The organism is Nitrospira sp. (genome assembly GCA_024760545.1).
GTDB lineage: Bacteria > Nitrospirota > Nitrospiria > Nitrospirales > Nitrospiraceae > Nitrospira_D.
Window position 1 is genome coordinate 919526 of record CP060501.1, and the last position, 45475, is coordinate 965000.

Annotated in this window: 47 protein-coding genes and 2 rRNA genes (2 of these 49 cut by a window edge); 34 read left to right on the forward strand and 15 right to left on the reverse strand. The window is 55.8% G+C overall.

Features of this window, described 5'->3' with window-relative positions:
- On the reverse strand, positions 1–159 hold the 5' portion of the coding sequence (locus H8K03_04410) for a hypothetical protein (protein ID UVT21168.1). It extends 54 nt beyond the left edge of the window; the window shows 159 of its 213 coding nt (coding positions 1–159); its start codon is at positions 157–159; its stop codon lies beyond the left edge, outside the window.
- A 7-nt stretch (positions 160–166) separates the two neighbouring features.
- Positions 167–1696: a YifB family Mg chelatase-like AAA ATPase gene (locus H8K03_04415; GenBank protein UVT21169.1), complete on the reverse strand. Its 1530-nt coding sequence runs from the start codon at positions 1694–1696 to the stop codon at positions 167–169.
- A gap of 330 nt (positions 1697–2026) precedes the next feature.
- On the opposite strand from H8K03_04415, the gene H8K03_04420 reads away from it, so the two are divergent.
- Positions 2027–2467 (forward strand): hypothetical protein, encoded by a 441-nt coding sequence (locus H8K03_04420; GenBank protein UVT21170.1) that lies wholly within the window; start codon positions 2027–2029, stop codon positions 2465–2467.
- A 113-nt stretch (positions 2468–2580) separates the two neighbouring features.
- Positions 2581–2817, forward strand: a complete 237-nt coding sequence (locus H8K03_04425; GenBank protein ID UVT21171.1) for an Lrp/AsnC ligand binding domain-containing protein — start codon at positions 2581–2583, stop codon at positions 2815–2817.
- Positions 2818–2902: 85 nt separating this feature from the next.
- Here the strand turns inward: H8K03_04425 and H8K03_04430 are convergent, their stop codons facing one another.
- Positions 2903–3886 carry a Gfo/Idh/MocA family oxidoreductase gene (locus H8K03_04430; GenBank protein UVT21172.1) on the reverse strand — a complete coding sequence of 328 codons (984 nt, stop codon included), beginning with the start codon at positions 3884–3886 and terminating at the stop codon, positions 2903–2905.
- Between the two features lie 133 nt (positions 3887–4019).
- On the opposite strand from H8K03_04430, the gene H8K03_04435 reads away from it, so the two are divergent.
- Positions 4020–4820, forward strand: a complete 801-nt coding sequence (locus H8K03_04435) for a dienelactone hydrolase family protein (GenBank protein ID UVT21173.1) — start codon at positions 4020–4022, stop codon at positions 4818–4820.
- Entirely contained in the window at positions 4817–5812 is a 996-nt protein-coding gene (locus H8K03_04440) for a hypothetical protein (protein ID UVT21174.1), read from the forward strand. The genes H8K03_04435 and H8K03_04440 overlap by 4 nt, the downstream gene beginning before the upstream one ends.
- A 179-nt stretch (positions 5813–5991) precedes the next feature.
- Here H8K03_04440 and H8K03_04445 read toward each other — a convergent pair whose 3' ends face one another.
- A complete protein-coding gene (locus H8K03_04445) occupies positions 5992–6384 on the reverse strand; it encodes a DUF423 domain-containing protein (protein UVT21175.1) in 393 nt (130 codons plus the stop codon).
- A 120-nt stretch (positions 6385–6504) separates the two neighbouring features.
- Here H8K03_04445 and H8K03_04450 point away from each other — a divergent pair, with 120 nt between their 5' ends.
- The 10 genes from H8K03_04450 (at position 6505) to H8K03_04495 (ending at position 17192) form a co-directional block, all read left to right on the forward strand.
- On the forward strand, positions 6505–6765 hold the full coding sequence (locus H8K03_04450; protein ID UVT21176.1) for a hypothetical protein: 261 nt from the start codon (positions 6505–6507) through the stop codon (positions 6763–6765).
- A 146-nt stretch (positions 6766–6911) separates the two neighbouring features.
- Positions 6912–7370 (forward strand): polymer-forming cytoskeletal protein, encoded by a 459-nt coding sequence (locus H8K03_04455; GenBank protein ID UVT21177.1) that lies wholly within the window; start codon positions 6912–6914, stop codon positions 7368–7370.
- Positions 7371–7618: 248 nt separating this feature from the next.
- A complete protein-coding gene (locus H8K03_04460) occupies positions 7619–8374 on the forward strand; it encodes a hypothetical protein (protein ID UVT21178.1) in 756 nt (251 codons plus the stop codon).
- Between the two features lie 587 nt (positions 8375–8961).
- On the forward strand, positions 8962–9390 hold the full coding sequence (locus H8K03_04465) for a hypothetical protein (protein ID UVT21179.1): 429 nt from the start codon (positions 8962–8964) through the stop codon (positions 9388–9390).
- Positions 9390–10658: a hypothetical protein gene (locus H8K03_04470; protein ID UVT21180.1), complete on the forward strand. Its 1269-nt coding sequence runs from the start codon at positions 9390–9392 to the stop codon at positions 10656–10658. The genes H8K03_04465 and H8K03_04470 overlap by 1 nt, the downstream gene beginning before the upstream one ends.
- A gap of 47 nt (positions 10659–10705) precedes the next feature.
- Positions 10706–11674 carry a hypothetical protein gene (locus H8K03_04475; GenBank protein UVT21181.1) on the forward strand — a complete coding sequence of 323 codons (969 nt, stop codon included), beginning with the start codon at positions 10706–10708 and terminating at the stop codon, positions 11672–11674.
- A gap of 132 nt (positions 11675–11806) precedes the next feature.
- Positions 11807–12871, forward strand: coding sequence for a hypothetical protein (locus H8K03_04480; GenBank protein ID UVT21182.1), 1065 nt, complete (start codon positions 11807–11809; stop codon positions 12869–12871).
- 216 nt (positions 12872–13087) lie between these two features.
- Complete coding sequence (locus H8K03_04485) at positions 13088–14494, forward strand: alkaline phosphatase family protein (GenBank protein UVT21183.1); 1407 nt, start codon at positions 13088–13090, stop codon at positions 14492–14494.
- Positions 14495–14749: 255 nt separating this feature from the next.
- Complete coding sequence (locus tag H8K03_04490) at positions 14750–16384, forward strand: hypothetical protein (protein UVT21184.1); 1635 nt, start codon at positions 14750–14752, stop codon at positions 16382–16384.
- A 400-nt stretch (positions 16385–16784) separates the two neighbouring features.
- On the forward strand, positions 16785–17192 hold the full coding sequence (locus H8K03_04495; protein UVT21185.1) for a hypothetical protein: 408 nt from the start codon (positions 16785–16787) through the stop codon (positions 17190–17192).
- An 81-nt stretch (positions 17193–17273) separates the two neighbouring features.
- Here H8K03_04495 and H8K03_04500 read toward each other — a convergent pair whose 3' ends face one another.
- On the reverse strand, positions 17274–18296 hold the full coding sequence (locus H8K03_04500) for a DUF2278 family protein (GenBank protein UVT21186.1): 1023 nt from the start codon (positions 18294–18296) through the stop codon (positions 17274–17276).
- 359 nt (positions 18297–18655) lie between these two features.
- Between H8K03_04500 and H8K03_04505 the strand changes: the two genes are divergently transcribed.
- The 6 genes from H8K03_04505 to H8K03_04530 all read left to right on the forward strand — a co-directional run bounded on the left by H8K03_04505 (position 18656) and on the right by H8K03_04530 (position 25195).
- Positions 18656–19600: a hypothetical protein gene (locus H8K03_04505; GenBank protein ID UVT21187.1), complete on the forward strand. Its 945-nt coding sequence runs from the start codon at positions 18656–18658 to the stop codon at positions 19598–19600.
- Between the two features lie 140 nt (positions 19601–19740).
- Positions 19741–20880, forward strand: coding sequence for an alpha/beta fold hydrolase (locus tag H8K03_04510; protein ID UVT21188.1), 1140 nt, complete (start codon positions 19741–19743; stop codon positions 20878–20880).
- Positions 20881–20983: 103 nt separating this feature from the next.
- Positions 20984–22624, forward strand: coding sequence for an FAD-dependent oxidoreductase (locus H8K03_04515; protein UVT21189.1), 1641 nt, complete (start codon positions 20984–20986; stop codon positions 22622–22624).
- Between the two features lie 105 nt (positions 22625–22729).
- A complete protein-coding gene (gene pxpB, locus H8K03_04520; GenBank protein UVT21190.1) occupies positions 22730–23473 on the forward strand; it encodes a 5-oxoprolinase subunit PxpB in 744 nt (247 codons plus the stop codon).
- Positions 23460–24218: a LamB/YcsF family protein gene (locus H8K03_04525; GenBank protein UVT21191.1), complete on the forward strand. Its 759-nt coding sequence runs from the start codon at positions 23460–23462 to the stop codon at positions 24216–24218. The genes pxpB and H8K03_04525 overlap by 14 nt, the downstream gene beginning before the upstream one ends.
- A complete protein-coding gene (locus tag H8K03_04530; GenBank protein ID UVT21192.1) occupies positions 24215–25195 on the forward strand; it encodes a biotin-dependent carboxyltransferase in 981 nt (326 codons plus the stop codon). The genes H8K03_04525 and H8K03_04530 overlap by 4 nt, the downstream gene beginning before the upstream one ends.
- An 84-nt stretch (positions 25196–25279) precedes the next feature.
- On the opposite strand, the gene H8K03_04535 is transcribed toward H8K03_04530, so the two are convergent.
- Positions 25280–26338 (reverse strand): NAD(P)-dependent alcohol dehydrogenase, encoded by a 1059-nt coding sequence (locus H8K03_04535; protein ID UVT21193.1) that lies wholly within the window; start codon positions 26336–26338, stop codon positions 25280–25282.
- A gap of 103 nt (positions 26339–26441) precedes the next feature.
- Positions 26442–27407: a hypothetical protein gene (locus H8K03_04540; protein UVT21194.1), complete on the reverse strand. Its 966-nt coding sequence runs from the start codon at positions 27405–27407 to the stop codon at positions 26442–26444.
- Positions 27408–27555: 148 nt separating this feature from the next.
- Here H8K03_04540 and H8K03_04545 point away from each other — a divergent pair, with 148 nt between their 5' ends.
- The 11 genes from H8K03_04545 to H8K03_04595 all read left to right on the forward strand — a co-directional run bounded on the left by H8K03_04545 (position 27556) and on the right by H8K03_04595 (position 36017).
- Positions 27556–28803, forward strand: a complete 1248-nt coding sequence (locus tag H8K03_04545; protein ID UVT21195.1) for a TCR/Tet family MFS transporter — start codon at positions 27556–27558, stop codon at positions 28801–28803.
- A 171-nt stretch (positions 28804–28974) separates the two neighbouring features.
- The gene (locus H8K03_04550) at positions 28975–29835 is read left to right on the forward strand and encodes an NmrA family NAD(P)-binding protein (protein ID UVT21196.1); all 861 of its coding nucleotides are present in this window, start codon (positions 28975–28977) and stop codon (positions 29833–29835) included.
- 323 nt (positions 29836–30158) lie between these two features.
- Positions 30159–30518 (forward strand): nuclear transport factor 2 family protein, encoded by a 360-nt coding sequence (locus tag H8K03_04555; protein UVT21197.1) that lies wholly within the window; start codon positions 30159–30161, stop codon positions 30516–30518.
- 74 nt (positions 30519–30592) lie between these two features.
- Positions 30593–31516, forward strand: a complete 924-nt coding sequence (locus tag H8K03_04560) for an NADP-dependent oxidoreductase (protein ID UVT21198.1) — start codon at positions 30593–30595, stop codon at positions 31514–31516.
- 30 nt (positions 31517–31546) lie between these two features.
- Entirely contained in the window at positions 31547–31990 is a 444-nt protein-coding gene (locus tag H8K03_04565) for a cupin domain-containing protein (protein ID UVT22370.1), read from the forward strand.
- A gap of 58 nt (positions 31991–32048) precedes the next feature.
- Positions 32049–32558, forward strand: coding sequence for a peptide-methionine (R)-S-oxide reductase MsrB (gene msrB / locus H8K03_04570; protein UVT22371.1), 510 nt, complete (start codon positions 32049–32051; stop codon positions 32556–32558).
- A 59-nt stretch (positions 32559–32617) separates the two neighbouring features.
- On the forward strand, positions 32618–33121 hold the full coding sequence (gene msrA / locus H8K03_04575) for a peptide-methionine (S)-S-oxide reductase MsrA (protein ID UVT21199.1): 504 nt from the start codon (positions 32618–32620) through the stop codon (positions 33119–33121).
- Between the two features lie 132 nt (positions 33122–33253).
- Positions 33254–33631: a hypothetical protein gene (locus H8K03_04580; protein UVT21200.1), complete on the forward strand. Its 378-nt coding sequence runs from the start codon at positions 33254–33256 to the stop codon at positions 33629–33631.
- A gap of 29 nt (positions 33632–33660) precedes the next feature.
- Positions 33661–34581 (forward strand): NAD(P)H-binding protein, encoded by a 921-nt coding sequence (locus tag H8K03_04585; GenBank protein ID UVT21201.1) that lies wholly within the window; start codon positions 33661–33663, stop codon positions 34579–34581.
- Positions 34582–34618: 37 nt separating this feature from the next.
- Complete coding sequence (locus H8K03_04590) at positions 34619–35173, forward strand: hypothetical protein (GenBank protein UVT21202.1); 555 nt, start codon at positions 34619–34621, stop codon at positions 35171–35173.
- 178 nt (positions 35174–35351) lie between these two features.
- Entirely contained in the window at positions 35352–36017 is a 666-nt protein-coding gene (locus H8K03_04595; protein UVT22372.1) for a cysteine hydrolase, read from the forward strand.
- 47 nt (positions 36018–36064) lie between these two features.
- Here the strand turns inward: H8K03_04595 and H8K03_04600 are convergent, their stop codons facing one another.
- From H8K03_04600 to H8K03_04610, 3 genes are all read right to left on the reverse strand, one after another.
- Positions 36065–36541, reverse strand: a complete 477-nt coding sequence (locus tag H8K03_04600) for a glutathione peroxidase (protein UVT22373.1) — start codon at positions 36539–36541, stop codon at positions 36065–36067.
- 44 nt (positions 36542–36585) lie between these two features.
- Positions 36586–37122 carry a hypothetical protein gene (locus tag H8K03_04605; protein ID UVT21203.1) on the reverse strand — a complete coding sequence of 179 codons (537 nt, stop codon included), beginning with the start codon at positions 37120–37122 and terminating at the stop codon, positions 36586–36588.
- A gap of 193 nt (positions 37123–37315) precedes the next feature.
- Positions 37316–37762, reverse strand: a complete 447-nt coding sequence (locus H8K03_04610) for an SRPBCC family protein (protein UVT21204.1) — start codon at positions 37760–37762, stop codon at positions 37316–37318.
- Between the two features lie 254 nt (positions 37763–38016).
- Between H8K03_04610 and H8K03_04615 the strand changes: the two genes are divergently transcribed.
- Entirely contained in the window at positions 38017–38325 is a 309-nt protein-coding gene (locus H8K03_04615) for a GYD domain-containing protein (GenBank protein UVT21205.1), read from the forward strand.
- Positions 38326–38455: 130 nt separating this feature from the next.
- Here the strand turns inward: H8K03_04615 and H8K03_04620 are convergent, their stop codons facing one another.
- Positions 38456–39784 (reverse strand): FAD-dependent oxidoreductase, encoded by a 1329-nt coding sequence (locus tag H8K03_04620; protein UVT21206.1) that lies wholly within the window; start codon positions 39782–39784, stop codon positions 38456–38458.
- Positions 39785–39888: 104 nt separating this feature from the next.
- Here H8K03_04620 and xth point away from each other — a divergent pair, with 104 nt between their 5' ends.
- Positions 39889–40767, forward strand: coding sequence for an exodeoxyribonuclease III (gene xth, locus H8K03_04625; GenBank protein ID UVT21207.1), 879 nt, complete (start codon positions 39889–39891; stop codon positions 40765–40767).
- A 25-nt stretch (positions 40768–40792) separates the two neighbouring features.
- On the opposite strand, the gene H8K03_04630 is transcribed toward xth, so the two are convergent.
- Entirely contained in the window at positions 40793–41092 is a 300-nt protein-coding gene (locus H8K03_04630) for a YdhR family protein (protein ID UVT21208.1), read from the reverse strand.
- Positions 41093–41297: 205 nt separating this feature from the next.
- The gene (locus tag H8K03_04635; protein UVT21209.1) at positions 41298–41906 is read right to left on the reverse strand and encodes a DUF3365 domain-containing protein; all 609 of its coding nucleotides are present in this window, start codon (positions 41904–41906) and stop codon (positions 41298–41300) included.
- Between H8K03_04635 and H8K03_04640 the strand changes: the two genes are divergently transcribed.
- Positions 41905–42048 carry a hypothetical protein gene (locus H8K03_04640; GenBank protein ID UVT21210.1) on the forward strand — a complete coding sequence of 48 codons (144 nt, stop codon included), beginning with the start codon at positions 41905–41907 and terminating at the stop codon, positions 42046–42048. The genes H8K03_04635 and H8K03_04640 overlap by 2 nt on opposite strands.
- Positions 42049–42906: 858 nt before the next feature.
- Here the strand turns inward: H8K03_04640 and rrf are convergent.
- Positions 42907–43023 (reverse strand): 5S ribosomal RNA (rrf, locus tag H8K03_04645).
- 102 nt (positions 43024–43125) lie between these two features.
- Positions 43126–45475, reverse strand: a 23S ribosomal RNA gene (locus H8K03_04650) (it continues 659 nt past the right edge of the window).

The following is a 45475-nucleotide window of genomic DNA, read 5'->3' on the forward strand; positions in this document are numbered from 1 at the left end:
TCCACCCATGATCGTGGTCAGCAGCTCGACGAGTTTCAGCTCCCACACCGATCCTTGCGCCTGCATCACTTCCCTGATGCCGCCTTGCACCAGGATGACGGCCAACGCCATCGTCGCTCCCACGACAAACCACCAGAGAAACACTCTTGCTGAAGCCACCGATTCCTCACACGTCGGGATTGCGGTCAAACGAGCGGTATTGAATAGCCTCCGCGATATGCACCGTATCAATCCTATCAGAGTCGGCCAAGTCAGCGATGGTGCGCGCGACGCGTAGAATACGTCCGTGCGCCCGCGCCGACAATCGAAGCCTCGCCATTGCGTGCTCGAGCAACTCCTGAGCAGGCTGGTCGAGCCCACAATACCGCTTTACCATTCGCGGCTTCAACTGTGCATTCGTATAGATGCCGTCGCTCCGATACCGTCGCCGTTGGCGCTCACGAGCCGCAACGACACGTGTTCTGATCATGGCTGATCCTTCTGGGGCAGGGAGTTCGGTGCGGAGCTCTCGAACCGGAACAGGAGGGACGTCGAGATGAATATCCAGCCGATCCAACAACGGCCCGGAGAGTTTCGCTCGGTATCGTCGAATCTGCGTGCCTGTGCAAATACAGGGCCGCGTCCGGTCTCCATAATATCCGCAAGGACAGGGATTCATCGCGGCAATCAGCATGAATCGGGCCGGATACTTCAAGGTTCCGCTCGCTCTCGTCAAGATGACATGCCCGTCTTCCAACGGCTGCCGCAACCCTTCCAGGACGCCCCGTTTAAATTCTGGCGATTCGTCCAGAAACAAGACGCCGTTATGCGCCAGCGAGACTTCTCCAGGTTTGGGAACGGTCCCTCCTCCGACAAGTCCGGCGTCTGAGATGCTGTGATGTGGGGCTCGAAACGGCCGGACGGTCAACAACGGCCGTTCCGGAGCGAGTTGGCCGGCCACACTATGGACTCGAGTCGTTTCAATCGCCTCCTCCAGTTCCAGCAACGGAAGGATCGAGGGGATTCGGCGCGCCAGCATCGTTTTTCCTGAACCAGGGGGACCGACCATCAGCACATTGTGTCCGCCGGAGGCGGCAATCTCGAGCGCCCGTTTGGCATGGTCCTGTCCACGAACGTCGGTATAGTCTTCTTCCTCCATCGATCTGGTGGATTCCAGCGCGTCGCGGCTGGACCGGCTCAAGGCAATGATCTGGCTTCCTTTGAGAAACTCCACGGCTTCTGGAAGGCTACGGAGCGGATAGACACGTACCCCTTCCACTAGGGCCGCTTCCGTACCATTGTCGGCGGGCAGCAACAAGTCATATCCCACGCGACAAGCGAGCGCAAAGGAGAGGGCTCCTGTGATGGGCTTCACTCGGCCATCCAACGAGAGCTCCCCGACCAACACACATGTCTCCAGCATGGCCTGCGGGATAACCTCCTCCGCGACCAGAATCCCGATGGCGATCGCAAGGTCGAGTCCTGATCCCTCCTTTTTCACACCGGCGGGGGCCAAATTGACGGTAATTCTCTTGGCGGGAAAGTGAAACCCGGTGTTCTTCAGCGCGGAACGTACTCGGTCGCGGCTTTCCTTGACCGTGGCGTCGGGCAACCCAACGACGGAGAACTGGGGTAGTCCACCGGAAATATCGACCTCGACATCGACCAGATGCGCATCAAGACCGATAAGCGCCGCGCTTCGAACCTTGGCGAGCATGCAACCATTGCCTTTCTCTTCCTGACCGCGTCCAAACCCCGGCGATTATAGTAATACTCCATAAGGGTTTCAATACAGCTCCAGGCTGAGCTGGCGTCACTTGGGCTGACTCTGTATAATCCGCCCATGCGCCTCTGGTATCGCCCAGAGGGAACGGTCCCCACGAGTCGGTCAGGATGCAACAGGCAGACTTGTGCAATTTGGGCCCTCAGTCTCTCGCTCATGCTCTCCTTCCTCCCGGTGGATTGTTTCTCGACATTCGCCGCGAACGGCCTTCCTCCGACTCCCACACAACGGGCCAAAAGCGCATCTCCATACGTCGGATCGGCGATGGCCGTTCTCGCGACCCTTCAACAGGCCCAGGTACTTCCACCCGAAGGCACGCGAGATGCGGATCGGATCATTCAGTCCGTCATCCAGCTCCAATCCACCTTTGCCAAAAGCACGGATCGCTCGGTGCAGGATTTCGCGAACCGTGCTGTCGCCGACAAGCACCGCGAGAACGCAACGACGGTCCTCGAACGATTTCGCTCAACCGGATGGACCGCTGAAATGTTGGAGGCGCTCGCGGACGCGGATGTTCACGTGCCGGCTGAAGAGCTCCAGCGGCTGGCAACCGGCCTCGGGCAATTCAACGTCTCAGTGGAAGATTTCAGGCGATTCATGCAACTGGTGAGAGATAGCCGGTCTGCGCTCGCGGCACAGGGACAACACTTTGAGGAGGTATATGCGCTCCATCGGAACGCGATGCCTGGATCGGCTGGACAATGAGTCATGTATCTCGTGAAGCGTATCTCGTATCTCGCGACAACGGCAAAGAATAGTAATGTGTTACATCTTACGCTTCACGCTTCACGAACGACGAAACCTACAAGGAGGGACCCATGGCAACCCGAGCCTACATTCTCATCAAGGTGAAAGCAGGAAAGACCAAAGACGTCGTCGGCACACTCAAACGGATATCCGGTGTCGAGCAAGCCCACTCCTGCTTTGGCCGTCCGGATATCTTCGTCTTCATCAGCGTCCAGGATGAGCGGGCACTTTCCGACGTCGTGATCACCAAAATACACGCCATCGATGGAGTCGAGGAAACGGATACCCACATCGTCGCGGAACCGTAGCCCACGTCACGATGCAAGAGTATCTCGTGAAGCGTGAAACGCAGGATGGAGCACGTACGTCCTATCTTTATTTGCGAGGTACGCTTCACGAACGACGATTGAGGAGGACAGGAGCGCCTCCAGCCTGTGCCGACGTGTAGCAGGCCTCGGCGATTTCCACCGCACGACACCCATCTTCTCCGGTGACGGGCATCGGGGAGTTATCAGTCACGGCCTGCAAGAATGCGGTCAGGGTGGCGAGAACCGTCTGTGACGGGGGAAGTTCAAAGTTCTCTGTGTCAGTCCCGTCGCTGAGCCGAACCTGGCGCTGCACCCAATCAACGTCCAGCCGACCCTGCGATCCCCACCATGTTGCTCGCCCGACGCGGTCTGCCGGCACCCGTGCGATTTCAATCTGGCATCTCGTTCCACTGGAAGTGGTGAGGCGAACGGATGCCGCGGTTTCCGGTCCGGCATCCGGCCGCACGTCCATCGTGCAACGCGCCTCGCATACTTCTTCCCCGGTTATGAATCGAACCAGGTCAAGCATGTGCACTCCGATTTCCAGTAAGGCCCCTCGCCTACCATAGCCGTCGGCATGATCAAGGGCCGTCTTTCTTGTCTCGATTCGGCTGACCAAATCCAGTCGATCGGACCGCCCGATATCGTGCTGGAGCTTCTTCATGTGTTGAACAGTGTTATCGAATCGGAGGGTTTGCGCCGTCATCAACGGTACCCCTGCTTTACGAACCGAATCGGCTATCGCATGGGCATCGGCTGCAGTGATCCCCAGCGGTTTCTCAATCAGCATGGGTTTGCGCGCTTGCACCGCCAACCGGCAGATCTCCGGGTAACATATGGGAGGAGTCACAACAATGACCACATCGACCGTGGAATCGGCGATCAGCGATGCAGCCTTTCCATAGACATTGACCGGTGGCCCTCCGGGAACATCGAACCCTTGTTCAGGATGTTGGCGGCACACTGCGCTGAGGTAGGCAGTCGGAAGGTCGCGCACGATATGCTGCGCATACCGAAGCCCATGCCTCCCGACTCCGATCAACCCTATACCGATGCGCTCTTTGTTCATGAGTCCCTCTCGACTGATTTAGAGTAAAACGGAGGTGTCGATCAGTCAATGGCGCTCATTTGACATTCCCGCAAGTGGCTTCATATAGTAAGCTTATGCCGAGTGCAAAGCCGCTCCGATAACGCGATTGACCATGCCTACGACACAAACAGCCCCCTTCACATTGGAACAGATCGGAACAGGAACGGCGCGCTTTCCAAGCGGAGTGCCGATCCCCACGCATACCGATCAGATGGTCGATCCCTACTTCAAGAGCAAAATGCCGAAGGAACACCAAATCGATAGCCTCTTGTTTTGGCCGCAACTACCAGGAACCTATCCAGGCCTTGTGTTGCTGCATGATTGGTGGGGCCTGACCGGGCAGATGAAGGATCTGGGCGCGAGGCTGGCCTGTGAGGGGTACACCGTGATCATTCCAAATCTCTACGGCCGGCTGGGAGGGATGGTGACCGCCAATGACGATGTGGCAGCCGTCCTACTGGAACGGCAAAACGACGCGCATGTCATCACGGATATCAATTCCTGTTGTGAATACCTTAATACTCGCACCTTCACGAAACGGAATATTCATGGCGCCGTCGGCTACGGAATGGGCGGATCCTACGCGCTGCGGTTCGCCTGTCATCGAAAGCGGTTGCGCGCTGCCGTTTCATATTACGGCAAGATGGTCACGCCCAAAGAACTGATGAAAGATCTCTATTCACCTGTGCTGTATCATCAGGCAGGAAAGGACACCTGGGCCACACAGGATGACGTCGAACAGATACGCACTGCCGCTGGCGAGTATGCCAAACGAGTCGAGACTTATCTCTATCCCGAAGCATCCCACGCCTTTTGTAACGAGATGAAGCCGGGCATCTATGATCCCGACAGTTCGGTCCTCGCCTGGGAACGAACCGCGAGTTTCTTGAAGTCTTGCTTCCAAGGAACATGACCCGCAGCAGACAGCCACGCTCCTATCGGATTCGCACACTGACCGATGGTGCGAGGATCCTTCGCCACGGACGAGATCGCAACCTGCGTCGTCCTACCCTGATTGGTTTCCTCTTGATCGTGTGTTTCTCCATTTTTACGATGACTTCTGCATTTGCAGAAGAACGGGTGTCACCGACACTTCTGGCCGAAACGGTTGGTCAGCGTGCCGACCAGTTCGCTCCGATCGATTCAGACGAGAGCGCCATGACACTGTTCACCACCAGCGTCGGCCCTGCGCTCGGCCTGAAAGATGCTGCAGGAGCGCTCAGAACCAAACGACTCCCGAGTAAGATGGTCAAGGAGCTGGGATTGACCGAATTATCCCAGACGGTCTATGAATTGATGGGAGCACTGGCTGCGTGGCAGTTGGCCGATTCACTCAGCCGCGACGCGATCTCATCCTCAACAGCGGTCTCCCTTTCCCCTGCCCGACAAGAATGGTTGCGTGGTCGCAGCCGAAGCGCACCGCTTGCCGACTTGCTCCGCCTCACCCAGGAAGACCAGACCCTTCGGACGTCTCAAACAACGTCCAAGCAACAGAACACAGAACTTCTGTTGGCTGCCGAACGCACGGTATTTGAAGCGAGTCAGCGGGCAACCGCCGCCTGGTGGGACATCTACGGTTGGAAGGAGCGTATCAGACAGGCGAAAGGCCAGGCGCGGTTGTGCGGAACCTGGCAATGGATTGTTCACAATCACCAGAACCACGGAGAGCAGAAGGCCACCATTACTTTTCCCCCGGCCGGACAAGTACCGGCCAACTCCGTCACACCGACGGAATCCATTATCGTGGGAGATGCCATCTACTTGCGATGGGAGCAAAACGGCCGCATCCAGGAAGACAGCCTGCTGTTCATCAAGGACGATGCGAAGATCGAAGGGTCGTTCATGAACAACACGGGAGGATGGGGACCGATTAGCGGGAAGCGGTTGACCGGCTGCCAGCCCTAGTAGGATTTTTTTGTGTTGAGGTCTTAAGCAACACCTGCGGGTAATAGAGTGATGTAGCGGATACCCCGCAAGATGTTCAAAAAGTCCATCCAGCGAGGCCGCAGCAAGCGAGATGCCGAGGCGTACTTCTCAGTACGTTGAGGCGTTGAGCGATGCGAGAACAAAGCTGGGGGACTTTTTCAACATCTTGCCCAACGCCATGCGCGCCAGGCCAGCAACCCCCAACCAATAATAAACAGTGCTCCCCCGACCGGTGTGACAGCTCCAAGCCAGCGGATTCCCAGCAACGAAACTCCATAGAGGCTCCCGGAGAACAAGACCGTCCCCGCCAGAAACAGCCAACCGGCTTTGGCTGCTTCAACATCACGCCCGATACGAACAACCAAGCCACTCAAGATCATCCCGAAGGCATGATACATCTGATAACGAGTGGCCGTGTCGTAGACGGCCAACATCGGCTGATCCAATACACCTTTCAGCATATGAGCCCCAAACGCACCGGCTGCTACGCCAAGTCCGGCACTGATACAGCCGACAAACACCAACCACCGAGATGACGCATCGACATCCATCGCACTTAGCTCCCAGATATGGCCCGTCGCAGACCGGCGCGATCATACGCGATCCCAACCGAATACTCCATCCACTGGACCGGGTCTGAAAAGCCTTCCCACTTATGATAGAGTTTCACCATGGATCGACGATGCTCTCTTTGGGTGCTGACATTCCTTCTTGTCACCGCTGGCGTAGCCTCTGCCGCTGACTCGCAACAAGCCGAACGCAACAAGGGGCTTACAGTCGATGATCTCACGCGCGGCTTACGGAGCGCCGCACAGAACGTTGAGAAAGAAATTCCGAAGATCGGACCGGCCGTTGGAAAGGCCGTCAAATCCATCGGCGCACAGGGTTCGGACAAGGCACGCACTCCGGAACCAGCCTCGGGCAAGAAATAAGTCTCCCTCCGCTACAAACCAAATTGCTGAAAATCACCCTTTGATTCTTTCTCCCGACTCCTGTATGTTGACACGGACTTTTGACTGACTTTGTACACAAAAGGTGTTGAGTACGCTCATCTCAAGCTTAAAAGAGGGTCACCATCATGTGGGACAAAAAACGAGAACTTGAGGGCGGCGATAATGGGAATTTCACCGTTCTCGGGAAAGATGTCACATTCAAAGGCATCGTCCACTTTCACAGCACCGTTCAACTGGACAGCTCGATCGAAGGAGAGATTCACGCGAAGGGTATGCTGGTGATCGGCGAGAACGCGATCATCCGAGGCACCATTATCGCCGAGACGATCGTGACCAGGGGAAAGATTCACGGGAATATCACCGCCAGCGGGAAAATCCAGCTGCTCAAGCCCGGCGTCTTGCTCGGCGACATCTCCACCCCTTCTTTTTCGATGGAAGAGGGCTCATTTTTTAAAGGATCGATCGACATGGGTTCCCACCCGGTCGTCGATGAGCTCGAACAAAGCCCTATGGTCTACTCTGAGATGGCCCCGAGACTGAACGTCTCCCGCCCCGTACTGATCGAGAGCGACCGAGGGAACTGACGTTCCCTCGCATCGTGTAAGGCCGAGCCGCTGGCTATCGCGCGCTAGATGCCTCGGCCACCTCTAGATAGATACAAAAACGCCTCCCGACCACCCCGTTCAACTCATTCGGCTAATCTGACCGCCAACTTGTCATCTCGCTGTTTTGCCGCCGTAGCCGCTCTGCTTCATTTTTCACGAAGATAGAAATCCAATCTTCTTCCATTTTCGTAGATCAGGGTATGAGCAGAAATGGAATGAGGCATTCTGTGATCGTACCCCACGTAGAGCTGCTCGCCAGACCGCCACTCAGCCTTGCAACACCGCAGACGCCTTTACGGGAGCTCAGCGATTCTCTGGTGTTCAGGCGTTTACTTCTCATCATTGCCACCATTGCCATCAACGTTCTTGCTGTTGCCGTGCTGACATGGGCGCCTTGGTCTGATTGGAAAACCGGCCTCGCACTTAATTTGGTCGATAACGCCATGTTGCTCTGGTTCATTGCGAGACATGGGGACAGCCTCCTTGCGCGGTTCATGATCTTCGGGTTGGCTGTGGGCTTTACGGAACTAGCGGCGGATGCCTGGCTGGTGGACTATACAAAGACGCTCGACTATTCCATCGGCGGCGGACCCATGCTCTGGCGCTCGCCTCTCTGGATGCCGTTCGCCTGGGAAGTCGTCGCCGTGCAATTTGGATATGTCGGACTCTGGCTCTGGAATCGATTCGGCGTCTGGGGATTACTGGGGGTCGGCCTGCTGGGCGCGATCAATATCCCCTACTATGAAGAAATGGCTCGTCGTATCAACTGGTGGCAGTATGACAACTGCCGCATGTTTTCCTACACACCGTACTACATCATCCTGGGAGAGTTCGGCATTGCGATTCTGCTGGCCATCCTCGCCAAACACGTCACTCGCGGCACCTGGATGACATCGATCATAGCCGGCACTGTCGGCGGCCTCGGCATTTTCGTTTGTTACGCCGTTGCCTATGGCATCACCGACAGGATCACCCTCCCCTGAACCATTTTTGAAATTCGAGGTTGTTACGATCCGCGGCCTGGAATGACCTCTTCAACGCTGAAGTCCCTCAAGAGCCACTCCCGTCAACCTGCCGATCGGCCTAAGCCATAAATAGAGCCTGGCGCTACAGTCCTACAGAACCCAACTTCCCCAAACCAATAAGTCGTATCTTCATCCTTTTGTTCGACACTCCTACCTCTTAGCTCTCGAACACAGACTTCCTCTAAGAACCTACAGGTAGTGTTCTATGTGGGGAGCATTATCAGATGATGGTCTCGAAGAAGAACTATGAATCACTTCGGATTCATGATGAATCGAAACAGATTCAGCCGTCAGACCTCATCGCTCAGATGCAATAGCATAATGCTGAAGATTTCACGTCATTCGCGAGGATTGATGATTGGTCCGTTCTTTGCTGAGTGAGCAAACAGTGAACTTGTTTGGAGCTAAGGCACCAACAAGGATAAAGCACATGACACGTACCGGCATTAGAACGGGTTCATCGCGAGTGAGACTCCAATGACTCACACCCGGTAATCATCGGGCTTCTGATATGCGAGGGAGTTGACTATTTGGTGAGGAGTTCGATGTTCGGCAATGCCATCCTACAAAGCCCCCTCGTCTTGGGAATGACGAATGTTACAGTCCTTGTGGTTATAGGGTTTCTCCTGTCGAGCTGTGCCATCTACTATCGCGACCGTGATACCGGAGCCGAACACATTGTTGGCTTCGGCCACCTTTCTGTCAAAGCGGTACCTCCCAATGAAGGAAAACAGGCTCTTATTCAGCGAATGACACTTACCGGAATAGCGGTCGGGCTGGACAATGGTTCGTTGGGGGTAAGCGCTGGATGGGACCGTCGGGAACACATTCTTATTACTAATGAGAATGCGGCGATTACCATTGCTCGCCCTCCCAGCAATGATTTTTTCTATTTCAAAGTAGGAACGTATCCACCTGATTTGGGAATCGTTCCGCCGATCAAGGATTCAGACAGCATAGAGGAGCCTCAATAATGAGCCTCAAATGGAAATGTAGCACCGCCCTCTTTATTACAGCCTTCTCCTTAGCAGGATGCGAGACCAATGACAGATTGTTTTTTGCCACAAAGACCAACTATGGGCTGGACATCGACTCCAAACCGCCGACCGCTGAAGTGACCATCGCGAGGAGGGAGTTGGCCATTGCCCCGACATTCCGAGATGCCGACCACGACAACACCCTGCCGTTGCTCGCTTCGTTTGGCTTATCGGGAACGTTTATTGACCCTGAAATAACCTCGCGCTTTGCCGGAGGAGAGGCGGCCGTCTTTCTCGCAGAGGGTCCTGAGGTAACCCACGTGTCGAGTACTTCCTCCCTGTGCTTAAGCCAGGAGCCGAACCTTCTTCCCTTCTGGAAAAAGATCTGGCTTGGCCTCACCAACCAAGAGGTGGAGAATACTCGCGACTTCTATTTTGCAACAGACACGTCATTCGGCCTGAAGGCAGCCTGGGATGGGTCCACCGGGCCGTACCCGAGCACCGTGAAACTTGGTTACAACCGGAAAGAGCTCGCCTTCCCGCCGATATTCGCCCAGAAGGTTCCCAAAAAAGAATGCCCCGATAAACAACACCCAACCGGGGACAATGAATGGAAGGTCACTATCCCATCTTTTATCGCGTCGCTGAATAATTCCAGCGCAATCAGCAGCAAGGAGAGCGGTGGAGTCACCCACGTTCAATTTTTTGCCACCGGTAAAGCCGCCAGTGAATTCGTCAAACGCACAGCAGTGAATTCGGCATTGAATAAAGCCATGTACCCTCACAATGACCTCACAATTACTCCAGAAACCACGGCTACTACGGTTGGAGGCACACAAACTTTCAAAACTGCCGGTGGGAAAGGCCTGGTTCGATTCACGCTCATGCATGACGCGGCCACAGCCGGCACGATTAATCCTTCTACTGGAGAATATACAGCCGGAACAACTTCAGGAAAGTTCGCGGTGGGAGCGGCCGACACGGCAGGCAATACGGCTTTTGCGGTTGTCATAGTTCATCCACAGCTTACCCTTGCACCGACATCACCACGCGTTGCACACGGGCAAACTCTGCAATTTTCTGCAACTGGTGGTGTGCCTCCTCTCAACTTCACTCTTTCTGATAACCAGTCAGGTGGAGCGAGTATTGACGCAAAGACGGGGCTCTATAAAGCCGGAAGCACCGCAGGCAACACAGATAAGGTGATGGTAAGTGATTCATCCTCACCTCCAAAATCAGTTGACACAACAGTGACTGTCCAGTGAGCAAGCCAGGCCTCGTGGCGAATACAAGCATCGTAGGAGAATGAAAGATGAGTTTGACTGCATGGATAGATGTCGCGATTGGCCTGACCCTCATCTATCTTGGGGCCAGTCTTTTCGTAACTGTGATCAATGAGTACATCGCGCAAGCCCTCAATCTTCGGGGCAAGCAACTGTGCCAATCGTTGAAGACACTGATCGATGAGGGTGCAGTGAGGAACATTCTAGTGAAGAGTCCGGCATTCAAGCCTTTTTTTGACAATGATCTCGGAAAGGCTCCATCATACGTTGACCCCAATGTGCTTGCCCGTATGTTAATCGGCGGCCTTACCGTCACTTCTGTTGCTGGTGATGCCGCAAAGCAGGCTTCCGAAGCTATCGACAAATTGCCGGCCTCTAATCTGAAAACACAACTCCAAGCCATCGTGCGAACAGCAGGAAATACGAGCGATACGCTTGTGGCAGCAGTAAGTGACTGGGTCAACCGTTCTCTCTCGATGCTCGGCGAGGGCTACAAGCGCAACCTGCAAAAGATCAGTCTAGGAATCGGACTTGCCATGGCCATCGGCTTCAATCTTGACACAATAGCGTTAACAGAACACCTGTACCGCGACAAGGATGCTCGAGAAGCCGCAGTAGCGCTCGGCGTGCAGATTGCCGAAAAGACCAGTGCGGAGACTTTCAAGAAGTGCATGGAGCTGACGCCTCAAAATCGTAAGAATGAGGTGTCTTGTATGCCACTCATGGGACTTGTTGATGCTGTCCAGGGGCGAAATTCATCACTCGGTAAATTGCCCATAGGCTGGCCGATTCCCGATATCCAAATACAGGGGCTCGCTACGTCTAGTTTGTTCGCCTCTTGGCCCTTTACTTGGATAATTCGCACTGTGGGATGGGTTCTCACTGCTCTCGCGTTGTCCCTTGGCGCACCATTTTGGTTTGACCTCCTCAATAAGCTTGTGAACGTGCGCTATGGTATGCGTAAGCCAGATGTAAAAAGTAAGACTCAGAGTAGATGAGTTGCACTTAGAAGATCCTAATGAGTATGGGCCCTTCACTGCGCTAGGCGTTCGATAGGGGGATTGGTTCGTTGCTGTGTTGTATGTCCATGACATCCCACACCTAATGTGCATGCTGCAGGAGGCCTGACAATGCGCACAGTGCTGTTCACTGGCGCCGGTGCCTCCCGCGCCATCGGATACCCCCTTACGAGGGAGCTTCTACCGCGCATTCGTGCCGAATTGAAGAACGGCGAACTGTTTTCTGGTATCAACGGGGAGAAGGAGGACGAACAAGACTGCAAAGATCTGCAACGATATCTGCTCAGACTATTACCAGGCCTTAGTGATGCCAAGGATCGCCAACTTCCCCTTATTACCGATGTCTTCTCTCTCGTAGAGCATGCACTCATATCCGGTGAGGCCCTGCCCATCGGCGGCGCCAACGCCGTTCGCCACTGTCGCGACTTACTTAAACGGGCTATCACTGCCATCCTACTCGGCGATTTCTTCGCTGAATGGGACGACACGGATTCACACCAGAAGCGCGAGCGGGACGTGCTAGATCGGTTCGCGCGCTGGGTATACCGCCAAGGTGCCAAGGTTGGGCTGGTGACGACCAACTACGACATCGGCCTTGAGTACGAGGTCTATAAGCGGATGGGGCGCAAGTTGCAAAGCACAACACTGGATCTTGGGTTCGATTGGCGTGGAGTCGAAACCGGAAGAGAGCAAACTAGGCCCGCAAAACCCGAGCTGCGTGTGTATAAGTTGCATGGCTCCCTGGACCAATTACGGTGCCCACTGTGTGGCTATGTCTACTTTAACAAGTTGGGTGCCATCGCAGTGCAGGCCTTTCGGAGTAAGCTGGACAACAACAATACCTGTCATTGCCGGAAAGATTCCAGACTGGAGTTGCACATTGTCTCACCGTCTCTCGTGCGCGACGTACGAGACGCGAACCTGCTGAGCGTATGGCGTAGCGCACTGGAATGGATGCGGAGGGCCGACCGATGGATCATTGTCGGTTATTCGCTTCCTCCCGAAGACTTGGCAGTCCGCTCCCTATTGCTGCGGGCGTACAATACGGCGTCCAAGCCTCCACAAGTCATTGTCGTCCAGCACGGCCACGCCGAGCGACCACGATACAAACTGCTGTTTCCTGGCTGCCACTACCAGTCTCATGGTCTAGAAAGCTTCCTCGCGGAGGTGAGCTGATCATGCAGAAGGGGCTCCACGTTACGTCCTCCGTCATATGTTGGGAAGCTGCTGTCCCCCCAGAAAACGACGACACGTAAGGTTACACTTTTCGCCGAGGGATATATGCCAGAACCATTTCTTGTTGGACCGCTCTTAGGATTCGAAGGTGAAACATCCTCAGGAGACCTCCTCTATACGATATGTTTCCTAACCACGTCTAAAGCATCACATTGCATGGTGGTTGTTAACGAGATTGAAATAGTGGCTGAAGCTATCGCAACTACACCTAGCGGAACTTTCTGGCGTGCTGAAAGCCCTGCAAGAAGAAAGAAAGTGAGCCACTCCTGTCGATATCAAATCAAGACAAATGGATCTGCCATTCCAGATCGATGGGGCCACGATGCGTGGACCTTCTGGGTTACAGGAACTTCAGAGCGACCTCGCATTGCCTATGCGTCGTGCAATGGCTTTTCAGACCCCGATGCAATCGCAAAACTAGGGGAGCCTTACAGAATGTGGAAAGTTCTTCGGGAATCCCACGAGAAGGAACCATTTACGCTCTTTATTATGGGTGGAGATCAGATATATGCCGATGAAATTTGGCAATCCAAAACACGCGCACCCAGCATCGTGGAATGGATAGCGCTCCCGCGTGCTGAACGTATCTCGAAACAGGTTAGCCCAAAAACCAAAGGAGAATTGGATCGCTTCTATGAAAGTCTCTATATTCGCCACTGGGCTCACGAAAACATGGGGAACGTGCTTGCATCAATCCCATCAATTATGATGTGGGACGATCACGATATTTTTGACGGGTGGGGCTCCTACCCTTCTGAAATGCAAACCTGCCCACATTATCAAGCAATATTTGATGCAGCCAGAAAATATTTCGAGCTGTTTCAACTACGTTCTACCAAGAACAAGACCCTGTTGAATTCTCGTAATACCCATTATTCATTTGGGTTTCAATTCGGAAGCTATGCTGTGCTTGGGCTCGACAATCGCACCAGCAGAAGTGAATCTGCGATCATGGGGGATGAGAACTGGTCTGATATTAAGAAGTTCCTAAAGAAACGAGGCCAAGTGGAAACGCTGTTTGTCCTCTCAGCAATTCCAGTCGTCTATCGTGACTTTAGGGTTATTGAGCGCATGTACGATGCGACTCCATGGGAAGAGGAGTTAACCGATGATATTCGAGATCATTGGCGTTCCAGCTACCATGAGGGCGAACGCATGAAGCTGATCATGAGCCTCTTAGACTTTCAGTCTGTCGGCAAGCTTTCAGAAGTGAGACGGGTGATCCTCTCTGGCGATGTCCATGTGGGATGCTTTGGATTGATTACGGGGCCTGGGGTTGATGGACAAGAACGTCTCATCCATCAGGTCGTATCTTCTGCGATCGTCCACCCACCTCCAACATGGCTTCAGTGGCAAGGCGTTCTGGCAGGTAGTAACGAATTACCAGAAACACTTGAAGCGGGGTCAATTACGGCTGAACTCTTGAAGCCCTATGGGTCAGAGAAATTCATTCGATCTCGTAACTTTGTTTGGTTCAAGGAAGGGACAGATCGCAAACTCTGGGTGAACTGGGTTTGCGAAGATGACACCCGTGCTGAATGCCCTATAGTTGGGTCCGCCTAGTGTGTAAGCCCCCAGCAATTTGAGGAATTTGAGAGGAGAAAGTTCTGGCAGAAGAACCCTTTTAGCCAGGAGGTTCCCAGGCACCAGTCGAAATTCACTGAGCCCAAGATTGCGAGCATCTTGAAAGAAGCGGATGCCGACCGGTCGATGAGATCTAGCGACACTATAGCATCAGTGTAGCGCTGGCTGCGGCAAATGAACTGTGTGCCACGGTTGAGGACCAGGGCAACGACGCATTTTCAAAGGAGTTTCTTAATGTACATATTCCATCTGATTTTACTAGTAACTGTCTCTATGCTGACCGGGTGCCACACCTACATCGTTCCAAAGGAACACGTGGTGATGTTCGACAACGATGGAACCGCCGTCAATCCCGAAGGCAATCTCGGCCCGAACCGACACATGAACCTGCTCCTGTCCTATCCCCGATACAGCGATGCGGAATATCAGGGTCATATTGCCAAGATTCTTGAGGGGATCAACAAAGGGAACACCCAGGGTCCGAAGAAAATCATGATGTTTATTCATGGAGGGATGAACACCCAGTTTGACTCGATCGAGCGGATCGCAACAGAATATGAACAGGGCAAAACGCGGCCTCAACTTATGAAGGAGGCGGGATACTATCCTATCTTCGTCAACTGGAAGTCGTCGCTCTGGTCCAGCTACTTCGAGCATCTCTTTTACATCCGTCAGGGACACCGATGGCCTTGGTACGTAGGATGGCCTTCCTCCCTCGTCATGTTCCCTGTCGATGTCACCCGGAGCCTCGTTCGGGCTCCTCTCGTTTGGAGCATGCAAGTCTATAATGACCTCACGACCATCCCGCTTATCAACAGTCTTTTTGGTCCTTCCTTACAAGACGAAGTGGCAACGGAACTCCTCTGTCGATACAACGGGCGTGATTCTCTAGAGGGCTGTACAAAACAGCTACAATTTCAGAAACCGCCCTATTGCGGGCTTTTTTTTGCTGTTGAAGCAGATCCTCCGGCTCATCGACCTCCCACCAGCACCCCCAATCATCAGACCTTTCCTATTGCCGTGGGAGAAGACCTACGTCGCTGTGCTGAAATGACCGGCCATTTTTTTTCCTACCTCGCGACCTTTCCGGCAAAGCTGGCTATTGGACCGGTCTTGGATACCTTCGGAACGAGTGCTTGGGACAATATGCAACGCCGGATTCATTTCCTTTTTCACAAGGAAGAAGAAATGGATGACCGTAATGGGAACTCCGAGATTATCCAAACGGCCAGGCAAAACCACAACTTGGCCATGATCGAGGCAACGGGTGGTCTCTCGGTGTTTCTTCGGGCACTTAGAGAACACATGAAGGGAGAACAATGGGAACTGGTTCTCGTAGGACACAGCATGGGCACTATTGTGATTAACGAATTGTTGCGGTCTTTTGGCGATGATCAACTCCCTGTAACTCACATTGTATTTCTAGCTGCGGCCGCTTCTATAAGGGACTATGAGGACAGCGTATGGCCGTTCATGAGAACGCACCCTCAATCGAAATTCCATAACTTCACACTACATCCCATTGAGGAGCTAAGCGAGATTCAATATAGCTTGTTTGATCTTCCACCTCGAGGCACCTTGCTCGAGTGGTTGGATCATTTCCTCGCTGACCCCATTACTCTTAAGGATCGAACTGTTGGGCGATATGATAATTTCTTGAAGGCCATGCATGACACTCCGACTGAGCTTCGGCCAGACATTCGGCCTGGACTTCGGCCACGAATTAACTTTCGAAGCTTTAACGCAGGTCAGAGGGTAGAAAAGGAAAATCCCCAGACTCATAGTGATGCCGGCGAACGTTTCCGTTTCTGGGAGTCCCAATGCTGGGCCGTCAATGCCCAACTAGGAGAGTGCATTAAACCAAAATGATGCATCAGCCAAGTTGACCATATACGACATGGAGCGCCAGCTATGAAATAGCTCTACTCCTTCGCCGGACGCCATTCTCGGCCGTTCGTCACATCTTGATGTCTCAAGAGGTCTTAACATTGCTCAGTCAAACCCACCCAAACACAATCGTCCAGCCTTCTTTTTGCCAATTGGCTGATGCGACACTCCGTCTACTTTCCAGAAGGGCACCTGCAACCATTGGTGCAATGATGGATAGATGTAGACCGCGTCAGAGGACAGCCGTCTCTTGGACTCGCCCAATACAATCATTCGCTTCGCCAAAACGCCTCCACATTCGCACGGTTTCCTTTGAATAAACGAGAAAGCAGTGGCCTCTTGTTGATCTAACCCACTAGTCCCGCTACGATGGCCCCTCTCAATGTGGACACATCCTTGGAAAACGGGCTTCACCCTGTCGGCACCGGCTGCTCTACTGCTGATCGTTTCTCTCAGCGGCTGTGCAACCGGGCACTATACACCGCTGGGTGAAGCCGGGAAGCAGGAAGTCGAGCAGCGTAAAGAGAACGTGTACCGGGTGGAATATCGGGTCAGTGGCTTCACGTCAGAGGTCCAGCTAGATCAATATTTCCGTCGATGCTGTGCGGAGCTGACTCTCCGCGAAGGGTATGACTTCTTTTGGCTGTCTCAGCGTACAGATGTACTGGTGCTTTCACGCCGCACGGCCATGACGGTGACGATGTACAAAGACCGCAAACCCGTCGGTGTTCCTGACCTATATGATGCGCAGGATGTGCTAACCAAGACAGCTTTTGCTAAACCGAACTAGGAATGTCCCAACGAGCAGCGATTCCCGCGTTCTCTGCGGGCTTCACCTCTTGAGAAGTTGAGCCCCACATTACAACCTCCCCTAGAACACGATCGTCCATCCATCTTTTTTCGCCTGCTGCGCCGTATACGACACCCCGTCCACCTTCAAACCCTTCTGATTAAGCAGAGTGATAATTCCACCTTTATTCCCCAGCTGAACCTCCTGAGGCAGATTCACCACCAGAGTGGCACCGGGGGCGATGACACCGGACAGCACACAGGTCTTCTTGAGCCGGTCGGCAATTTTCCATCCTGTCAGATCAATCGACTCGGGCGACGCATTGAGCAGCGTAACCGTCTCCTGTTCCGGCGATGGCCCGAGCGGGTTCACGAGGGCACCCACGATCCGGACGATATAGTCCGGCTCGGTCGGATTCGGCTGAGGTCCAGGACCGGGGTTCGGCACGTCTGGGCTGGCATGACCGGTACGATCGTCGGTGTGCCACGCTTGGGATTGAAACGCCAAAAACACGGCCACCCATTGGCTGGAAGAAGGAAAATGGAACATGAGAGCTCCATCTTGCCAAACCCCGTCATCACCGGTATGTGGCGAGGCGTTCCCTTGGTTCATATGAATGTCGTGAACACCGTTTCCTGGTCGAAAATCAAAAATCTTGTCCGCTTTCCCACCCTCCGGTCCCCACCGTTCCCCAAACGCGTAGATCCGTGCCGCTGGTTCCTGCATGGCCCGCTTGACGTAATGCTCGATCTGGTCGCTTAAATCATTGTCCGGTCCAGGAAGATTGGGTGGAAGGAGTCGCATGTCCGATCGATTAAAGAGATTACCGCGGATAAAATCCACCGATTGTCCGCCCGGCTTACTCGACAACAGGGCAAAATCGTCGGATAAACCCGGTAACGTGGCGGTAATGGGATGACGGAAATCGCCATCGACTAGAAAGAGAAGTTCCGACGGACTGAGTTGGGATTTGACGTTGACCGCGATGCGGTAGTGTATCGAACCGGCTTGAATATGAACTTGATAATGAGGAGAGGATTGGTCTTCTTCACGCGTGGCCCCGATGGCTCTTCCTTTTAGCACTCCGTATCGTTTGAGCGGCATAGTCAATCTCCTTTATCGATGTCCGTGGCGAATATTCAGATGCGCAGCAAATCACATACCGAGCAGAACCGGTCTAGTGTCCTCAGTCTTTATCGAGGTTTTTCAGGCACTCGGTAGGATGGAGTGCTGTGAATGTGACAGGAGTGTATCAAACAGGATTTCAAGTTGAATCGAATGAGATACACCGGAAACAGAGACGGGGCCACAACATCGGATGAGCAGCCATCCCTGTCACCATATCCTTTGTATCCGAACCAGAACGGGACTTGCGCAAACTCATAAACATTGGCAAGCTCCGGCCTGTTTTGTACAACGGCGAGGGATCTAGCCCCTTTAATAAATAGAGTCAGAGACGTCTTATGGCAAGTTTGTGCCACTCTTTCGTTCACGCCGGCCTGGTTACCCTCCTGATATCCGTAACAGGTTGTGGAGCCGCGCAACTCGGGATGTGCGCGCCGCACACGAAGGAGGAAGGTGCTCCAGTCGGCGTGTGGACCGAGTGCTTTGAGCAACCCTTTTCGCACGCCGGTACGACGCATTCGGTATTTTGCCTCAATGACGGTAGTTCCAAGCCGCCGATCCTTTTGCTCCACGAACTGACCGGGTTATCTCCGGGAACATTGGCGTACGCGGAGGAACTCTCAAAGGATTTCACTGTCTATGTCCCGCTGCTGTTCGGGGAGAAGGGACGGTTCTCGCTTGTGAGCGGGTTGGGGGCCTACTGGTTTCAGGGATCGCTCGATTTCTTCCCAGGCGGTGAATGGGGAGTCCCCGCTCAAGGCAGTGCTCCGATCGTGAATTGGCTGCGTGGAGTTGTGCAGAAGATCGAAGGGCGGCACCATCAGCAATTCATCGGCATCATCGGCAACTGCATGACCGGTCCGCTTCCTGTCGCACTGCTCGATCACCCACAAGTCGCCGCCGTGGTGGTGGCGCAGCCCGCCCTGCCCATGCGCTTCTGGTGGTACACCGATGAAGACAAGCAATCTCTCGGCCTGTCGGCTGACGATCTCACGGAAGCGAAAAAGAGCACAGCGAAGATCTACGGGCTGAGATTCGAAACGGACTGCATCTCCGACCGGGCGAAACAGCAGACTTTGCGCGATCAATTTGGCGCACGGTTTATCAACGGCGAAATCCCCGCGAGTGAATACCAGCGGGATGGGAAGCCGGTCAATGCGCACAGCACCTTAATCGGCGGGTGGAAAAAGGACGACCCGGCAGGACAACCGTCGCGAAACGCGCGGGCACACGTTCGGAATTTTCTCTTGAAGGAACTCGGTGCAACTCGTCCGGAAGGATAGTAGGCTCATTCGATCCGTTACGAACCAGGAGCCGGCGATCCGTTCTTGACTTTCCCGGTTGAAGCCGATATTCACATCTCGCTCGGCACCGTCCGGTACCGGCCAGCGCACCTCACCTTGTGAGAGAAGGAGCGACGAACATGACGGCGTTACGACTCTTCTATGCGACCAACCGCAACCATCTCGGCAACGATCGCTGGCACCCCGACGGCTACGGAAAAAAATTCAGCGATGATGGAGTGGAAAACCTCCGCTTCGGTCGTGTGACGGTGGAGGCCGATGACGCCAAGATGGCCAAATATCTTGAGGCGGACTGCGGCACTATTGGGCAGGGCGACGGCGAAGGGCTGATCAAGTACCTGGCGAAGTGCGCCGAGTCCGCCAAAATCGTCGCGTACAAGGAAAAAATCAACCGTTCAGTGGCCGAGGACCAGCAGGAGAACGTCAAACTCGGATCGGATGGGGCCTTTTCCGATCTGCAAGCGATCATGCGGAAGAACACGGATGTGCTGATTTTTATCCATGGCTACAATGTCTCCTGGACTGACGCAGTCGGCACGGCGCTGTCGCTGCAAGAAATGCTGAATCACTGTCCCGAGGGAGACCCCGAGCAAGCAGTACAGGTGGTGCTCTTTACATGGCCATCGGACGGTATGGCCCTGCCGTTCGTGTCCTATAAGTCCGATCGGTCGGAAGCAGCCGGATCCGGCAACGCGGTGGGGCGAGGCATCCTCAAAGTACGAGACTTTCTCGCGGCCCTGCGCCGTGATGATGAGCAGCTCTGTAAGCAAGACCTTCATCTGGTATGCCACTCCATGGGCAACTACCTGTTGCAGAATGCGGTCACGCGATGCGATGCCTTCACACCGGGCAACGCCTTGCCCCGCCTGTTCGAGCATATCTTTCTCTGCTCGCCCGATGTCGATGACAACGTGTTGGAAGAGGGGCATCCGTTGGGGAGGGTCCACGAGTTGGCAAGAAGCGTCAGTGTCTACTACAATCGTGGCGATGCGGCGCTCGTCATATCGGATTTCACCAAAGGTAATCCCGATCGGTTGGGGTCAAACGGGCCAGCCCGACCGAGCTTGGTGCACAATAAGGTGAATCAGATCGACTGCAGCGGGATCGTCAAGGGGCTGGTGGAACACAGTTACTATCTGGTGGGCAACGTCAATGGGGATATTCGCATGAGCATCGATGGGATGCCGCATGAAGACCCGAGACGCCGCCGAAACAAGACAGGTACGATGGGTAATCAGTGGGAGATGCGCCCGGCATAAGGAACACTCCGAAAGATCTTTTTAGACTTCTCTCCCCTCTGTTCGCCGTTCTCGGCCTTCTGTAAGATGTGCCCTGGTTTGCATCCAACCTGGAGGCTGGCCAATGGCGCGAAGCGCCGTATTCCGTTCCTTCGCACGATTGATGTCCACCGCCTTCCTGGCTGAGCACCGGCACACTTCGACTGCCGATGCCATTGAAATGATCCGGCAGTCAGCCTTTACTCAATCCGCTCACTCCATCTCTCGGCGCCAGTTCCTCCTTGGTGTAGGAGCGGTAGGCGCAACTCTCGCTCTCGACACGATGATTCCTCGTCCGACTGATGCTGCCAAACCAACGTCTTCCGCCCTGTCCGTCGGCATCGTCGGCGCCGGGCTTGCAGGATTGGCCTGCGCCGACACCCTCAAGACACGCGGCATCCGAGCCTCTATCTACGAGGCGGCTACACGAGCCGGCGGCCGCTGTTGGTCCCTACGAGGTTTCTTCCCCGGCCAGGTGGCGGAACGCGGCGGCGAGCTCATCGACAACCTTCATAAGACCATGTTGGGCTACGCGAAGCGATTCCGCCTCAGCGTAGAAGATGTGAATAAACAGCCTGGAGAAATCTTCTACCACTTCTTCGGGCAGCGGTATTCAGAGGCCGCCGTCATAGCCGAATTCCGTGACTTCGTCTCAGTGATGCGGATCGATTTGAATCGTCTGTCGCGAGAAGTGACGGCCGATTCTCATACAGAAGACGATGTGGCCCTGGACCGTACGAATCTGCTCGAATATCTTGAAGGCCACAACGGAGCCGGTGTCCCCGCCGGCCCATTGGCAAAGGCCGCGATCATTGCCGCCTATGAGGCTGAGTACGGACTGGCGGCGGAGGAGCAAAGTTGTCTCACTTTCCTCCTCTTCATTCATGCCGACCGCCGCTCGAAGTTCACCCCTTTCGGCATATTCAGCGACGAACGCTATCATCTCGTCGACGGGAACGACCGGATCATCGAAGGACTGACCCGCGAGCTCCCTGGACAAGTCATCTATGAGGCCAGGCTTGTTCGCGTACGCCGCCTCAGTGACGGGCGAATCGAATTGACGTTCCAGCAGGGATCCCGCATGGTCAGCGTGACTCATGACGCAGCTGTGCTGGCCATCCCCTTTACCACCTTGCGTGAGGTGACGCTTGATCCGAACCTTTCGCTTCCTCCCGCGCAACGCGACGCCATTCAGGGACTGGGGTACGGCACCAACGCCAAAATGATGATCGGCTTCTCCAGCCGTCCCTGGTATACGTTAGGAGGAAACGGTACGTCCTATTCCGACCTGCCGAATCATCAAACGACCTGGGAAACAAACCCCACGATGGGATCTGATCGAAGAGGAATTCTCACCGACTATTCGAGCGGAGCGCGGGGCGCCGGACTCAATCCGGCCGCAGTCCTGATAGAAGCGCAGCGGTTTTTACAGGATCTCAATCGCGTGTACCCTGGAGCGATCGGAGCCGCCACACTGGCACAGGGGCAATATCTTGCGCATCTTGAGCATTGGCCGTCGAATCCGTTGGCAAAAGGCAGTTATACCTGCTACCGTCCCGGTCAATTCACGACGATGGCTGGTCTGGAGGGTGTCCCGGCAGGCAATCTCTTCTTCGCCGGCGAGCACGCCAATTCATTCTACGACTGGCAGGGCTTCATGGAAGGCGCCGCTCTCTCCGGCATAGCCGCCGCACAAGACATCTTGGCCATAGCCAAAACACGCTGAGAGTTCCGATCTATCCGAAAGTCCCGCCCCCATTGTCGCTCTGCACTTCCTTTACCTCCCACCATAAACCAGGTAGGGTAACGTTGTTCATTTCTTGCGCAACCAATGCCGGCTTCCAATCGCTCAAGACCGACTCATCAAACCTCGAACGAGACATTCCGCCTTGTGCCACTCGGCGACTCCGCGATCACGGTGGAGTTCGGCGACGAGATCGATCCCACGATCAATGCCAGCGCCGTCGCATTTGCTCGAGCCGTTGTTGACCAACGCTGGAACGGCATCCTCGATGTCGTACCAACCTATCGTTCCGTGACAATCTACTACGATGCGCTTCAGTGGAAGTCGGCCGCCTTGGTCGACAAGTTGAAAACCCTGCCTCGACGACTACCAAACGACCGCGAATGGCAGGGGATGTTGCACGAGATTCCCGTTCTGTATGGCGGGGAATACGGGCCGGATTTGTCGGACGTTGCAGCGTTCGCCCGACTGTCACCGGCTCAGGCCGTCACGTTGCACGCCTCGATTCGCTATCGAGTTTACATGCTCGGGTTCAGCCCCGGCTTTCCCTATCTGGGATTGGTCTCAGAACGCATAGCCATGCCGCGCCTAGCCACGCCTCGAGCCAAGGTTCAGGCTGGATCACTCGGCATTGCCGACCGTCAAACCGGCATTTACCCGACCACGACTCCAGGCGGCTGGCGTCTGATCGGACGGACGCCGATCCGCTTGTATCACAAGGCCGGCGGAAACCCCTTTCTGCTGAAGGCCGGCGACCTGGTTCAATTCAAACCGATCGATCGGGCTGAATTCGATCGCCTGAGTCGTGAGGCATCGCGTGACGACCATTGATTTGAACAGTGACATGGGTGAGTACGAAAGCGCGGAGGATCTGGCATGTGAGGCAGAACTCATGCCGCTGATCACATCGGTCAATATTGCGTGTGGCGTTCATGCGGGCAATCCCGACCTCATGCGCAGGACGGCAACTCTGGCCGCTCGACATGGAATCGCCATCGGCGCGCATCCGGGATTTCCGGACACGGACGGTTTCGGTCGCCGGGATCGGCAGACTTCACCTGATACAGTCGCATCGTTAGTGACCACTCAACTGACGACGCTGACCGATGTACTGGCACTAGACCACCTGACACTCACCCATGTGAAACTTCATGGAGCGCTGTATCACCTGGCCGCCAGGGATCAGGCCGTGGCCAATGCAGTGGCGCGAGCTGTCGCGGCGTTCGATCCACAGCTATTGCTCTTCGCTCTCGCGGGATCAGCCCTTGTGACGAGCGGCAAAAGCGCAAGGTTGGCGGTTGTCCAGGAGGCCTTTGCCGACCGGGCCTATCGCGCCAACGGCACACTCGTCCCACGCTCTGAGTCAGGCGCGCTGCTGCAGACCGAACAAGAGGTTCGCCGGCAGTTGCGGGAAATCCTGAACGGCTATGTGACCAGCATCGATGGCCGGCGGATGTCGTTGCATGCCGACAGCCTGTGCATGCACGCGGATACTCCACACGCCGTCGAGTTGGTCAGGCTCATGCGAAACGAAATCGAATCGGCAGGCATACGCATCGTCAAAGCACACGCATGAGCCGCCATCAACCCACCAGGTTTGTCGTGGTGAAAGGCGGTTGGCTGACCACGGTGCAAGACCCGGGACGATACGGCTATCAGCAGTATGGAGTTCCCGTCGCCGGCGCGATGGACTGCTATTCAGCAATAGTTGCCAATCGCTTGGTGAGGAATACGGATCATGCGGCCGTGCTCGAATTGACCTTAAAAGGACCTGAGCTGCAGTTCGAACGAGACGCGGTCATCGCCATCACCGGAGCAGACCTCTCCCCGACTATCGATCGCAGCAGTGTCCCGCTTTGGGAAAGCATCGAGGTCGCGCGTGGCAGCCGACTGAGTTTCGGCAGTCAGCGATCTGGAGCCCGCGGTTACATCGCAATAGCCGGCGGGATCGAGGTTCCACAGATTCTGGGCAGTCGTTCGACACACTGTACGAGCGAGATGGGCGGATTCCAGGGGAGGCCTTTGAAGCAGGGAGACATGTTGTGTAGTGGGCTGCCCATGGAATCCATCGACCGTCTGATTGGGAAACAACTTCCGGATCGGCTGGTGCCTCGCTACAGCCGGTCCGCGACCCTGCGCATTATTCCAGGTCCTCAACAAGGTTCTTTTAGTGCCGCGTCACTCACGATCCTGACCAGCTCCTCCTACACGGTCACTCCCCAATCCAATCGGATGGGGTATCGCCTCAGCGGACCACCGCTCGTCCACAAGGGACGGGCGCAATTCATCTCCGACTGCACCTCGATGGGCGCCGTGCAAGTGCCCCGGGATGAACAACCGATTCTTCTGATGGCCGATCGGCAAATAACCGGAGGGTATCCCAAGATTGCCGTCGTCATTTCTGCCGATCTCCCGCCCGCGGCGCAATTGGCTCCAGGAGATACCGTCACGTTTGTCTTATCCAGCGTTGCCAAGGCTCAAACGATACTGCGGAAACACCGTGCTTTGCTCGATGCATCTCTCCCGCCAAGACACAGCTCGCCTTTCGCCTGAACAAGAAGATCATGTCTCGCTGACACCAAAGCCACGCCCGCAAGCAGCAAGCTTCACGGTTTCATTACATCGCTTGTTTTCCGGCTATTTGGATGTGAGCGAAGCCATATCGATCGAGAAGCGATACTTCACGTCGGACTTGAGCAGTCTGTCGTAGGCTTCGTTGACCTTCTGAATGGGGATGACTTCGACATCGGCGGTAATGTTGTGCGTCCCGCAGAAATCGAGCATCGCCTGGGTTTCGGCGATGCCGCCGATGGGAGAGCCGGAGAGACTGCGCCGGCCAAAAATCAGACTGAACGCCGGGACCGACAACGGTTTCTCGGGCGCACCGACGAGGGTGATGTTGCCGTCACGGCGGAGCAGTTCGATATAGGCAGTAATGTCGTGATCCGCAGAGACGGCGTCGAGGATAAAGTCGAAGCTGCCGACGTGCTTCTTCATCTCATCCGCGTGACGGGAGATGACGACTTCGTCGGCGCCGAGACGGAGCGCGTCTTCTATCTTATTCGGTGACGTGGTGAAGACCACCACGTGGGTTCCAAGCGCGCGGGCAAACTTCACGGCCATGTGGCCGAGGCCCCCGAGACCGACCACGCCGACCTTCTTCCCCCTGGTGACGCCCCAATGACGCATCGGAGAGTACGTCGTAATCCCCGCGCACAAGAGTGGTGCGGCGCCGGCGAGATCGAGATTGGCAGGAACACGCAAGACGAAGCGTTCGTCGACTACGATGCTCTCCGAGTACCCGCCATAGGTCACGCCGCCGAGGTGCCTGTCGGGGAAATTGTATGTCAGCGTCGCGTTCCCGCAGAACTGCTCGAGGCCGGCCTGGCATTCGGAACACGTTCTGTCGGAATCGACCATGCAGCCCACAGCGGCGAGGTCGCCGGGTTTGAATTTCGTGACCGCCGATCCGACGTTGGTCACACGTCCGACGATCTCATGGCCGGGGACACAGGGATAGACCGTGGGCATCACACCGCTCCACTCATTGCGAACCTGATGGAGATCCGAGTGACAGATGCCGCAAAAGAGAATGTCGAGTTGTACGTCGTATGGAATAGGCTCGCGCCTCGGAATCGTCGTGAGAGCAAGCGACGAGGTCGCGTTCGTCGCGGCGTATGCTTTCGCCGTAGACATAGAGGAGGCCAGTATGCGCCTCCACTTGCTTACCGGCAAGCTAGGGAGAACCCTTGTCCGGGGTGGACCAGTCTCGGAGGAAATCGATAACCTGTTTCGCGTTTCACGGGACTCGCCTGACGATCGAGGTGGTATCCACTTGAGCGCGATGCCCGATCGTCAATGAACGCGCATGCGAGAGCGTGTTCACCCACCCCGCGGCAACATCCACGAGCATTTCGGCGCGGTCTTCCATCGCAATCGCATCCGAAAATGCTCCCTGCGGAGGTTTCTTTCCTGCCAGACGGGACGTCATCTCCTTGACCATGGCTTCACGAATCCGAGCCGTCTCCTTGGGATCGGGCATTTGGCGCCAGGCGATGACGGCCTGCTCCGACTTGTGGTCATACGATTTCATGACGAACGTGGCCTGCGTCGGGAAAGCCTCGCCGCCGAGCGGATTCGGCAGAACATCCTTGTATCCCAAGGGTTCGTTCAGGGCATAGTGTCGCCCAAGAACCATGAAGTAGAGTTTGGCTTCGCGCGTGCACAGTCGTTCAACTTGGTCCTTCGTCGCCAGCATGGATGCTGATTGAGCACGCAACTTGGCGATGAGCGTCGGGTCCACCTTCCCCTTGGGCGTGTCGGTCGTCGCCGATAGGATGGTATCCATCGTTTTGAGCGCTGCGTCCTTGAGCTGTTTCCAGTTCCGCACCGCGATGATCGTGCCGTGCGGATCGATCTGGAGTACAATCTGATGCCCTTTCATGATATCAACCACTTGACGAAGGAACGACTCCTCGGCCGATACGTCCTTCTCGAACTTGGTCTCGCCCAGCGTCCACCCGACGAGGTACCCGTCGTCGGCTGCACTCAGCACCTCCAGTGTGAAGGGAGTGTACGTTTTCCCTGTAACCGTCGACTTGCCGTCAACCACCCTTTCGCGCACTCTGGTAATTTCGAGACTCAGCCGCTCTCCTTTTTTCCAATGAGGCACGACGTCGATGGACCGGTTGGGCACATCGGCAAAACCGAACAGTGGTCCACAGACGAACACCAGAATGATCGCACGCACAGCCGTCGAACTCATCCGCTCCCTACATGAAAAAGAGGATCATTCTACGTGTTCGCTTCACGTGCGTCCATGCCTCGCGACATGGATCAGAATCAGTAGGCCGTTGAGTGTGAGCTTATGTTGATACAGTTCGGCGTCGCATCCTGGTAGGATTGTGCCGCCTATGACCGCCACACCTGCCGCGACCGAACCCCCTCGAGGCGCGATCCTTTTCATCCTCATTACCGTTCTTCTCGACATGCTGTCGTTCGGGATCATCATTCCCGTATTACCGAAACTCGTCGAGGAGTTTGTGTCCGGCGACACGGCGAAGGCTGCGGCGATCTACGGCTTGATGGGCACGACCTGGGCGGTCATGCAGTTCGTCTGCTCCCCCATTCAGGGCGCGCTGTCCGACCGATTCGGCCGCAGACCTATCGTGTTGCTGTCGAATCTCGGACTGGGTCTCGACTACATTGTGATGGCGCTGGCGCCGAACGTCGCTTGGCTGTTCCTCGGTCGCACCATCTCCGGCATCGCGTCGTCCAGCTTCAGCACCGCCGGCGCCTACATCGCCGACGTCACACCGCCGGAACAACGGGCTGCGGCATACGGCAAGATCGGGATGGTCTTCGGTCTTGGATTTATCTTTGGCCCGGCGATCGGCGGATGGCTCGGCGCCATCGACCCGCGATGGCCGTTCTGGGGCGCAGGGGCCCTAAGTCTATTGAATGCGTGCTACGGATTTTTTGTGCTGCGTGAATCGTTGCCCCCGGCCAGACGGATGGCATTCAGCTGGCGGCGAGCGAATCCCGTCGGATCGCTTGTGCTCTTGCGATCACATCGTGAATTGTTCGGTCTCTCCACCGTCGCATTCCTTGGCTATCTTGCCCATGCGGTGCTGCCGAGTACGGCGGTTCTCTACTTGAGTTATCGGTATGGATGGGGGACCGGCATGGTAGGAATGGTGATGGCCGCCGTCGGGCTCGCGGCAATGATTGTGCAAGGCGGACTGGTCCGTCCGATCACGGCGCGCGTGGGTGAGCGAGCCACCTTGCTGATCGGCTCGCTCAGCGGCGCGCTTGGATTCTTCGTCTACGGATTCGCGCCGCGAGGCTGGATCTACTGTCTCGGCATTCCCTTCATGGCGTTCTGGGGGCTGGCGGGGCCGGCGACACAGGCGCTGATGTCTCGACGCGTCAGCGGGTCTGAACAGGGGCAACTACAAGGCGCCCTCGCAAGCATCAATGGCATGACCGGCCTGATCGGTCCAATGTTGTTCAGCCAAATCTTCGCCTACGCCATCAGTGCGGGTTCAATCTGGCATGCGCCGGGCGCGCCATTCCTCTTGGCTTCGTTCCTCATGGTCAGCGCATCGACGATTGCCTGGCACGTGACGAGACCCGGCCACGACCCTGCTGATCCATGCTAGTGCATACCTAGAGCGACCTTGTTCGTCTCGATCGAGCCCTCCAAACACTGTTCCAAACCATCAAGCATCCCATCCGCATTTTTTCGGGATGCATTACGATTCGATTTATGCCAAGTTTTATGGAGACGTAAGGAGAAGTCCGTTGGCATGTCGAGATAAAGGAGGATGACAATGGCAGCCTCAAACAATCCGATATTGGTAACCGGAGCGACGGGGCAACAAGGTGGAGCGGTTGCACGGGCGTTGATCGCAAAGGGGCAGAAGGTTCGAGTGATGACGCGGCATCCGGAAAAGGCGGCGGCTCTGGCAAAGGCCGGGGCCGAGATCGTGCAAGGCGATTTGACCAACCAGGCGGTTCTGCAGATGGCGTTGCGCGGCGTGAACGGCGTCTTTGCCATGTCCACCCCGTTCGAGGCGGGCATGGACGCGGAGGTGCGTCAGGGGATCATGCTGGCGGATGCCGCCAAGCAAGCCGGAATCACGCATTATGTGTATACGTCGGTCGGCAGCGCACATCGCCAGACCGGGATTCCGCACTTCGAGAGCAAATGGAAGGTGGAGCAGCATATCCAGAAGATCGGATTGCCGGCAACGATTCTGCGGCCGGTCTGGTTCATGGAGAACTTCACCACGTTTGCGAAACCGTCCGCAGATGGCGTTATCAGTGTGCCCATGAAACCGGCCAGGAAACTTGCGATGGTCGCGCTCAAGGACATCGGTGCTTTCAGCGCGGCGGCGTTTATGCGCCCGAAAGATTTCATCGGCCAGGCGATTGACCTGGCGGGTGATGAACTCACGATCCCCGAGGTTGCGGCTCTCTTGACGAAGGCCATGGGGAGACCGATCAGCTTTCAAGAATTTCCATTGGACCGAGCCGAGAGCGCACTCGGACATGACTTCGCCGTCATGTTCCGCTGGTTCAACAAAGTCGGCTACGCGATCAACATTCAGAAACTAAAGCAACAATACGGAATTCCTCTGACCACGTTTGCCGAGTGGGTCAAGACAATCGAGTGGGGAAAGGCGAGCTAGGCAGCTCCATGATTTCAAGTCACGCTCTTTGACAGTGCCTGTTGAAGAAGTTCATACTTTGAATTCTACACCCGCCTGCGACCACCTGAGGCGCGACTGCCTACTCCGTGAGAAAGGTGGTCGATTTAGGTATCTCTTGTCATGACACGACTTGGGAAACCTCCGACGCAATTGATTTCCATTGACGCAACAGGATCGATGAGGATCGGTCTACGCGGTACCACAACCCATAACCTTACTGCGGACGTGTGCTATGGCTACCGGATCCTCCTCCAGGGCCACACAAGCACGCAGCGAGTAAGTCTTCTAGAAAGGAGCGCACCATGACCCTTCAAACCATTGCCGGCCAGTTTGTGGAGATGTGCAACCAAGGCAAGAACTTCGACGTCATGCATACGATGTACGCTCCCGACATCGTGTCCGTCGAACCCAACGGCGAGGAAACCGCCGGCAAGGCACCGGTCATCCAGAAGTCCGAGCGCTTTCAGGCCCAAAATCCCATCAGCGGAGAAAAGGTCCGTGGTCCGTTCTTCAACGGTCCCAATCAGTTCGCGGTTCACTTCACCTTCGAAGTCACCCCCAAAGCCACCGGCCAGCGGATCACGGTGGAAGAGGTCGGTATCTACACGGTCAAGGACAACAAGATTACGCGCGAGCAGTTCTTCGCCGGAGGCGCGCGGTAACGACGCGTAGAATCGAAGCACCACACTGTTCTTCATATGATCGGGAACGAAGATCACATGATGAGGCTCTTCCCATGAAGGCGATACGGCTCCATCAACTTGGAGGCCCCGACTCGCTTCGCTATGACGATGCACCGAAACCGATTCCAAACGACAATCAGGTGCTCGTTCAGGTTCATGCCACAGCGATCACGCCCACGGAGTTCGCCTGGTATCCCACCTTTCATACTCTTGAAGGCGGAGAGAGACCCTTTCCAATTATCCTGGGTCACGAATTCTCGGGTGTTGTCGAAGCGGTCGGGCCGGAGTGCACGGGTGTTCGAGTTGGAGATCATATCTATGGCCTGAGCGATTGGTTCATAGACGGGGCGCAGGCGGAATATTGTGTGACCGTGCCTCCCCACATTGCTCCGAAGCCTGCCACACTTGAACATACTCAGGCCGCAGCGATCCCGATCTCAGTCCTGACCGCCTGGCAGGCCCTTATCGATCACGCCCATCTGTCGGCAGGACAACGGGTATTGATCCATGGTGCAGCCGGCGGTGTCGGCAGCTTTGCCGTGCAGGTAGCCCGGCATCAGAATGCACATGTGATCGCAACGGCCTCGGCGGCAAACACCGACTTTGTCAAGGCGCTCGGCGCCGATGAAGTCATAGAGTACCGGATCACACCGTTCGACACGGTTATCAGAGACGTCGATGTGGTACTTGATACGATCGGAGGAGACACGAGAGACCGTTCCTGGGGAGTGCTCAGAAAGGGTGGCCGGCTGGTGACCATTGCGGCCGATGCCGAAGGGGTGAAAGAACCGCGGGTGCGCGATGCCTTCTTTATCGTCGAACCAAACCGGAATCAGTTGATGAACATTTCGCATCTGATCGATACCGGTGTCCTCAGACCCGTCGCGGGTTCCATCTTCGCGATGGAGCATTTTCGCCAGGCTTACGAACAGAAACCTATGCGCGGGAAGAATGTTCTCCGTATCGCGCAGACGTGATACGTGGGGCAGGAAAGGAGCATGTGAATGATGACGATCACATTATGTATCCGCACTGTCACGAGACAGACACTGCAGTGGACGACACTGGCAGGAGCGATTCTGTTGCTGGGACAAACCGCTCTGGCAGAAGATGCCGTGTCGGTCCTGTTGAAGGAATGGTTGGCCGACCTGGCCGGTAAAGAAGGCACTGTCATCACCGTGGACTATGCACCGGGGGCCGCATCCGACCAGCACTTCCATCCTGGTTCGGTGTTCGCCTACGTTCTGGAGGGAGCCGTCGTCTCTCAATTAGGAGGCCAGGCGCCCGTGACTTATACAAAAGGTCAGAGCTGGTATGAGTCTCCCAAGATACCGCATGCCGTATCCAAGAATGCGAGCAAGACCGAACCGGCCAAGCTGCTGGTGTTTCTGCTGTCACAGGAGAACGAGCCGCTCGTCGTGCCGATGAAGTCACCCGGCAGCGGGAAGTGAATCAATCTGGAGTACTTGAAGCGCGTGCCTCATCGGGCCGTTGAACGGAGGATCTATGATGCAGTATGAAGACCGTTCCAATACAGCGGATCGGGCGGAGGGCGATGCCCCTTCAGCGGAGACTTTGCAATGGGATGATGTAGTCCGTCTGGCTCGTCACGGCAATCCTCGGCCACCACGCCGAGTAGAGAAGACGGATGCGCAGTGGCGTGCACTCCTTACCGATGACCAATTTCGTGTGACGCGCCTGAAGGGGACTGAGCGGGCGCACAGCTCGGATATGTGTCGGCTGTTCGAGCCGGGACAGTATCGATGTCTTTGCTGTGATACCGTGCTGTTCGATGCGACACGAAAGTATCAGAGCCACTCCGGTTGGCCCAGTTTCACCCAACCCATGGCGCCGGCCGTGATCGCCTATCATCAGGATGACAGCTATGACATGAACCGGATCGAGACAACGTGCAATGTGTGCGATGCTCATCTCGGCCATGTGTTTCCAGATGGACCTGAACCGAGCGGGTTACGGTTCTGCATCAACGCCGTCTCGTTGCGGAAGGCTGAGGGATAATCTTCCAAAAGAGACGAACGTCCGACGCAGAACTTGCGCACGACGAAAGGAGTATGTCCATGAGCCGAACTGAAACAGCAATATTGGCCGGCGGTTGTTTCTGGGGCATGCAGGATCTCATCCGCAAGCTCCCCGGTGTGCGGTCTACACGCGTCGGCTACAGCGGTGGCGACGTGCCGAATGCCACGTATCGCAACCATGGGACGCATGCGGAAGCCATCGAGGTCGTGTTCGACCCGGACACGCTGACGTTCCGTAGCTTACTGGAAACGTTTTTCCAAATTCACGACCCGACGACAGTCGATCGCCAGGGGAACGATCGAGGAACCTCATACCGTTCGGGGATCTACTATGCGTCGGAGGCTCAACGCATAGTGGCAGAAGAAACGATCGCCGATGTGAACGCGTCGGGGCTATGGCCCGGCAAAGTAGTCACGGAGGTCCGGCCGGCCGGTCCGTTCTGGCAGGCGGAACCGGAGCATCAGGATTATCTTGAACGATATCCACACGGATACACCTGTCACTATGTGAGACCCAACTGGAAGTTACCGCAGCGGGTCTGAGTTGTAAGGCTCGTGCTGCCTACACCTCGATGGTGGCTATTTTGAAATCTTATTATGGTGTCCATGAATGAGTCCCAGGGCAAAGTCGTACAGGTAGCGTTACCACTCTTCAGAGATAAGAAGGAGGTCGCTATGAGCGTTCGAGCTGTCGCGGGGAAATTTATGGAGTTGTGCAACCAGGGGAAGCACTTTGAGTTTATGCATACGATGTACGCGCCGGAGATGGTCTCAGTCGAAGGCGACGGCAAGGAAACGGTCGGCAAGCAGCCGGTCATCCGCAAGTCGGAGATTTTTCAGGGCAACAATGCCATCCATAGCCAGGATCTCCGCGGGCCGTTCTTTTGCGGCGACGCCGATGCGAGCTCAGGCCGTTTCGGCGTCTACATGTCGATCGACTTTTCCCCTAAGGCCGGCGGGAAGCGCGTCACGCACGAAGAAGTTGGGCTCTATACGGTCAAGAACGACACGGTCACGAGGGAAGAGTTCTTCTATAGCGGGCCGTTTCTCTAATCAGCGATGACCGCATAGAAGTACATGAGATGGAAACTCCCATTCTAGTAACCGGCGCGGCGGGCCGCGTCGGTGGGATAGGCCGCACGGTCACCGAACTGCTGCTCAAGCGAGGCCGAGCGGTGCGCGCGATGGTGCGGCATGAAGACCAGCGCGCGGAGGCATTGCGCGATATGGGTGCCCAGGTCGTGGTCGGCGACCTGCTCGACCTCGATTCGATGCATAGGGCGATTGTGGGCTGCGACACCATGTACTTCGGCATGTCGGTCTCGGACACCTACCTGACCGCGACGATCAACACGGCAGCCGTGGCGAAGCATCACGGCGTGAAAGCGTTCATCAACATGTCGCAGATGACGCTCGCGCAAATGAGCATCACCGAAACTACCCCAAGCCCGCAGCACAAATTGCACTGGCTCGCCGAACAGGCCTTGAACTGGTCAGGGCTGCCGGTCGTGCACGTGCGGCCGACCGTGCTGCTCGACGGCTTTTTCCTGATCTTCACCCCCGATTCGGTCAAGGAGTCGGATCAGATCAGGCTTCCGTTCGGCGAAGGCAAAACTTCTCCGGTCGCGGTAGAAGACGTTGCCCGTGTCATCGCCGCGTTGCTTGCCGATCCGAAGCCGCACATCGGAAAGACCTATCACCTGACCGGTCCGCAGTCCGAGAACATGCAGTTCTTTGCACAGGAGTATTCGAAGGCGCTCGGCCGAAAGATTACCTTTGCGGATATTCCGGTCGAGGCGTGGCAAGACGGGCTGCTCAAACGAGGTTTACCGGCTCACCTGGTACACCACCTCGCGACGATGGCCGATCTGCACCGCGCGGGGCATTACGACCGGATGTCGGACGACGTATTCACGTTGACGGGCGAGAGGCCATTGAGCGTGCAGGAGTTCATCGCAAAGCATGCGGCGAAGTTTACCCCCTCGGTACAAGGGATTGTCTGAGGGTTCCAGAGAAATGACTAAGAAAGGAGTACACCACATGCGTCATAGGATCGCGATCATCACCAGGTTTTCAGCCAGGGTCATGAAACGGAGCATCCTTGCTGCCGGGCTTGGCTTGTTCATCGTGTCCGGCGTGTCGGCACAAGATATCACGGTAACCGAGCAAACCTTCGGCTGCATCCTCGACTGGCCGAAGGTCAGAAACACATACTTTAAACACGACGATCCGAAGAAGTTGAAAGAGGCGATGCGGATCTTCCGCGACAGCGTGCCGGACAAGGAGTATCCCGTCGGTACTATCCTTCAGCTCATTCCGTTTGAGGCCATGGTGAAGCATCCGCGTGAGAAGTTTCCCACGACGAACGGCTGGGAGTTTTTCGATCTGGAGGTCTCCAAGGAAGGGACGAAGATCAAAGAGCGAGGAGACCAGGTCGTCAATCATTCCCAAGGCGTGACGTGTTTAAGTTGCCATCAACCGGCGGCGAAATTCGACTTCGTCTGTGAAAAGGGACACGGGTGTGCGCCTATCCCGTTCGATGACGAGAAGATCGCAGCGATTCAGAAGACGGACTCTCGCTGCACCAAAAAGTAGGGCGATGAGAACGAAGCATCTTAATACGACGGATCCTATCGTTGTAGACGAGGTGTCCACGAGCGGGGACGGCCCATCACGGCGTGACATCCTGGTTCAAGGCAGCAGGCTCGCGGCCGGCGTCGGAATTGCTGCCTTGCTGGGGAACATAGGACTTTCCCCGAGTAGATCGTATGGCATGTATCGACCGACGACGAGCCTGCTCGATTCTCTGACACCCGCGCGAACCGCCTTGCTGGTGATCGACATGCAGCGTGATTTTCTCCTGCCGGAAGGGTACGCGGCACAGGCGGGACTCGACATCGCGCCCCTGACCGCAACCATCCGTCCGATTGAAAAGCTGCTCGCGGTGGGACGGGCAGCCGGACTGCTGATCGTGCACACCCGCGAAGGCCATGTGCCTGACCTCTCCGACTGTCCCCCATATAAGCTGGAGCGCAGCCGAAGAGCCGGTGCGGAAATCGGCTCGAAGGGGCCGCTCGGACGCCTGCTGGTGCGTGGAGAGGTTGGGCACGATTTCGTCGAGAGCCTACGCCCAAAGGCTGGTGAGATCGTTATCGACAAGCCCGGTTATAGTGCGTTCTCCCACACCACGCTGCAACAGGCACTGACCAAGCGCAGTATTGAAACGCTTATCATCACAGGCGTCACCACGGAGGTGTGCGTCAGTTCGACACTGCGTTCAGCGGTCGACCTTGGTTACCGATGTATCACGGTGAGCGATGCCTGCGCTTCGGGCGATCCGACCCTGCACAAGGCCGCCTTGGCCATGATCGGTGTCGAGGGCGGCATCTTCGGCGAAGTCGTCACAACCGCTCAAGTTGTGGAACGATTCGCACAGTGAAATAGATTCTAGGCGAGGATACGACAGGGCAAAGGTTCCGCAGTTCCCTACAACATCGCGGCCACATCAGCGCCAATCGCTTCCGGTTTATCGCTTGGCGCATAGCGCTTGAGGACCGTGCCGTCGGAGCCGACGAGGAACTTGGTGAAGTTCCACTTGATCGCCTCGGTACCGAGAATCCCGGGCTTCTCAGATTTGAGATACTGGTAGAGCGGGTGCGCGTTCGCACCGTTCACGTCGATCTTTGTAAACATCGGAAAGGTGACACCGAAGTTCCTGGTGCAGAACTGCTCGATCTCTGCTTCCCCATTCGGTTCTTGCTGTCCGAACTGGTTGCAGGGGAACCCGAGCACCTCGAATCCGCGGTCTTTGAATTTGTCGTAGAGCGCTTGCAGTCCCTGATACTGCGGCGTAAATCCGCACTGACTCGCGACGTTCACAATGAGCAACGTCTTTCCGCGATAGGCATCCATCTTCTGCGCCTTGCCCTCGATGGTGACGAGGTCGATGTCATAAAAGCTCATAGCGTGCGTATCCATGGTGTGCTCCGGGTGTTGACGGTGCGTCCTCAGCGGACGTGCGAAGCGGCCTTGTCCAGGAGTGCCTTCGTCTGATCGATTGTCAGTGCTTTGGTGGGGCTCATGAACGTGAGCGTAAGCCCGTGACCCTTTGCTCCACCGGCACAGGCAGACATGAGCAGACCGTCTTTGGCTGATGCCGGTGGAGTATAGGTCGAGCACCAGGCTTGGGGAAAATCTTTAGCTGTCTCCTTGTAGCCGGCCTTTTTAAGGTTGTCGGTTCCCACATTGTTCTTGGTCATCTTGATCAACTGGGCAATCTCGTCATCGGTAAGGGGGCCGACAAGCCAACTCATGGAGACTTGCCCCATAGTGGAGACGCCCCACATGCAGCCGACCACTTTCACGACCTTGTTCTGGCCGGTTGGAATGTCATCAAAGTGCAACGGCTGCGACGCGGTCACTTTCCCACCGCTGACCCCCTCAATGTCATTCGAGGTCAACAGTGAGCAAGCCGATTTCTCTTCTGCAAAAACAGGTGATGCGAGCAACGAGACCAGAATCACGGCAAGGCTGAGCGGCAGCATCGGAACCTCCTCGGTTCGAACCGGACGACCGGCGGCTCTGCATCCGTCCGGCAGTATAGCAGCAGCCAAACATGATTTATACCGTCGACTCCGCGATGCAACCGCCTACTGCCGCCGCAACTTTCAGCCTACTCATGAGCCCCCTTTGGAACATTTAGGAAGCTCTGCCTTGTCGGTCCGTCTGCCGGTGATCTTAGTCTTGGATCTCCGCTTCGACCAGTTTCCCGAGCAGAATGAGCGATTCTTGCCAACCGAGATAGCAGGCCTCAGCCGGAATCACGTCGGGCACACCTTCCTGTACGATATGTACTTCCGTTCCACAAAACACTTTCTTTAGCGTGACGGTCACGCGAATTTCTCCCGGCAGGTTCGGGTCGTCGAAGTTCTCGGTGTAGCGAATCCGTTCATGCGGAACGAGTTCGAGGTACTGGCCGCCGAACGAGTGGCTCTTGCCTGTGGTGAAGTTGGTAAACGACATCTTGAACGTGCCGCCGACTTTGGCATCCATGTGATGGACCTTGCCGGTAAAACCGTTAGGCGGTAGCCATTTCGTCATGGCGTCCGCATCAAGGAACGCCCGGTAAATCCGTTCAGGTGTCGCACGAAACACACGATGGAGTCGAATGGTATTGGTTCCCACGGCTATTGTTCCTTTCTTATGGGTTGAGATTGATCCAGAGCGCTCCGCATGATAGCTCCTATACCTTGTAGTCGAACGGGCTTCGAGAAATCGACAGGCTTCATCGCCGCCTCTCCAATCAGCAGCCGAACTCACCATTCGCGCGTCCCCATCGAATGCACGGCAAACTCACTCTTGTTTCGGTCCACCAAAGAGGCCTAAGATTTGCGGCATCCAATAATCCACAGATGTCCATCCCACCAAGGAGGGCTACCATGCCGACCTACGTGAGTCTCGTGAAGTTCAGTCAGCAGGGGCTTCAAACCATGAAGGACCAGGGCGTCGAGCGCGCCGAGATGGTCAAGAGGAACGCCAAAACGTTCGGCGGCAAGCTGATCCAGGCGTATTATTGCCTTGGTGAATATGATGTCGTGGCGATCTGGGAATTTCCGGACAACAAGACAGCCATGAAAGCCGCAGTCATGAATGCCTCCATGGGACATATCCAGATTACGACGATGCCGGCTGTCAACAGGGACGAATGGAAAGCCCTTCTACAAGAAACGATGGGGAAGAAAAAATAGCTCGTGTGGACACGAGCATGATCCCAGTCCATCAACAACTCACCGGGGCAGGTTCATCCGGGTGATGAGCCTGCCCTGATCCACAGACATCGGTCACGGGAAAAGCAGAACGTCTTTCCACTCTCGCCAATCACCGGCTCAAGGCTTGGACCTCGGCTGTGGCTCGTAATCCGCTTTCCACTGCTCCATTCATGTAGCCTTGCCATCGCAAGCTGGTGTGTTCGCCGGCAAAAAGAATACGACCACAAGGACGGGCCAACCATGCGCGTAACGCGGGATCGAATCGCGGACTAAAGACCGCGTAGCCTCCCTGAACCCAAGGATCCTGTTCCCACGTGACGGAACGCATGGAGATCAGACTCTTTCTGGTGCTGCCGAGCCAGTCGAGCGCTCGAACCAGAGCCACCGTCCCGGCAGTCGATAAAATCTGACGGGTCGCTGCACTTGTCGTCCCTCCGGCCATCAGGCATAAGATCCCCGGCTTTCCCTTCTGTTGTTCGTTGGCATCCCAAACAGCGCCGATCGGCAGGTTCGTGCCATACGCCAACCGCCGATGCGGGTTGTTCCAGAATCGGCGATCAAACTGCAGCAGCGTTTTGGTAACCGGCCCGTAGGACAATTTCGAGACGGCAGCAGCCTGTTCACAAGGCAAGGCCGGTCGAATCTCGAGCATCCGCATTCTCGTGGCCGGTAGCGCGAGAATGAGATAATCGGCTCGAAGCCACGACTCATTATTTCCGGTACGAACACGGACACGAACGGTCGCCTTGGATTGGGAGACGGCACACACTTCATGCCGGAGCAGCACCTGGTCGTGGAGCATCGACGCCAGCGTCTTTGGCAACTGGTCATTTCCACCTGCGATCCGGTACATGCCGCCCTTCCCCGGACTGCCGGATGCCACTTGATCGACCAAACTGAGCAAGGACAGGTCGGCTGGATCGGCCAGGAAGAATCCTCGCAAGCCAACCAGCATGTGACACAACTCGCGCGGCAACGACGCCTCTTTCATCCAGTCCGCCACGGACATCGTGCCCAATGTCCTGGCAACCGCTCCATCCCATCGCTGCTCGCTCAACCGATAGGCATGGATCAGCGGCGCCAGATGGTGCCTCAATCGTTTCCAGATCCCTTCGCCGGAAAGAGGCGGCCGAACCTTGCCGCTGAAGGAGAGCGCGAAGGAAAATCCGGAACGTAAGACCGGAACCAGCTTCAACTTGACGCTGTGAACCAACCGACACATCTCTTCGTGTTCTTCGTCAATGAAATCGGCGCCCGCTTCGGCATGCTGTCGCCCAACGAACCCGTCCCTGATCGTCAACACCCTTCCGCCGACCCGATCCTGACCTTCCAGCACCGTGACGGCCGCGCCGTGTCTCTGCAACTCCACGGCAGCCGTCAAACCCGCCAGCCCGGCTCCAACCACGATGACGGACTTTCCTCGGAGAGATCGAGTCATGGGAGCAGCTTAGCAGGAGCAGAAAGACTCAAACTAGATGGGATGGAAAAATGATCTCCGTTTTTCTCCCCCACTGCTCCGCCGAGATGGGATAAGCTGGAGATATGCGGATTGCCACCTGGAATGTGAACTCGCTGAAAGCACGCCTCGACAAGGTCATGTGGTGGCTGGATCGGGCGAAGCCGGACGTGCTGCTGATGCAGGAAACGAAGCTGGCGGACGCGCACGCGCCTGTCGCACCATTCAAGCAGGCCGGATACGAACTCGTGCACCATGGTGAGGGTCGATGGAATGGGGTCGCGATCGCGAGCCGATGCGGCATTGGAGGCGTAATCACAAACTTTGGAGAGTCGTTACGGCCGGCACGAACAGCTGATACCGGCGATGATGAACCGTTGGCCGAGGCGCGCATGGTCAGCGCCGAATGCGGCCGCATACGCATCATCTCTGTGTATGCGCCGAACGGCCGACAGATCGATTCGCCGTTTTATGAAGCGAAGCTGGTATGGTTCGACAAGCTGGCTCGCTGGATCAATCAGGCCGTCACGCCGGATACACCGGCCGTCATTGGCGGTGACTTCAATGTGGCGCCCGAGGATATCGATGTGTGGGACATCCAGGCCTGTTTGGGCGGCACGCATGTGTCGGAACGCGAGCGGCAGGCATACGCGCGGCTGTCGACCGCTGGATTCGTCGATGCCTACCGATTACATCACCCGGAACCGGGGCGGTACACGTGGTGGGACTACCGAGCCGGGAGCTTCTATAAAAACGTCGGCATGCGCATCGATCACCTACTCGTAACCGCGCCACTAAAGGACCGCGTCATTTGGGCTGAGATCGATCGCGAAGCACGGAAAGGAAAACCAGTACCCTCGGATCACGCGCCGGTGATTATCGACATCGATAGCCCTGGCCATCCGTTCGACGCCGGCTGGACTTCGGCAGATTCGCGCATCGCTGAGCGTTCGCGGAAGCAGTGATGCGCTACGCCCATCCCCAGCCCGTTTAGTCCTTTCGAGCATTCTCCACGAGCGTGGCAATTTGCACGAACTCGACGGTGGGGCGTACTCCATAGAGACCCGTGACACGCTCCAGAAGGGCATCATTGAAAAACGCCTTGGCTGTATCCTCTGAGTCCCAGACGTAGAAATTCGTGGCCTCACGCTTGCCGGAATTGACCGTGAAGGCCTTGGAACGCAATCCGGGCATGCCCTCAAACTTGGCACGTACGGTCTCAGCGATTTTCCGCACAGCTTGCTCATTAAAATTGTCTGTGTAGCGAAACGTGACGAATACACCGATCATGTTGGACTCCCTTCGATGTAGATATCTATGTCACTCGGAAGGCCTGCGACGCCTGTTCTCAAGATTTTTCAACTAGATCAGCCACATATAATTTATAAGGCTGGTCCATCCATCGATCCTTCCATTATCTTAGATCCGGCGTGCGTCGTCGACAAATCTCAACCTGATCACGGGTACATCCATGACTGGATGGCCGTCTGATTCTCTATCCAGGGAAACCGGGTCCTAACTTAATACTGATCACGATCGCACCCATGACATCATTGACCTTGAAGTCTCGCTTGGGGCTGTCGGGATGGGCATTATGGCAGCCGACACAGGCCTGGGTGACGGCCAGATCAGGATACACTGCTTCGTAGTAAGCGGTGTCGCCTACCTTCGTGACTCCAGTGAAGGGACGGTTGGATTGAGTCCCGATTGTACCGAGCGCAGTCTTTTGGAGGGGAGTTGCGGCGACATTTCGCTTATTGATCGGCCACGAGCTGATCAGCCGGTACTGTATGCCTATGCCCTTCTTATCGAGATGCCGTCCGGATTCCATGAGAAATTGGGCCGGCAAGGGAAGAGTGTGCCTTTTTTCCCAGTTTTCCGAGGCGACGACGATTCCTTTCGTTTGCATACGTTCCACAACATGCCGGGTATATGTATCTCGGTCCGCCTCGATCACGGCATGGAGGTAGTTGGCGACCGTGTCCATCGACTGGCAGACCGATGAGACTCCAGGCAACGTACGAGCCGGGTACAGCACAATCGCACCTCCTATTGCACATCCCAATAGCGCAGCACCCCACAGCATTTTTGGGGAGAACGGCATGGATACCTCCCGGTTGTGCCCGCGAATGGATCGTCTGACCGGTCACATCTCGCGTGCAGGTGAATTGTGCTGGTGTTACAAAGAAGAAATCGTTGTGTCAGGGGATGGAACGATCCCGGTGTCGGATCAGTCCGAGAAATAACTTGAGCGGATCGGAAGCAGTCGTGGGAAGGCACCAAAGACATGGCCCCTTTCCCTTACTCTCATGATCTGACGAGCCCACACGGTCATGGGACGCTGAAGCATACGCTCCCCGTCTGCGCATTGTCCAATGCGATGGGAGTTCGAGGTAAGATCACAAACGTCACCCGGGGAACTGCCCTCCATGCAACATGGTTTAGGATGATCGCAGCATGCCTGCCGCCCTTACAAACCCTCCAATTCAAAATTGTGGATCCAACCAAAGCCGGATTGTCCCACCTAGATTTGCCATGCAGTCAGCTGCGATGAGAGTGGCGGCACTCCTGAAGGAGCGATTAGGATTTCTTTACGATAACATTACCTGGCAGAGGTCCAAACCGCACTTCGTGTGAGCCGCCGGCTAACCATCGTTTTATCGCACTTGATGCCGACGGATAAGACCCACTGGCTTTCTTTATCGAAAGTAGGTTTTGCTGCCGGGGGCCCAAAAGCAAGAAAGCCTGCTGGCTTTCACCAGCAGGCTTTCTATTTGTAACCCGGCAGAGGTCCACACCAAGCTTGCTCGTACCGCCGCGTTCGATCAAATCGCGGCGGATAGGTACTTTGCCTTCAGTAGGCTTAGGAAAGTGGGTTTTGCTGCCGGGGGACAAAAGAGAAGAGCCCGACGACCTTTCGGTCATCGGGCTCTTTTTGTAACCCGGCAGAGGTCCACACCACACTTCGTGTGAACCGCCGGCTAACTATCGTTTTATCGCAATTAATGCCGGCGGATAAAACCCACCGCCTTCTTCTGGGACGCTGCACCGGGCCAAAAAGTAAGAAAGCCTGCTGGCTTTCACCAGCAGGCTTTCTGTTTGTAACCCGGCAGCGTCCTACTTTCCCACTGCCTCGCGGCAGCAGTAGCATCGGCCTTGGAGGGCTTAACTTCCGTGTTCGGTATGGGAACGGGTGGGGCCCCTCCGGTATGGCCACCGGGAACACTCACACTGAATAAATCTTGTATGCGTCAGAACTTTTCTTCCGCACTCCGAAACGCGTTCTGCGCATTTCGGTGAGACCATGTCTATCAGGAGCAAAGGATGTTAAACCGCACGACCGATTAGTACTGGTTAGCTACAGCTCTTACGAGCCTTCCACACCCAGCCTATCAAACTCGTAGTCTACAAGTGGTCTTTAGGGGGCATACGCCCCGGGAGAGCTTATCTTGAGGCACGCTTCTCGCTTAGATGCTTTCAGCGATTATCGCCACCGGACATAGCTACCCGGCGCTGCCGCTGGCGCGACAACCGGCACACTAGAGGTCCGTCCTTCACAGTCCTCTCGTACTAGTGAAAGCCCCTCTCAACTCTCCTCCGCCCACAACAGATAGGGACCGAACTGTCTCACGACGTTCTGAACCCAACTCTCGTACCGCTTTAATAGGCGAACAGCCTAACCCTTGGGACCAGCTTCAGCCCCAGGATGCGATGAGTCGACATCGAGGTGCCAAACCTCCCCGTCGATGTGAACTCTTGGGGGAGATCAGCCTGTTATCCCCGGCGTACCTTTTATCCGTTGAGCGATGGCCCTTCCACACAGAACCACCGGATCACTAAGTCCGACTTTCGTCTCTGCTCGAGCTGTCGCTCTCGCAGTCAAGCTCCCTTATGCCTTTGCACTCGACGGCTGATTACCGACCAGCCTGAGGGAACCTTTGAACGCCTCCGTTACCTTTTGGGAGGCGACCGCCCCAGTCAAACTACCCACCAGACACTGTCTTCGTCCTGGATGACAGGACCGAGTTAGAATATCAGAACGTTCAGGGTGGTATTTCAAGGACGCCTCCACACGACCTAGCGGCCATGCTTCACAGGCTCCCACCTATCCTACACAGCGCCTTCCAACATCCAATGTCAAGTTGTAGTAAAGGTGCACAGGGTCTTTCCGTCTAGTTGCGGGCACCCGGCTTCTTCACCGGAACAACAAATTCGCTGAGTCACTCCCTGAGACAGCGCTCCAGTCGTTACGCCATTCATGCAGGTCGGAACTTACCCGACAAGGAATTTCGCTACCTTAGGACCGTTATAGTTACGGCCGCCGTTTACTGGGGCTTCCCTTCAAAGCGTCGCCTTGCGGCTAACTCCTCCGGTTAACCTTCCAGCACCGGGCAGGCGTCAGACCCTATACGTCCACTTGCGTGTTCGCAGAGTCCTGTGTTTTTGGTAAACAGTCGCTAGAGCCACTTTATTGCAACCACGTTCGGCTCGCCTTGTACAGACTCACCTACGCGTGGCACCCCTTCTCCCGAAGTTACGGGGCTAAATTGCAAAGTTCCTTAGGAAGTGTTCTCTCACGCCCCTTGGTGTATTCCACCCACCTACCTGTGTCGGTTTGCGGTACGGACACAATGATGACTCGCTACGAGGCTTTTCTCGGCAGCATGGGATCAGCCCGTTTATGGCCTTGCGGCCTCCCCATCACGTCTCGGCGTTAACGGTCTTGCGGATTTGCCATCAAGACCCGCCTACTCGCTTAGACCGGGTATTCCAGGGACCCGGCGGTGCCTACCCTTCTGCACCCCCCCTTCGCTGATAACGCCATCATTGTGGTACAGGAATATTGACCTGTTTTCCATCGCCTACGCCTCTCGGCCTCGGCTTAGGACCCGACTCACCCTGACCTGACGAACATAGGCCAGGAAACCTTAGGTTTACGGGGTTGATGATTCTCACATCAATTATCGCTACTTATGCCTGCATAATCTCTTCTCTGCGCTCCAGCTGTCCTTGTCGGTCAACCTTCACTGCACAGAGAATGCTCCCCTACCACTCACCTCTTGCGAGGAAAGTCCGTAGCTTCGGTGGCAAACTTGAGCCCCGATAAATTTTCGGCGCACCATCGCTCGACCAGTGAGCTATTACGCACTCTTTAAAGGATGGCTGCTTCTAAGCCAACCTCCTGGCTGTCTGAGCGACGTTACAACCTTTCCCACTTAGCTTGCGCTTAGGGACCTTAGCTGACGGTCTGGGCTATTTCCCTTTCGACCACGGATCTTAGCACTCGTAGTCTCACTCCCGTGCGTCCAGTAACGGCATTCGGAGTTTGATTGGGTTCAGTAGCGTTGGAACGCCCCTAGCCCATTCAGTGCTCTACCTCCGTTACGGCTGACACGAGGCTGTCCCTCTAGACATTTCGGGGAGAACCAGCAATCACGAAGTTTGTTTAGCCTTTCACCCCTACCCACAGCTCATCCGAGCTTTTTGCAACAAACATCAGTTCAGGCCTCCTCCGCCTGTTACGGCGGATTCGCCTTGGCCATGGGTAGATCACTTCGCTTCGGGTCTATCCTACGCAACTAGATGCCCAATTCGGACTCGCTTTCGCTACGGCTCCGGCTTTCCGCCTTAACCTTGCTACGCAGGATAACTCGCAGGCTCATTAAGCAAAAG

What these genes read in the sequence shown, in the direction of transcription:
- H8K03_04500 (UVT21186.1), bottom strand. Translation starts at nt 18,296, where the DNA reads ATGCCGCTCAAACGATACGGAGTGCTAAAAGGAAGAGCCATCGGGGCC.
- H8K03_04480 (UVT21182.1), top strand. Translation starts at nt 11,807, where the DNA reads ATGCGCACAGTGCTGTTCACTGGCGCCGGTGCCTCCCGCGCCATCGGA.
- pxpB (UVT21190.1), top strand. Translation starts at nt 22,730, where the DNA reads ATGCCGGCTTCCAATCGCTCAAGACCGACTCATCAAACCTCGAACGAG.
- H8K03_04475 (UVT21181.1), top strand. Translation starts at nt 10,706, where the DNA reads ATGAGTTTGACTGCATGGATAGATGTCGCGATTGGCCTGACCCTCATC.
- H8K03_04555 (UVT21197.1), top strand. Translation starts at nt 30,159, where the DNA reads ATGACCCTTCAAACCATTGCCGGCCAGTTTGTGGAGATGTGCAACCAA.
- H8K03_04565 (UVT22370.1), top strand. Translation starts at nt 31,547, where the DNA reads ATGACGATCACATTATGTATCCGCACTGTCACGAGACAGACACTGCAG.
- H8K03_04630 (UVT21208.1), bottom strand. Translation starts at nt 41,092, where the DNA reads ATGATCGGTGTATTCGTCACGTTTCGCTACACAGACAATTTTAATGAG.
- H8K03_04470 (UVT21180.1), top strand. Translation starts at nt 9,390, where the DNA reads ATGAGCCTCAAATGGAAATGTAGCACCGCCCTCTTTATTACAGCCTTC.
- H8K03_04560 (UVT21198.1), top strand. Translation starts at nt 30,593, where the DNA reads ATGAAGGCGATACGGCTCCATCAACTTGGAGGCCCCGACTCGCTTCGC.
- H8K03_04430 (UVT21172.1), bottom strand. Translation starts at nt 3,886, where the DNA reads ATGAACAAAGAGCGCATCGGTATAGGGTTGATCGGAGTCGGGAGGCAT.
- xth (UVT21207.1), top strand. Translation starts at nt 39,889, where the DNA reads ATGCGGATTGCCACCTGGAATGTGAACTCGCTGAAAGCACGCCTCGAC.
- H8K03_04550 (UVT21196.1), top strand. Translation starts at nt 28,975, where the DNA reads ATGGCAGCCTCAAACAATCCGATATTGGTAACCGGAGCGACGGGGCAA.
- H8K03_04580 (UVT21200.1), top strand. Translation starts at nt 33,254, where the DNA reads ATGAGCGTTCGAGCTGTCGCGGGGAAATTTATGGAGTTGTGCAACCAG.
- H8K03_04600 (UVT22373.1), bottom strand. Translation starts at nt 36,541, where the DNA reads ATGAGCTTTTATGACATCGACCTCGTCACCATCGAGGGCAAGGCGCAG.
- H8K03_04450 (UVT21176.1), top strand. Translation starts at nt 6,505, where the DNA reads ATGGATCGACGATGCTCTCTTTGGGTGCTGACATTCCTTCTTGTCACC.
- H8K03_04465 (UVT21179.1), top strand. Translation starts at nt 8,962, where the DNA reads ATGTTCGGCAATGCCATCCTACAAAGCCCCCTCGTCTTGGGAATGACG.
- H8K03_04540 (UVT21194.1), bottom strand. Translation starts at nt 27,407, where the DNA reads ATGAGTTCGACGGCTGTGCGTGCGATCATTCTGGTGTTCGTCTGTGGA.
- H8K03_04595 (UVT22372.1), top strand. Translation starts at nt 35,352, where the DNA reads ATGTATCGACCGACGACGAGCCTGCTCGATTCTCTGACACCCGCGCGA.
- H8K03_04510 (UVT21188.1), top strand. Translation starts at nt 19,741, where the DNA reads ATGACGGCGTTACGACTCTTCTATGCGACCAACCGCAACCATCTCGGC.
- H8K03_04505 (UVT21187.1), top strand. Translation starts at nt 18,656, where the DNA reads ATGGCAAGTTTGTGCCACTCTTTCGTTCACGCCGGCCTGGTTACCCTC.
- H8K03_04485 (UVT21183.1), top strand. Translation starts at nt 13,088, where the DNA reads ATGGTGGTTGTTAACGAGATTGAAATAGTGGCTGAAGCTATCGCAACT.
- H8K03_04605 (UVT21203.1), bottom strand. Translation starts at nt 37,122, where the DNA reads ATGCTGCCGCTCAGCCTTGCCGTGATTCTGGTCTCGTTGCTCGCATCA.
- H8K03_04535 (UVT21193.1), bottom strand. Translation starts at nt 26,338, where the DNA reads ATGTCTACGGCGAAAGCATACGCCGCGACGAACGCGACCTCGTCGCTT.
- H8K03_04455 (UVT21177.1), top strand. Translation starts at nt 6,912, where the DNA reads ATGTGGGACAAAAAACGAGAACTTGAGGGCGGCGATAATGGGAATTTC.
- H8K03_04615 (UVT21205.1), top strand. Translation starts at nt 38,017, where the DNA reads ATGCCGACCTACGTGAGTCTCGTGAAGTTCAGTCAGCAGGGGCTTCAA.
- H8K03_04585 (UVT21201.1), top strand. Translation starts at nt 33,661, where the DNA reads ATGGAAACTCCCATTCTAGTAACCGGCGCGGCGGGCCGCGTCGGTGGG.
- H8K03_04515 (UVT21189.1), top strand. Translation starts at nt 20,984, where the DNA reads ATGGCGCGAAGCGCCGTATTCCGTTCCTTCGCACGATTGATGTCCACC.
- H8K03_04415 (UVT21169.1), bottom strand. Translation starts at nt 1,696, where the DNA reads ATGCTCGCCAAGGTTCGAAGCGCGGCGCTTATCGGTCTTGATGCGCAT.
- H8K03_04495 (UVT21185.1), top strand. Translation starts at nt 16,785, where the DNA reads ATGTGGACACATCCTTGGAAAACGGGCTTCACCCTGTCGGCACCGGCT.
- H8K03_04620 (UVT21206.1), bottom strand. Translation starts at nt 39,784, where the DNA reads ATGACTCGATCTCTCCGAGGAAAGTCCGTCATCGTGGTTGGAGCCGGG.
- msrB (UVT22371.1), top strand. Translation starts at nt 32,049, where the DNA reads ATGCAGTATGAAGACCGTTCCAATACAGCGGATCGGGCGGAGGGCGAT.
- H8K03_04530 (UVT21192.1), top strand. Translation starts at nt 24,215, where the DNA reads ATGAGCCGCCATCAACCCACCAGGTTTGTCGTGGTGAAAGGCGGTTGG.
- H8K03_04635 (UVT21209.1), bottom strand. Translation starts at nt 41,906, where the DNA reads ATGCCGTTCTCCCCAAAAATGCTGTGGGGTGCTGCGCTATTGGGATGT.
- H8K03_04590 (UVT21202.1), top strand. Translation starts at nt 34,619, where the DNA reads ATGCGTCATAGGATCGCGATCATCACCAGGTTTTCAGCCAGGGTCATG.
- H8K03_04640 (UVT21210.1), top strand. Translation starts at nt 41,905, where the DNA reads ATGGATACCTCCCGGTTGTGCCCGCGAATGGATCGTCTGACCGGTCAC.
- H8K03_04420 (UVT21170.1), top strand. Translation starts at nt 2,027, where the DNA reads ATGGCCGTTCTCGCGACCCTTCAACAGGCCCAGGTACTTCCACCCGAA.
- H8K03_04545 (UVT21195.1), top strand. Translation starts at nt 27,556, where the DNA reads ATGACCGCCACACCTGCCGCGACCGAACCCCCTCGAGGCGCGATCCTT.
- msrA (UVT21199.1), top strand. Translation starts at nt 32,618, where the DNA reads ATGAGCCGAACTGAAACAGCAATATTGGCCGGCGGTTGTTTCTGGGGC.
- H8K03_04445 (UVT21175.1), bottom strand. Translation starts at nt 6,384, where the DNA reads ATGGATGTCGATGCGTCATCTCGGTGGTTGGTGTTTGTCGGCTGTATC.
- H8K03_04490 (UVT21184.1), top strand. Translation starts at nt 14,750, where the DNA reads ATGTACATATTCCATCTGATTTTACTAGTAACTGTCTCTATGCTGACC.
- H8K03_04440 (UVT21174.1), top strand. Translation starts at nt 4,817, where the DNA reads ATGACCCGCAGCAGACAGCCACGCTCCTATCGGATTCGCACACTGACC.
- H8K03_04425 (UVT21171.1), top strand. Translation starts at nt 2,581, where the DNA reads ATGGCAACCCGAGCCTACATTCTCATCAAGGTGAAAGCAGGAAAGACC.
- H8K03_04435 (UVT21173.1), top strand. Translation starts at nt 4,020, where the DNA reads ATGCCTACGACACAAACAGCCCCCTTCACATTGGAACAGATCGGAACA.